The organism is Kribbella sp. NPDC003505 (assembly GCF_040610875.1).
In the GTDB taxonomy this organism is placed as follows: Bacteria; Actinomycetota; Actinomycetes; order Propionibacteriales; family Kribbellaceae; genus Kribbella.
Genome location: NZ_JBEXNA010000003.1, coordinates 356,267 through 412,517 on the forward strand (window position 1 = coordinate 356,267; position 56,251 = coordinate 412,517).

Below are 56,251 nucleotides of genomic sequence, written 5' to 3' on the forward strand. Positions count from 1 at the left end.
CCCGCCCAGTGCAGGCCGGCGTCGGTGAGACGGACCATGCGCAACGAGGACGGGACCTGCTGCGTCTTGTACAGCAGGAAGCGCCGCCCTTCGGTGTCCTGGAACGGGGACGGGTCGATCACGCCGGCTGCCGCGATCGGCCGGCCGGGTACGGCGTCTTCGCCGCCGTGCCGCCCTCCCGGGCAGACGAGCGGGGTGTCGCCGATCGGCGTGTAGGGCCCGCCGATACTGCTCGACGTGGCGACCCCGATGCAGCGCTGGCCACCGAAGCTCTTCGCGACGGCCGAGTAGTACAGGACGTATCCCGCGGACGTCTGCCACGCGTCCGGCGCCCAGACGTCGGCGCTGGTGTCCATCCAAGCCGGCGGCGTCGACAGATCGAGCGCCGCACCGACGCTCTGCCACGGCCCACTCGCCGTGTCCCCCCGACTCACGCGCCCCTTGGGCCCGGTCGTGAAGGCGTAGAAGTCACCACCGGACCGCAGTACGCCGGGATCGGCAACAGAGTTGTCCGGCGCGTACACAGGACCAGGCGCGGCGGCCTGCGCAGGCAGCACGGCGACCAACGAACCGGCAAGAACGAGAAGAGCAGCCTTCCACATGCGAACGAACCTCCCAGGGGCGTGGGATCAGTCGCACCACATCGTGAAGCCAAATTCCAACCAGCTCAAGGCCCTGGCCCGAACATTTTTCCCACCTGCAGCTAAGACTGCGGGCGCTTACTTCAGGACGCGGTAGCGCAGGTGGGTGACGTCGCGGGCGGGGAGTTGGCGGAGTGGTTCGAGTTCGATGTATTCGGCGGGGAGGTTGTCGAACAGGCGGCGGCCCTGGCCGAGGAGGACGTTGACGACGTGGAGTTCGATTTCGTCGAGGAGGCCGGCGCGGAGCAGGGCCTGGGCCGCGCCGGCGCCGTGGACCATGACGTCGCGGTCGCCAGCGGCCGCCTTCGCCCGGGCGGCGCACTCGCCGACGTCGGTCACGTAGACGGCAGTTCCCGGGGGATCGTCGTCCGCGTGGTGGGTGAGGATGAACATCGGTACGCCGTCGTGGTGGTCGCCGTTCCAGCGCCCGGCGTGCTCGTACGTGCGACGGCCCGCGATCAGCGCCCCCGTGGCCAGGCATTCGCGATAGACCTGCCCGCTCGGCCCGTCGGAGTTGCGGTCGTCGAGCCAGTTGAACAGGCGGAATCCGCCGCGCCCCATCGGCTCCTCGGTGCTGTCGCCGGGCCCGACCACGAAGCCGTCGACCGACATGCTCATGTACAGCCGGATCATCTGCCACCTCCAAGCGATTGGGGGAAGTGGAACACGTCGCCAGGGTCGTAGGCGGCCTTCACGTTCTCGAGCCTGGCATGGTTCGCGCCGTGATAGGCGGCGGCCCAGTCGGTCAGATCGGGGTCGGGGAAGTTGGGATAGACGTGCCCCGAGCCGTAGGGGTGCGCGATCGACCAGGACCGGCGTACGGCGGTCCGATCCGGCGCGACATGTTCGAGCAGGAAGCGTTCGGCGCGGTGGGCGAAGGCGGTGGCGTCGACCGGGACGCGGTTGTAGGCGCCGCCCATCGGCGTGAAGTTCAGTTCGCAGCCGGCGTCGAGAAGCCGGCCGACCGCCTCCGGCGGCAGCGCGGCACGGAAGAACTCGGACTTGCTGTGCACGACCCGGCCGTCCGGATCACCCTCCGAGAGCGAGGCTTTGAGCGCGGGCCAGCTGAGGTCGCCGCGGACGTCGATCTCGGGAGCGTCGCCGAGCGGGCCGATGTCGAAGGCGGCGAGGGTGGCGCCGAAGACCCGCACCTCGGCAGCGGTCACCTGCAGGCTCGCACTCATCTCGTCCGGCGCGTCGGGCGCCCATTTCTGCCACGCAGCGATCACGTCGAGCGCCCGGTCGCGGGGCCAGGTCAGCCGGAACCGCGTCGCGGCCGGCGACGGTACGGCGGCGAACACCAGCGAGGTGACGACGCCGAACTGACCACCGCCCGCGCCGCGCAGCGCCCAGAACAGGTCGGCCTCCCGCTCCGCGTCGCACGTCACGACGTCGCCGTCCGCGAGGACGACGGTCGCCGCGACGAGCCGGTCGCAGGTCAGCCCGTACCGCCGCCCGAGCAGCCCGAGCCCGCCGCCCGACGTCAGCCCCACGATCCCGACCGTCGGCCCGCACCCCGCCGGAATCGTCAGCCCGTACCCGTGCAGCCCGCGATAGACATCGGCGAGCCGGGCACCCGCCCCGATGGTCGCGAGCCCGGAATCCACCGAGATCGCCGACAGCGCCGAGAGCTCGATCATCAGGCCCGTCGTCGACGAGCGTCCGGCGAAGCAGTGGCCGCCGCCGCGGGGTGCCACCGGCAGACCGTGCGAGCGTGCGTAGCCGAGCGCCTCGATGACGTCGTCGACGCAAGCGCAGCGGGCGATCACCCGCGGGCGGATGTGCTCGTGCTGCGGCATGGCCGGGCGCCGCAGTGCGTCGTACAGCTCGTGGTCAGGAGCGATCAGGTCCATGGGCCGACGCTAGGAGCGGACCGCCGCGCCGCGCTTGAACGAAACGGTCGTACCACCCGGCGAGGAAGGGCCGGTAGGACGCGGAGTGGTCGTGACCGCAGTCGCAGCGATCGGCTTTGTCGCCGAGCAGTTCGCGCGGCGTCACGCCGGTCAGCCGGACGCACTCGCGGGTCAGATGCGCGTGGTCGGCGTACCCGGTCTCGGCGGCGAGGTCCGAGAGACCGCTGCCGAACCCGGCCTGTGCCAGTGCGAGATACCCCTGGAACCGCAGCGTCCGCTGCAACGCCTTCGGCCCGACTCCGGTCGCCGTCAGGCACCGCCGCCGCAGCTGGCTCTCCGACAACGCCAGCTCGTCCGCCAGCGACGCGATCCCGGTCCGCTCCCACGGCATCAGCCGCCGCACCAGCTCCGCCACGACCGGATCCGGGCGCAGCTCCTGCCCGATGAGGTACCGCTGCACGCCGAGCAGCGCCGCCTGCGGACTCCGCGCGGCCGCGACCGCCGCACCGATCGCGTCCGCCGCGGGGCCCCACAGGTCGGCGGCGCAGTCGACCAGGTCGTCCGCGGGTACGCCGAGCAGCGGCGTGCCCGCGCCCGGCATGAACCGCACGCCGACGATCGTCGTCCGCGGCGGGATCACCTGCAGGTGCGCCCGGGTCAGCGGCCCGATCAGTCGCGGTACGCCGCCGACCGGGCAGTGCAGCTCGACGCCGCCGGTCGGCAGGTCTCGCTGCGGATAGGGCTGGGCGCCGGTGCGCTGGATCCAGACCGTACGGACGAGGCCGGCCAGTGCGCGCACCGGCGCGCTCTCGTCGTACGTCTGGTCCATCAGAGCTCGATGTGCGAGCCGATGATCACGGTCCGGTCCCGCGGCAGCCCGAAGTGCTCGGCCGCGTCCGCGGTGATGTGCGAGGTGGCCAGGAACAACTGCTTGCGCCACCCCGCCATCGTCGGCTCCTTGCCCCGCCGGAGCTCGATCTTCGACAGGAAGTACGACGCCTTGCCGAGATCGAGCGGGCCTTCGGAGGCGGCCGGATCGAGCCGCGCGAGGGCAGTCGGTACGTCGGGCGACTCCATGTACCCGAACTTGATCGTGACGTGGGTGATCCCGTCGTCGCCGTACCCGAGGTCGTTCACGGTGACCCGTTGATCGTCCGGGACCCGAGGCACCGGCTCGGTCTCGATCGCGACGATCACGACGTGCTCGTGCCGGACCTGGTTGTGCTCGACGTTCGCCCGCAGCGCGAGCGGTGCGCTGACGCCGCCGCGGTTGAGGAAGATCGCCGTACCGGGGACCGTACGGACCGGCAGCTTGCCGGACCTCAGCTCGTCGATGAACTCCTGCAGCGGGCCCTCGGCGCGCTCCCGCTCGCGCGTGACGACCTCACGGCCGCGCTGCCAGGTCGTCATCACCGTGAACGAGGTGAGCGCGATCAGCAGCGGCAGCCACGCGCCGTGCAGCAGCTTCGTCAGGTTGGCCGCGATGAACAGACCGTCGATCAGGAGCAGCGGTACGGCGCCCGCCAGGATCAGCCAGCGCGGCACCTTCCAGCGATAGTGCGCGACGTAGAAGAACAGCAGCGTGGTGATGGTGATCGTCCCGGTCACGGTCATGCCGTACGCGTACGCCAGCGCGGCCGAACTGCGGAACGCGAAGATCAGCGTCAGCACCGACACGAACAGCAGCCAGTTCACGAACGGTACGTAGATCTGGCCGATCGTCGTCGCCGACGTGTGCGTCACCCGGAGCCGGGGCAGGTACCCGAGCTGGGCGGCCTGGGCCATCACCGAGTAGGCCCCGGTGATGACGGCCTGCGACGCGATCACGGTCGCGGCGGTCGCGAGCAGTACCAGCGGCAGCCGGCCCCAGTCCGGGACCAGCAGGAAGAACGGGCTGGTGATGTTCTCGTGGTTCTTCAGGATCAGCGCACCCTGGCCGAAATAGCTGAGCGTCAGGGCCGGCAGCACCAGGAACAGCCAGCCGCGGCTGATCGCCTTCCGGCCGAAGTGCCCCATGTCGGCGTACAGCGCCTCGGCGCCGGTGATCGACAGCACGACCGCCGCCAGCGCGAAGAAGGCGATGTGGAAGTGCCCGGTGAGGAAGCCGATCGCGTACGTCGGGGAGAGCGCCTTCAGGATCTCGCCGTGCTCGAGGATGCCGCCGATCCCGGCCGCGCCGATCACCGCGAACCACACGATCATCACCGGCCCGAACGCCCGGCCGATCTGCTCGGTGCCGCGGCGTTGGACCATGAACAGCCCGATGATGATGACCGCGGTGATCGGGATCACGTACTCGCCCAGCGACGGCTCCACCGTCTTGAGTCCCTCGACCGCCGACAGCACCGAGATCGCGGGCGTGATCATGCCGTCGCCGAAGAACAGCGACGCGCCGAACAGGCCCACCGTGGCCAGCACCGCGGAGGCCTTCCGGCCCGGGTGCGTACGCATCCACTTGCGGAGCAGCGTGATCAGCGCCACCACGCCGCCCTCGCCGTTGTTGTCCGCGCGCATCGTGAGCAGGATGTACGTGACGGTGACGATGATCATCACCGACCAGAAGATCAGCGACACCACGCCGTACACGTTGTGGTCGCTGAGCGGGACCGGGTGCGGGTCCTCGGGGTTGAAGACCGTCTGCAGGGTGTAGATCGGACTGGTTCCGATGTCACCGAACACGACGCCGAGCGCGCCGACGATCACCGCGAGCTTGGCCGTGTCGTGGGCGTTGTGATGAGGCTGCGGCGCCTCCGCCGTCTCCGCCTTCTGGTCCGTCACGTCCCCGGACGATACCCGCCCCCGGAGCTACGGCGTGTCGAACCGCCGGTCCCGGCTCCGACGTAGCGGATATGACAGCCGAACGGGTACTACGGACCTACCTCACGCTGGTCGCGGTGTCGACGGGCGCGTCGTCGATGATCTGGGGCATCAACACGTTGTTCCTGCTCGACGCCGGACTGGGAATCGGGCAGACGTTCGCCGCGAACGCGTTCTTCACCGCGGGCATGGTGCTGTTCGAGGTGCCGACCGGCGTGGTCGCGGACACGGTCGGGCGCCGTACGTCGTACCTGCTCGGCACCGCCACACTCATCGGGACGACCGTGCTGTACCTGCTGCTGTGGCGTGCGCACGCGCCGTTCGTGTGGTGGGCGATCGTGTCGATGCTGCTCGGTCTCGGGTTCACGTTCTTCAGCGGCGCGACCGAGGCGTGGCTCGTCGACGGGCTGCACGCGACCGGGTACGCCGGGTCGCTGGACGCGGCGTTCGCGAAGGGGCAGGTGGTGAACGGGGTCGCGATGATGGCCGGCACGATCGGCGGCGGGGTACTGGCGCAGCTCACGAACCTGGGCACGCCGTACCTCGTGCGGGCCGCCTTGCTGCTGGTCACCTTCGCAGTGGCCGCGCGGTCGATGCGCGACATCGGCTTCACCCCGAAGGCCCGCGGCTCTGTGCGGGGCGAGCTGGCCGGGATCGTCCGGGCGTCGTTGCGGCACGGCCTGCTCGACCGGCGGGTGCGCTGGGTGATGCTGGCTGGGCCGTTCACGGCGGGGGCGACCGTCTACGGCTTCTACGCCGCACAGCCGTACCTGCTGCAGTTGTACGGACACACCGGCTCGTACGCGATCGCGGGTCTGTCGGCCGGGATCGTCGCCGCGGCGCAGATCGCGGGCGGCGCGTCCGCGGCGTCCGTCGCCCGCGTGTTCCGGGACCGGATCGGGATCCTCATCGGGGCGATCGCCGCGTCCGGGGTGGTGATCGCGGTGATCGGGCTGGTGACGTCGTTCGGCGTCGCGCTCGTGCTGCTGATGCTGTGGGGCACCTTGTTCGCGGCGATGTCGCCGGTGCGGCAGGCGTACCTGAACAGCCACATCCCGTCGGCGCAGCGGGCGACGGTGCTGTCGTTCGACAGTCTGCTCGGCTCGGCCGGCGGGGTCGTGATCCAACCGGTGCTCGGCCGGTCCGCGGACGCGTGGGGCTACGGCCCGGCGTACCTGGTGACGGCGGGTATCCAGACCCTGGCGCTGCCGCTGCTCGGGCTGGCGCGGCGCGGGAAACCTGTCGAGGCGACGGCCGGTCAGGCCCTAGCCTTGCGCGGGTGACGGCTCGACTGATCATCATCAACGGCGGCTCCAGCTCCGGGAAGACCGGGATCGTGCGGTGTCTGCAGGCGGTGCTGCCGGAGCCCTGGCTCGGATTCAGCGTGGACGACTTCGTGGACGCGCTGCCCGCGGTGATGGACGGCGGGATCGAGTTCGGGCCGGACGGCGAGGTCTCGGTCGGGCCCGCGTTCCGCGAGCTGGACGCGGCCTGGACCGCCGGGATCGTGGCGATGTGCCGGGCCGGCGGCCGGGTGATCGTCGACGACGTCTTCCTCGGCGGCGCCGGCTCGCAGCAACGCTGGCGGGACGCGGCCGGTGACGTCGAGACGCTGTTCGTCGGCGTCCACTGCGACCCCGAGGTCGCCGCCGGGCGCGAACTGGCCCGCGGCGACCGCACCCGCGGCATGGCCGCGCAGCAGGCGTACGTCGTCCACGAGGGCGTCACGTACGACGTCGAGGTGGACAGCTCGCACGCGGAGTCCGTCGACTGCGCCCGCACGATCGCCACTTACCTGACTCCGTAGCGGTTCCGTGGCCGGCACGGATGCCGGCTGCGGGCGGCTCGCGGGACCTTCGTCGTACCGGAAATCCTGACGACCGAAGGAGAAGCTCATGAGTACGTCGGTGACGACCCGCCGGACCGTCCGTCCGCGGACCGTGGCGTTGTGGATGCTGCAGGGCGTGCTGGCCGCGCTGTTCGCGACGGCCGCGCTGCCGAAACTGTCGGGCGACCCGGCCTTGGTCGACATGTTCGCAAGGATCGGCGTCGGGCAATGGCTGCGCTACCTGGTCGGGACGCTGGAGCTCGCCGGTGCGATCGGCGTCCTGGTCCCACGCCTGTGCCGGCCGGCCGCGCTCGGTCTCGTCGCACTGATGGTCGGCGCGAGCGCCACCAACCTCTTCGTCCTCGGAGAGTCGCCGGCGATCCCGCTGGTCTACCTGGCCGTGGCCGGGGCGGTGGTCTGGTTCCGCAGACCTGCCAGGTGACCGTCGACGACGGCGAGGGCGTGCAGGGTCTGCGCGCGGTGGTCGACCGCGACAGCCGTGGCGTCCTCGCCGGCGAGGATCCGGCGTACCGCCTCCAGGTGGACGGTGCGATACGCGGCGACTGCGAGCGCGGCGGTCAGCCGCGGCTCCGGTACGGCGGTGTGCGCCATCGCGGCGGCGATCGCCTGCTCGAGCTGGTCGAGGAGCTCGCGGGCGCGGGACTGCAGCGCCCTGGACTCGGCGACGACCTCCCAGAAGCGGCGGAACTGCCCGCGCATCGCCGACAGCGGATGCCCTTCGTCGGCGAGCGTGACGAGCAGACCGGACAGCGCGTGCACCGCGGACGTGCCGGCCGGACGATCCTCGACCGCGGCGACGATCAGTGCCTCGGCCTCGGGGTAGCGGTCGAAGAGCAGGTCCTCCTTGCGCGTGAAGTGCGCGAAGACCGTCGGCCGCGCGACGTCGGCCGCCTCGGCGACCTCTGAGACCGACACCGCGTCGAACCCGCGCTCGAGGAACAGCGCGGTCGCGACCTCGGAGATCCGGGCCCGGACCTCCGCCTTCTTCCGCTCTCGGCGCCCCTCCATGGTGCTCACCATACCGGATAAAAAGAAGTACTGAGTATGACTTTGTTTGCTACCGTGCTGGTCATGCTCTCGATCGGGGTGAACTACGACACCGGCCTGCGCTACGACGGCCGCAGTACTCGCGAGCACTTCGACCCGGAGGAGGTGCGCCGCGACCTGACGGTGATCGCCGACCAGTTGCACGCGCCCGCGGTCCGGGTGTCGGGCAACGATCCGGACCGGCTCGCGACGGCCGGTGAGGCCGCGCTGGCGGCGGGTCTTGATCTGTGGTTCTCGCCGGTGCCGATGGACCTGGAGCCGGACGAGTTCGTCGCCTTCCTGACCGACTGCGGCCGGCGCGCGGAGGCGCTGCGGCGGTCGGGTCCGGGAGAGGTGGTGCTCGTGCTCGGGTGCGAGCTTTCCGTGTTCTGCAAGGGTTTCGTGCCCGGCGAGACGTCGGGGGAGCGGCTGGCGTTGATGGCTGATCCCGCGACCTGGGCCGATCCCGCGAAGCTCACGCAGTTGCAGGCGGGACTCGCGCGCTGGGGCGAGGTGCAGCAGCAGTTGGCGTCCGCGGCGCGGAGCGTCTTCGGCGGCCGGATCACGTACGCCGCGGGGCTGTGGGAAGACGTGAACTGGGACCTGTTCGACATCGTCGCCGTCGACGCGTACCGGGACGCCGGCAACGCGGCGACGTTCGCCGACGAACTGGCGGCGCGGAAGAAGTGGGGCAAGCCCGTGGTCGCGACCGAGTTCGGCTGTTGCGCCTATCGCGGCGCGGCCGACCGCGGCGGGACCGGCTGGATGATCGTGAACCGCGAGGTCGACCCGCCGGTGATCAACGGCGCGTACGAGCGGGACGAGGAGGAGCAAGTGGAGTACCTGATCGAGCTCGTCGAGGAGTTCGACCGGATCGAGCTGGCGGCGGCGTTCTGGTTCAGCTTCGCGGGCTTCGCGCTGCCGCACCGTCCGGACGACCCGGAGCACGATCTCGATCTCTCGTCCTACGGGCTGGTCGCGGTCGACGACGACGGGCACTGGGAGCCGAAGCCGGTGTTCGCGCAGCTGGCTGCGCTGAACGAATGAACCCGCGGGTACATTTGACGGTGTGCTGACAGCGAAGGGCGTGGCGACGCGCGAGCGGATCGTGACGGCGGCCGCGGCGGAGATCCGGGAGCGTGGCATCAGTGCGGTGAAGCTGGACGACATCGGCCGGCGCAGCCGGACCGGGAAGAGCCAGCTGTTCCACTACTTCCCCGAGGGCAAGGAACAGTTGCTGCTCGCCGTCGCCGAGCGGGAGGCCCAGCAGGTGCTCGAGGACCAGGAGCCGCACCTGGGGAAGCTCACCACCTGGGACGCGTGGCACGACTGGCGGGACGCCGTCGTCGAGAAGTACCGCCGGCAGGGCGTGCACTGCCCGCTCGGCGTACTGATCACCGAGATCGGCCGGCACACGCCGGCCGCCCAGGCCGTGACGGGTCAGCTGCTCGCGCAGTGGCAGCACCGGCTCGAGCTCGGCATCGAGCAGATGCAGGCCACGGGCGAGATCCGTGCCGATGTGGATCCCGCCCGCGCGGCCGGCGCACTCATCGCCGCGATCCAGGGCGGCGTCGCGATCCTGATGTCGTCCGGATCGTCGACGCACCTGGAGTACGCGCTCGACCTGTGCCTGGACTACCTCAGCGCCAGTTGAGCACCGGCGGCTGGTACCCGGCCGGCTTGTCGGCCACCTTCGCTCCCGGGTTCACCAGCCAGCCCTGGTACTGCGGCGTGAACATCTGGTAGACCGAGTCCGGCGGAACGGCGCCGGCCTCGTCGAGGGCGGCCCGGAGCTCGGCCGGCAGCTTGAAACCGAGCGCCGCGATACTGGACTCGAGCTGCTCCGGGCGGCTCGCGCCGACGATCGCGGACGCGATCCCGGGCTGGGTCGCGGCCCAGTTGACCGCAACCTGCGCCGGCGTCACGCCGAGCTTGTCCGCAACGTCCCGGACCGTCGCGAGCAGGTCCCACTGCTGCTCCGTCCACGTGCGTTCCGGTGCGCCGTCCCCGGTCAGCCGGCCGTCGCCGGTCACGCCGTGGGTGTCGTCACGCCGGTACTTGCCGGTCAGGAAGCCGCCGGCCAGGGGGCTCCACGCGGTGATCCCGAGGCCGAGCTGCTGTGCCATCCCGACGTGCTCGGTCTCGATCGTCCGCTCCGCCAGCGAGTACGGCAGTTGCAGGCTGACCATCGGCGTCAGCGAGTGCGCGTCGGCGAGGGTCTGCGCGCGGGCGGCGTACCAGGCCGGTACGTCGGACAGCCCGGCGTACCGGATCTTGCCGGCGCGGGTGAGATCGTCGAGGGTCCGCAGCACCTCGTCGACCGGCGTGATGCGGTCCCAGGTGTGCAGCAGGAACAGGTCGACGTAGTCGGTGCCGAGCCGGCGCAGGGACTCGTCGAGGGCGCGGATCAGATGCTTGCGGCTGTTGCCGCCCGCGTTCGGGTCGCCGGCGTCGACGCTGTTGGTCGCCTTCGTGGTGAGCACCATCCGCTCCCGGACGCCGGCCTCGGCGATCAGCCGGCCGAGGATCCGTTCGCTCTCACCCGCGGTGTAGAAGTCGGCGGTGTCGATGAAGTTGCCGCCGGCCTCGACATAGGTCCGGAAGATCGCCCGCGCCTCGTCCTCGGTTCTTCCGTACGGCGCGTGGAATCCGGACTGCCCGAAGTTCATCGTGCCCAGAGCGAGCCGGCTGACCCGCAGCCCCGATCGCCCGAGCAGGTAATAGTCGTCAAGTGCCATGCCCACAGCGTTGCTCGCAAAAAATGGACCGGCAAGTACAGAACCTCGCCCCGTGAAAGGATCTGCGGGTGCGCTTGTCTGAAGAGCAGCGGGTCGAGTTGGAGCGGTTGGCAGAGTCCGTCGTGCCGGGGCAGGGGTGGCAGCGGGCGGCGGTCGGTTTCGTCGAGCACGTGCTGACGCAGGATCGGCCGGACTGGCTCGGTCGCGTGGAGCGCGGGCTCTCGAACGCGACGGACGCGGACCGGGCCTGGCTGGTGCGATTGATCGCGCAGGGGTTCTACGCGGATCCGGCGACCTGGGCGATGGTCGGCTGGCGGAGCGGGGAGTTCGAGCCGGTGCGGACCGACTTGACCGTGACGCGCCGGGAGCAGCTGGCGGAGCGGTACGACTGCGTGGTGATCGGGTCCGGCGCAGGGGGCGGCGCGGCAGCTCAGGTGCTGGCCGAGTCGGGGCGGTCGGTGCTCGTCGTCGAGCTTGGCAGCTACCCGTCGACGGAGTCGTTGGCGCGCGACCACCTCCGCAATCCACGGTCGGTGGCCGGCCTCCCGGCGCTGACGGACCCGGATCCGGCGGGGCGTCCGCGGGTGTCCCTGGTAAACGGCGTCCGGAGCGAGGTGCTCCCACCCGACGGCGGCTGGGGGAACAACGCGTTCACGGTCGGTGGCGGCACCCGCGTGTACGGCGCGCAGGCGTGGCGCTTCGTGCCGCGGGACTTCCGGATGGCCACGACGTACGGCGTACCGGACGGGAGCGCGCTGGCCGACTGGCCGATCTCGTACGACGACCTCGAGCCTTACTACTCGCTGGCGGAGCAGCGCTTCGGGGTCAGCGGTGGTGGGACCGATCCGTGGCACGGGCCGCGGTCGATCCCGTTGCCGATGCCGCCGCTGCCGCGGACCGGACCGGCCTCGGCGCTGGCTGCTGCGGCAGACCGCCTGGGGTGGGGGACGCTCGACGTACCACTGCTCATCAACTCGGTCGACCGCCAAGGACGCTCGGGGTGTGTGCGGTGCGGGCTGTGCGTCGGGTTCGCCTGCCCGGTGGAGGCGAAGGGCGGGACGCACAACACCGCACTGCCCGCGGCGCTCGCGACCGGGAACTGCACGCTCGTCACCGAGACCACGGCCGAGCGTCTCGTGACCGACTCGACCGGCCGGGTCGTCGGCGTCGCGCTGGCTGCGGGCGACGGGAGCTGGCGGCGGACCGTGGCGTGCGATGAGGTGGTGGTCGCCGCCGGAGCGTCGGAGACGCCGCGGCTGCTGCTGAACAGCGCGCACGACGGCGAGCCGGAAGGGATCGGCAACAACCAGGACCAGGTCGGCCGGCACCTGCAGGCCCATGTGTACGCCGGTGCGGTGGCACTGTTCGCCGACGAGGTCGCCGATCTCGTCGGGCCGGGGGTGTCGATCGCGACCTGCGACTTCCGGCACGGCAATGACGGGATCGTCGGCGGCGGCATGCTCGCGAACGAGTTCGTGCCGACGCCCGCGGCGACGTACGACTACCTGACCGGTGCCGGGCTGATCCCGCCGGCCGGCGCGGAGAGCGTGGACGCGATGCGTCACCAGGTACGGCGGATGCTCCGGGTGGTGGGCCCGATCCAGGAGGTCACCTCGGCGGACTCGCGCGTCCGCGTCGATCCGGCCGTCGTGGACCGTCTCGGCAACCCCGTGGTGGTGACCAGCGGTTCGATCCACCCGGAGGACGTTCGTGCGCACGGCTTCATGAGCGCCAAGGCGAAGGCCTGGCTCGAGGAAGCGGGCGCGGTCCGGACGGCGGTGGGCAAGCTCGGGACGCTGGGCGGGGCGAGCACCGGCCAGCATCAGGCCGGCACCTGCCGGATGGGCGACGACGCCGGCCGCTCGGTCACCGATCCATACGGCAAGGTCTGGGGCCACGACAACGTCTGGATCGCCGACGCGTCCGTCCACGTCACCAACGGGGGAGTGAACCCCGTCCTCACGGTCCTGGCCAACGCCCTGCGCATCGCCGAGCGCATCGTCCGCGGCTGAGGCGGAAACCTCCTGCCGGTAAGGTCAGCCGACGCGGGAGATGCCGACGCCGCTCCGCGCCTCGCGGCCGTACTTGCCGATCTCGGCCGGGAGGTCGAGCCGGGCGATGCCGGTCCTGGTCCGGTCCTCGTCGGTGAGCAGGTCGGCGGGGATGATCCAGACGATCTCGAACTCGAGCCCGTCGGGGTCCTTACCGTACAGGGACTTCGTGGTGCCGTGGTCGGACGCGCCGACCAGGGCGTCGTGCTCGCTGAGCGCGGCGGCCAGGTCCTCCAGGTCGCCGAGGGTGTCCACCTCCCAGGCGAGGTGGTACAGCCCGACCGTGGTCCGCCCGGCGCCCGACGGGCCGGCCTGCGAGCCGATCTGGAACAGGCCCAGGTCGTGGTCGTTGGTGGATCCGGGCGCGCGCAGGAACGCCGCGCCGGGGATGGCGTCACCGGTCTCGGTGTAACCGAAGCCGAGGACGTCTCGGTAGAACGCGACGCTCGCCGCGACGTCGCGCACGTACAGGACCGCGTGGTTCAACCGGAAGATCGCCATACCAGGAATGATAGTTGAAAGCTCAACTGAACACCAGTCCCACCACCTGCGAGCAGCGGATATCCGTCCGAGTTGGGGGTTCTTCGCGCTCACACCACCGGAGAACCCCCAACTCGAGGGGATATCCACTCGAGTTGCTGCCCCTCAGCGGCGGCGGGGCTTCTTCCGCGGGGTCTTGCCGGCGGTTCTCGGAACTTTCCGGGTGGCCGGCGGCTTCTTCCGTGCGGGGACAGCGGGGCCGCGGGTGCTGTTCGCGGTCCGGCCGCGGACGATGCCGATGAAGTGCTCGACGAGTTCGCTGGTCTCGTCCTCGGGCCAGCTGAGCGCGACCTGCGACTCCGGCACGCCGGCCAGCGGGCGGTAGGTGAGGTCCTTGCGGTGGTGCAGGCGGGCCAGCGACTGCGGTACGACCAGCAGTCCGGTGCCCATGGCAACCAACTCCACCGCGTCGGCGGTCCGGGCCGGGCGGTCGTCGATCAGCCGGCCCGGCGGGTGCTCCCAGTCGAGGACGTCGTCGCGCGGGTGCAGCATCAGTTCGTCGGCGAGGTCGTCGAGCGTGACTTCGTCGGCGGCGGTGATCAGGTGGTCCTTGGGCACCACGACGACCGTCTGCTCGACGTACAGCGGGATCGCGTGCAGCCCGGTGCGGTCGATCGGGAACCGGAGCAGGGCGGCGTCGACCTCCGTTCGGCGGACGACGTCCGGAGCGTCGGCGGCGGAGACCTGGACGAGCTCGAGCGGGACCCGGGGGAGCCGCTCGGTCCAGATCCGGGCCCATTTCGCGGGCGTCACGCCGGGGACGTAGCCCAGCCGGAATCCGGTCACGGTGGTCAGGCTACCTGCCGATACGCTGCTGCCATGACGGCGCGCAAGACCCAGACCATGAAGCCTGCCACGGCGGCGAAGAAGCTCGGCGTGTACCTGCCGGCCACCCCGGCGGAGTTCCAGGACGGCGTGGTGTCGCGCGACGAGCTCAACGCCTTGCAGGCGGACCCACCTGAGTGGCTGCGCGACCTGCGCCGGGACGGTCCGCACCCGCGTCCGGTGGTGGCCGCGAAGCTCGGGGTGTCGATCAGCGGGCTGGCCCGGGCCGGCATCACCGAGGCGCTCACCAGCACGCAGATCGAGGCGATCAAGACCGAGAACCCCGACTGGCTCGACCACGAGCGCGCGGTCCAGGCCGACGTGCGCCGGCAGGCCGTCGAGCAGAAGCAGAAGCCGGCCGACTGACCGTCGGCCGGTTCAGGCGATCTCAGACGATCCGCACCCGCAGGCGCCGGAAGCCCCGGCCCTTGCTCTCCATCTTCACGACCTCCATGCGGCCGATCAGCGCGGTCGAGGCGACGTGGGTGCCGCCGTCGGCCTGGGTGTCGAGGCCGGCGATGTCGACGATCCGGACGATCTCGATATCGGGTGGGAGCAGGTTGGTCGCGGTCCGGATGATGTCCGGGATCGCGAACGCCTCCTCGCGTGGCAGAAAGCCGGTCGTGATCCGCCGGTCGGTGCGGATCTCCGCGTTCACCGCCTCGGCGACCCGGTCCTTGAAGTCCGGCGGCACCTCGGCCAGGTCGAAGTCCATCCGCGCCGACAGCGGCTCCATGTTCCCGCCGGTGACGAGGGCGCCGAAGTCGCGGAACACCACCCCGGTCAGCACGTGCAGGCCGGAGTGCGTCCGCATCAGCTGGGTACGCCGTTCGTCGTCGAGCGCCCCGCGGACGGCGGTCCCGGCCGGCGGCACCGGGTCGTCCTCGTGCGGTACGAGATAGAGGTCGTCACCCTTGGTGGTCCCGACGATCCGGGTCCGGACGCCGCCCCACAGCAGCACCCCCTGGTCCGGCGGCTGCCCGCCGCCACCGGGGTAGAACGCGGACCGGTCCAGCACGATCCCGCGCTCGGGATCCGATCCGACCACCGTCGCGTCCCACTCCCGGACGGACGCGTCGTCGAGATCGAGCCGATGCGTGTGCCCGTGCTGATTGGTCATGATCAGCTCACTGTGCCACAGGGCGGTCGGGGGATGGGAACATGCAGATCATCGAGAACAGCATCGTGGGCACCCGGTCCGCGGTCCTGCGGCTGACCAAGCGCGGCGGGGGACCGGTGATCGTGGTCTTCCCGATGCTGCACGTGGCCGACCCGCAGTTCTTCCGCGATGTCGAGGCCCGTCTGCGCGCGTGCGATCTGCTCGTCGTCGAAGGCATCCAGGGGGAGTCCTCGGCCCTCGACGGCATGACCATGACCTACCGGGTGTTGCCCGCCGACGAGGAGTCCGGGCTGGTCGAGGACGACATTCCGTACGGCGACCTCGGCGTGCCGTTCGTGGCCCCGGACATGTCCGGCGAAGAGTTCCAGGAGGGCTTCGACGAGCTGCCGTGGAAGACGCGCGCGATGCTGTGGGCAGCGACCCCGGCCGTGACGATCGGCCGGTTCTTCGCCGGCCGGCGGGCGTTGCTGACGCCCGACATCGAGGTGCACGACCTGCCGACCAGGCAGGAGGAGCTGCGCGGCGAGGAGTGGGACCGGTTCTTCGACCTGCTGCTCGACCGCCGCGACGACAGGGCTGTCGCCGCGGTCGCCGAAGTCGTCCGGGACCGCGGCGACGAGGAGCTCGAGGTGGCCGTGGTGTACGGCGCCAAGCACGTGCCCGGCATCCTGCGCGGTCTGTACCGGCTCGGTTACCGGGTGGTGGGCGCCGACTGGCTGATGGCGGTCAGCGCACGAGAGTCGTGAAGGCGTCGAGGGCGCGGCGGATGTTCTCGACCGAGTTCGCGTACGAGAAGCGCAGGTGGCCCTCGCCGTACGTGCCGAACGACGTGCCGGGCAGACACGCGACGCCGGCCTCGTCGAGCAGGCGGTCGGCCAGGGTGGCGGCGGAGACGCCGAGCTCGGTGATGTTCGGGAAGGCGTAGAACGCTCCGCCCGGCTGCACACACGACACCCCCGGTACGGCGTTGAGCCCGGACACGATCACCTCACGCCGCTCGCGGAACGCCTCGAGCATCCGGTCGACGTCGTCCCAGGGGCCTTCGAGGGCGGCGATCGCGGCGTGCTGACTGAACGCCGACGTACACGAGACCGAGTTGATCATCAGCCGGGTCACCGGCTCGACCAGCGGCTCGGGGAACACGCCGAACCCCAGCCGCCACCCGGTCATCGCGAACGTCTTCGACCAGCCGTCGAGCAGGACGGTCCGCGACGCCATGCCGTCGAGGTCGAGCACGCTGTGGTGCTCCCCGTCGTACCGCAGCGCCCAGTAGACCTCGTCGCTGAGCACGACCAAGTCGTGCTCGATCGCGATCTCGGCGATCGCCTGCAGCTGCTCCGGCGTCGAAGCGCTGCCGCACGGGTTGTGCGGGGAGTTCAGGATGAGCAGCTTGGTGCGGTCCGTCACCAGCGACCGCAGCTCGTCGGGATCGATGACGAACCCGTTCTCCTCGCGCAGCGGCACCGGCACCGGCTTCGCGCCGGCGAACGACGTGATCGACGCGTACATCGGGAAGCCGGGGTCCGGGTAGAGGACCTCGTCGCCCTCCTCGCAGAGCGCCAGGATCGTGAAGAACATGATCGGCTTCGCGCCCGGGGTGATCAGCACCCGGTCGGGCGTCGTGGCCAGCCGGTTCGTGCGGCCGAGGAAGTCCGCGACCGCGGTCCGCAGCTCGGGGATCCCCGGCGCCGGCACGTAGTGCGTGAACCCCTTGTCCAGGGCCTGTTGCGCGGCCGCGATCACGTGCGGCGGCGTGTCGAAGTCGGGTTCGCCGATCTCCAGGTGCACGATCTCGCGTCCGCGGGCCTCCAGCGCCTTCGCCTTGGCGAGCACCTCGAACGCCGACTCGGTTCCCAACCGATCCATCCGGCCAGCAAGTTTCACGATGTGTCCTTCCACGGTGGCATGTCACACATTAGTGCGATGATCTCAGCGTGAACGAGGCGAGGCGGGTAGCGGTCACCGGAAGCAGCGGGAAGCTCGGCAAGGCCGTCGTCGACCACCTGGCGGACCACGGCTGGGACGTGGTCGCTCTCGACCAGGCTGCACCGGCCCGGGCCGATGTGACGTCGACACGCGTGGACCTGACCGATTTCGGCCAGACCTACGAGGCGATCGCCGGTATCGACGACCGACACGACGGCGTCGACGCGGTGGTGCACCTCGCCGCGGTCCCGGCGCCGGGCCTGCGGCCGAACGCGGCGACCTTCCACAACAACATGACCGTGACGTACAACGTGTTCTCGGCCGCGCTGCGGGCCGGTGTCCGGAACATCGTCTGGGCGTCCAGCGAGACCGTGCTCGGGCTGCCGTTCGACGAGTTCCCGCCGTACGTGCCGGTGGACGAGGACTACCCGCCCCGGCCGAACAGCACCTACTCGCTGGTCAAGACGCTCGAGGAGGAGCTGGCCCGGCAGCTGTGCCGGTGGCACCCGGACCTGAAGCTGATCGGCCTGCGCTTCTCGAACGTGATGTACCCGGAGGACTATGCCCGGTTCCCCGGGTTCGACGCGGACGCGCACGCGCGCAAGTGGAACCTCTGGGGGTACATCGACGCCCGCGACGGCGCGCAGGCCGTCCGGAAGTCGCTCGAGTACGACGTGACCGGTACGGACGTGTTCATCGTCGCGAACGCCGACACGGTGATGACCCGGCCGAACGAGGAGCTGCTCGCCGAGGTGTTCCCCGGCGTCGCGGTGAAGCGGCCGTTCGGCCCGAACGAGACGTTGCTGTCGATCGAGAAGGCCCACCGCCTGCTCGGCTACGAACCCGAGTTCTCCTGGCGGGGCCCGAACGGGAAGAGCGAGTCCGGGTCGTAGGCCGCCCGTACGTCGGCCAGCCGCGCGAACGTGTCGGCCGGCCACGACGCCTGGTACGACCCGGGCAGCGCGAAGCCGCCGGCGAAGTTCACCGTGGTCTCCGGGGACACCCACGGCTCGAGCCGGCCGAGCACCGCGTCGACCGTTGCCGGCAGCACCTTCTCGAACAGGTTCGGGTCCGGTACGCCGATCATCGTCAGCGTGCCCGCGCCGCCGCGGCCACCGACCGCGCTGCCCTCCGGGACGTCGCGCTCGGTGGCGCCGCCGAGGTGCCGCAGCTCGACCGCGACCAGCGGGAGCTGCTGGTCCGGGCCGGCCACCTCCAGGAACGCGGTGACGAACTCGGCGTCCAGCTCGTCGAGCATCAGCCCGCGGTCCCAGGCAGGCGTCGGGTCCTTCGGGTCGTTGTGGATCAGCGCGATGTCGCTCGCCGGCATCTCGCCGACGGCGTCGATCAGCGTCGGGCCGGCGTCCCGGATCGGCTGGAAGAGCGCCTTCCCGTCGGCCGCGGCGCCGACGTACGCGAACCGCACGCTCAGCACCGTCTTGCCGCGCAACGGCTCCGGGATGAACTCCAGCGGCGGCAGCCGCAGGATCACGACGGACGTGTTGGCGCTCTCCGGCAGCGTCTTGGTCCACTCGGCCCAGGTGGTCAGAGCGGGGGCGATGTACTCGGCGTCGAAGAACACCGAGCCGCCGTAGAGCGTGCCGAGCTCGACGAGCCCGAAGTCCATCGCGGTGACGATGCCGAACCCGCCCTTGCCGCCGCGCAACGCCCAGAACAGGTCCGCGTGCTCGGTCGCGTTCGCGGTCACCGCCTCGCCGGCCGCGGTCACGACCCGGAAGCCGCGGGCCCAGTCCGACGAGAAGCCGTACGTCCGGGCGAGCGGGCCGAGCCCGCCGCCGAGCGTGTACCCGATGCAGCCGACCGCGTCGGACGCGCCGGTGATCGGCGCCAGCCCGTGCGGTGCGGCGGCCGCGACCACCTCGGCCCACCGGCTGCCCGCGGCGATGTGCGCCACCTGCGCCTCGGCGTCCACGCTCACGCCGGTCATCCGGCCGGTCGTCACGACGATGCCGTCCCGGATCGGGTTCGGGATGCCGTGGCCGGTCGCCAGCACGCGCACCGGCGTACCGGTCGCCGCCGCGGCCCGCACGACCGCCACCGCGTCGCTCTCGGACGTCAGCCCGACGACGACGTCCGGCGTGTGCGTCACCGCCAGGTTGAACCCGGACAACTCCTCAGCGTACCCCTTGTCCCCCGGCGCGAGGACCGGTCCGGCGACCTCGCTGCGTAGTTGGGTGATCAGTTCCTGAGTCACTTCGGTTCCCCTCCCATAAGCCCTGCCGGGCAGTTTTCCGCACCCTGGGGTCATGCTCGTTGCATGGTTGATTTCGGAGTACAGGTGACACCGACCCCGGACCTCGCCGAACACCGCGAGGTCGTCGCGGCCGCGGAGGAGGGCGGATTGACGTACGTCGGTGTGCAGGACCACCCGTACGCACCGGCGCAGCTCGACGCGATGGCGGTGATCGGGGACCTGATGAGCCGCACCGAGCGGCTGCGGTTCTTCCCCGACGTGACACCGCTCCCGCTGCGTCCGCCGACGATGCTCGCGAACCTCGCCGCGACGCTCGACCGGGTGTCCGGCGGACGGTTCGAGCTCGGCCTCGGAGCCGGCGGCATCCCGCGCGCGATCAAGGGTTTCGGCGGTCCGGACCGGACGCCGGGCGAGGCGATCGGGGCCCTGGAGGAAGGGATCGGCCTGCTGCGGCGGCTGTGGTCGGGAACCGAGCGAGTGGTTGCGGATGGCAAGTACTACGCGGCGAACACCCGGCCGGGTCCGCCGCCGGCGCACGACATCGGCATCTGGATCGGCTCGATCGGCCCGCGGTCGCTGCGGCTGACGGGGCGGCTGGCCGACGGCTGGGCGGCGCCGATCCCGAGCTACCTGCCGTACCAGGACCTGGCGCCCGCGAACGCGATCATCGACGAGGCGGCCAAGGCGGCGGGCCGCGATCCGGCCGACGTACTACGGATCGCGCAGATCGTCGGCACCGTGACCGACGGGCCGGGTGACACCGACACGACGCACGGTGACGCTCCGTTGCGGGGGACGCCGGGGCAGTGGGCGGACTTCGTCACCGAACTGGTTACGCGGCAGCCGTTCCGGGCGTTCGTGTTCTGGCCGGAAGGCGACCCGCTCGAGCAGACGATCAGGTTCGCGCGAGACGTGGTACCAGAGGTCGAAACACGCCTGAACAGGGGGCCGACTCGACGGTAACGGTGATGTGCTGAAAACCTGTGCCAGAGCTGGCGATCCCAGCAATACAAGCAGGGTGCGACAGGGAGGCGGTCGATGTTCAAGCGTATCGCAATCGTGAACCGGGGTGAGGCCGCGATGCGGCTGATCAACGCGGTCCGGGAAGTCAACGCCGAAGGCGGTGACCCGATCGAGACCGTGGCCTTGTTCACCGATGGCGAGCGCACCGCGACCTTCGTGCGGGCCGCGGACATCACCTACCCGCTCGGCCCGGCATCGGCCCGCCCGTACCTGGACCTGGGGGTGCTGGAGCGCGCGCTGCGCGAGACCGGCGCGGACGCCGCCTGGGTCGGCTGGGGATTCGTTGCCGAGGACCCCGCGTTCGCCGAGCTGTGCGACCGGATCGGCGTCACGTTCATCGGCCCGTCGGCCGCGGCGATGCGCAAGCTCGGCGACAAGATCGGCTCGAAGCTGATCGCCGAGGAGGTCGGCGTCCCGGTCGCGCCGTGGAGCCGCGGCGCGGTCGAGTCGCTCGACGCGGCGCTCGAGGCCGCCGACCGGATCGGCTACCCGTTGATGCTGAAGGCAACGGCCGGCGGCGGTGGCCGCGGGATCCGGATGGTCGGCTCCGCGGACGAGCTGTCCGACGCGTACGCGCGGACCAGCGAGGAGGCCGCGCGCGCCTTCGGCAGCGGCGTGGTGTTCCTGGAGCGCCTCGTCACCGGCGCCCGGCACGTCGAGGTCCAGGTGATCGCCGACGGCGAGGGGACGGCGTGGGCGCTCGGCGTCCGGGACTGCTCGGTGCAGCGCCGCAACCAGAAGGTGATCGAGGAGTCCGCGTCGCCGCTGCTGTCCGCGTCGCAGGTCGAGGACCTGAAGGCATCGGCGGAGCGGCTGGCGATCGCGGTCGGGTACCGCGGGGCCGCGACGGTCGAATTCCTGTACCACCCGGGCGAGAAGTCGTTCGCGTTCCTCGAGGTGAACACCCGGCTGCAGGTCGAGCACCCGATCACCGAGCTGACCACCGGGTTCGACCTGGTGAAGGCGCAGCTGCACGTCGCGTCCGGCGGCCGGCTGGAAGGCGCCCGCCCGGTGGAGAGCGGGCACGCGGTCGAGGCCCGGCTGAACGCCGAGGACCCGGACCGCGACTTCGCGCCGTCGCCCGGCCGGATCGTCGTCCTGGACCTGCCGGCCGGCCCGGGCATCCGGGTCGACACCGGGGTGAGCGCCGGGGACAGCATCCCGGCCGACTTCGACTCGATGATCGCGAAGGTGATCGGGTACGGGCGGACCCGCGAGGAGGCGCTGGCGCGGCTGCGGCGCGCGATGCAGGCGACGACCGTGCTGATCGAGGGCGGCGCGACCAACAAGAGCTTCATCCTCGAGCTGCTCGACCAGCCCGAGGTGATCGACGGCAGCGCGGACACCGGCTGGATCGACCGGGTCCGCGGCGAGGGCCGGCTGGTCTCGCACCGGCACTCGGGCGTCGCGCTGGTCGCGGCCGCGATCGAGGGGTACGAGGACGCCGAGCAGGTCGAGCGGACCCGGCTGCTGGAGACCGCGCACGGCGGCCGGCCGCAGGTCCAGCACGAGGTCGGCCGCGCGATCGACCTGAAGCTGCGCGGCGCGAGCTACCGGGTGACGGTCGCGCGGATCGGGCCGGAGCGGTTCCGGGTCGGCGTCGGCAACGGCAACGAGCACCTGAAGGTGGTGGACGCCGAGCTGGAGCGGCTGGACGACTACCGCAGCCGCCTGGTCGTCGGCGGGCAGCGGTTCCGGCTGGTGACCGCGACGCACGGCCCGGTGCACCTGGTCGAGGTCGACGGGGTCACGCACCGCGTGAGCCGGGACGAGGGCGGAGTACTGCGGTCGCCCGCGCCGGCGCTCGTGGTGGCGACGCCGGTGCAGACCGGGGCCGAGATCGAGGCCGGCGCCCCGGTGCTCGTGCTCGAGAGCATGAAGATGGAGACGGTGCTGTACGCGCCGTTCAAGGCGACCGTGAAGGAGCTGCTGGTCTCGACCGGCAGCCAGGTGGAGACGGGCGCGCCGCTCATCCGGCTGGAGCCGGTGGCGGACGAGTCCGCGGCCGAGGAGGCGGCTCCGGCGACCAACGGCGTCCAGCTGGACCTGCCGAACGGGACCGGGGAGAAGTCCGCGGCCGAGCGGGTGGAGCGCGGGCTGGACGACCTGCGGAGCATGCTGCTCGGGTTCGACATCGACCCGCAGGACGAGGGCGGCATGCTGGCCGACTACCTGTCCGCGCGGTCGGAGCTCGCGCACCAGCGCTCCGAGCCGCCGGTGGGCGCCGAGATCGAGCTGCTGACGGTGTTCGCGGACTTCGCCGAGCTGAGCCGCAACCGGCCGGCCGGCACGGACACCACCCTCGAGAACCGGGTGCACAGCCCGCGCGAGTACTTCTACACCTACCTGCAGAGCCTGGATCCGGACCGCGGCGGGCTGCCGGCCGAGTTCCAGGCCCGCCTGACCCGCGTGCTGAGCCACTACGGCGTGACCGGGCTGGAGCGGAGTCCGGAGCTGGAGGAGGCGGTCTTCCGGATCTTCCTGGCGCAGCAGCGCTCGACTCCCGACGTCCTGCTGGTGACGTCGGTGCTGCAGCGGTGGATCGCCGAGCCGCTGCCGGACGCACCGCTGGACGAGGCCGTGCACGAGCTGCTCGACCGGCTGGTGCTGGCCACGCAGCTGCGCTTCCCGGTCGTCGGGGACCTGGCCCGGAGCGTGCGGTTCCGCTGGTTCGACCAGCCCCAGGTCGACGCCGAGCGGGCCTCGATCATCGCGGGCGTGCGCGACGAGGTCGCCGACCTGGCCGCGCACCCGGACTCGCCGGACCGGCAGCGCCGGATCGACGCGCTGGCCGCGATCCCGGAGCCGATCGTCCGGTTCCTCGCCGAGCGACTGGAGCACGGCTGGGGTGAGCGGGAGCCGATGCTCGAGGTGCTCGTCCGGCGGCACTACCGCGAGTACGAGCTGCACGACCTGCGCGAGTTCGCCGTCGACGGGCGGCCGTTCGCGACCGCCGACTACACGATCGACGACCGCCCCAGCCACCTGGTCACGACGGTCGGCACGGTCGCCGAGCTGGCCGACCGGGACAGCGGCCTGTCGCGCGCGCTGACCGACCGGGTCGAGGCCCGGACGGCGGGCCACGAGGCCGTCGTCGAGCTGTACCTGTACGGCCCGGACCTGCCCGAGTCGCAGCAGGAGGCCTCGGACCTCTACCGCCGGATGGTCGCCGACCTGCCGATCGCCCAGCGGGTCCGGCGGATCTCGGTCGCGGTCGCCCCGGGGCAGGGCCGCCCGGTCTCGTACTTCACCTACCGGCCGGCCGGCGGGTCGATGGCCGAGGACGACAACGTCCGCGGCGTGCACCCGATGGTCGGCCGCCGCCTGAACCTCTGGCGGCTGCGCGACTTCCGGATCACCCGGCTGGACGCGCCGGAGGACGTGCTGCTCTACTACTGCGTCGCCCGTGACAACGAGGCCGACCGGAGGCTCGTCGCGCTGGCGCAGGTTCGCCAGTTCGCGGTCGCCCGGGACGAGGACGGCCAGGTCACGTCGCTCCCGCATGCGGAGCGCGCGATCTCGAACTGCCTGGAGGCGATCCGCCGGGCCCGGACCGCGCGCGGCGCGGCCGGCGCGAAACTCGACATGAACCACGTCTGGGTGCAGATCTGGCCGGTGGTGAACGTCCAGGTCGACGAGGTGACGGCGCTGCAGCGCAACATCGCCCCGATGACCGCCGGCGCCGGGATCGAGGAGGTCCTGGTGCAGGGCGACGTCGCGGCGCCGGACGGCTCGGTCAACCCGGTCGCGGCGCGGTTCTACTACCAGCACGGCGCCGGGGTCGTGACGTCGATCGAGGAGCCGCCGACCGGCCGGCTGCTGCCGCTCGACGACTACGCGCAGAAGGTGCAGCGCTCGCGGCGGCGGAACACGATCTACCCGTACGAGGTCAGCGGCATGGTCGCCGGCCAGGGCGGCTCGTTCGTCGAGCACGACCTGGACGACAGCGGCAACCTGGTGCCGGTGGACCGGCCGAAGGGCCTGAACAAGGCCGGCATCATCGTCGGCATCGTCAGCACCCCGACCGACCGGTACCCGGACGGCGTCACCCGGGTCGCGATGAGCGGCGACCCGACCAAGGCGCTCGGCGCGGTGGCCGAGGCCGAGTGCTCGCGGATCATCGCGGCCCTCGACCTGGCCGAGCGGATGCGGGTCCCGGTCGAGTGGTACTCGCTGTCCGCGGGCGCCCGGATCTCGATGGACTCCGGCACCGAGAACATGGACTGGGTCGCCAAGGCGCTGAAGCGGATCGTCGAGTTCACCCAGGCAGGCGGCGAGATCAACGTCGTGGTCGCGGGCATCAACGTCGGCGCGCAGCCGTACTGGAACGCCGAGGCGACGATGCTGATGCACACCAAGGGCATCCTGGTGATGACGCCGGACAGCGCGATGGTGCTGACCGGCAAGCAAACGCTGGACTTCTCCGGCAGCGTCTCGGCCGAGGACAACTTCGGCATCGGCGGCTACGACCGGGTGATGGGCCCGAACGGCCAGGCGCAGTACTGGGCGCCGGACCTGAAGGGCGCCCGGGACGTGCTGATGACGTACTACGACCACACGTACGTCGTGCCGGGGGAGCGCGGGCCGCGGCGGGCGGAGACGTCGGACCCGGCGGATCGCGACGTCACGCCGTACCCGCACGAGGTGGCCGGGAGCGACTTCAAGACGATCGGCGAGATCTTCTCCGCGGCGACCAACCCGGACCGGAAGAAGGCGTTCGACATCCGTACGCTGATGCGGGCCGTCACCGACCAGGACCACCCGGTGCTGGAGCGCTGGGCCGGGATGGCCGACGCCGACACCGCGGTCGTGCAGGACGCACGGCTCGGCGGGTTCCCGGTGTGCCTGGTCGGGATCGAGTCCCGGTCGGTGCCGCGGCGCGGGTTCCCGCCCACCGACGGGCCGGACACCTACACCGCCGGCACGCTGTTCCCGCGGTCGTCGAAGAAGGTCGCCCGGGCGATCAACTCGGCCAGCGGGAACCGGCCGCTGGTGGTGCTCGCGAACCTGTCCGGGTTCGACGGGTCGCCGGACTCGATGCGGAACCTGCAGCTCGAGTACGGCGCCGAGATCGGGCGCGCGATGGTGAACTTCCGCGGGCCGATCGTGTTCTGCGTGGTGTCGCGGTACCACGGCGGTGCGTTCGTGGTGTTCTCGAAGTCGCTGAACCCGTCGATGACCGTGCTCGCGGTGGAGGGCTCGTTCGCGTCGGTGCTCGGCGGCGCGCCGGCGGCGGCGGTCGTGTTCGCGGCCGAGGTCGACGCGCGGACCGCCGCGGATCCGCGGGTGGCGTCGCTGGCCGAGCGCGTCGGCGAGGCCTCGGGAGCCGAGCGCGCGGCGCTGGCCACCGAACTCGCGGACGTGCGAACCGTCGTCCGGGCGGAGAAACTGGGCGAGGTGGCGGCCGAGTTCGACCGGGTGCACAGCATCGAGCGGGCCCGCGACGTCGGGTCGGTCGACGCGGTGATCAGTGCCCGGGAACTGCGGCCGAAGTTGATCGAGGCAATCAATTCCGGGGTACCCGGAGCTTGATCACTCGTCTAGCCTGGAAGGGTGCGTACCGGCAGGGGCGGTCGCAGTAAGGCTCGGTCGTTGATTCTGTTCATCGGCGTGAGCGTACTTTCAGGTGCGCTGGCGGCGGGGCTCGCGATCCCGTTCGCCGGCTTCGCCGGGCGCGGCTCCGAGCAGATCGCCGCCACCGTGCAGAGCCTGCCACAGGAGTTCACGAGCGATCCGCTCGCCGTCCGCAGCCGCATCCTGGCCGCGGACGGCACGCTGGTCGCGACCCTGTACGAGCAGAACCGGGTGCCGGTGCCGCTGAGCTCGGTCAGCCCGATCATGCGCAAGGCGATCGTGGCGATCGAGGACTCCCGGTTCTACGACCACGGCGCGCTCGACCTGAAGGGCACCGTGCGGGCGATGGTGCGCAACCAGACCGGCGGCGAAGTGCAGCAGGGCGGATCGAGCATCACCCAGCAGTACGTGAAGATGAGCCTGGTCGAGAAGGCGAAGACGGCGGCCGAGCGGGCCAAGGCCACCGAGGTCTCGTACCAGCGCAAGCTCACCGAGCTGAGGTACGCGATCGCGGTCGAGAGCGAACTGTCCAAGGACGAGATCCTCGAGCGGTACCTGAACCTGGCGAACTTCGGCGACGGGACGTACGGCATCCAGACCGCGGCCCAGCACTACTTCCGGACCTCAGCCGCCGATCTCACGCTCCCGCAGGCCGCGACGCTGGCCGGACTGGTGAAGAACCCGACCGGCTACGACCCGACCAACGACCTGGTCCGCGCCAAGGCTCGCCGGGACGTCGTGATCAAGCGCATGCTGGAGCTCGGTGTGGTCACCGTGCACCAGGCGAACCAGGCGCTGAAGACACCGGTGATCGACCTGGCGAAGGTCGAGCCGGTGCCGAACGGATGCGCGAACTCGCGGTACCCGTTCTACTGCGACTACGTGGTCTCCAAGCTGCTCGCGAACCCGGCGCTCGGCGCGACCGTGAAGGACCGCGACCACTACCTGAAGACCGGCGGGCTGCTGATCCGGACCTCGATCGACCCGCGGATCCAGGCCGCGGCGCAGGCGTCGATCGAGGAGCACAGCAAGCGCACCGACTCCGCGATCGCCGCGATCACGATCGTCGAGCCCGGCACCGGCCTGGTGAAGGCGATGGTGCAGAGCCGCCCGTACGGCAACGGGAAGTTCCACACGAACTACAACTACAACGTCGAGAAGTCGTACGCCGGCGGGTACGGCGGGTTCCAGAACGGCTCGACGATGAAGGCGTTCACGATCGCCGCGGCGCTGTCCCAGGGCATCCCGATGGACTACCGGATCAACTCGCCGCAGCAGATCGATCTGAGCAACAAGAAGTTCCGCACCTGTACGGGCTGGACGCGCGACCCGACGTACCGGCCGAAGAACTCGACCCACAGCGGTGACCTGACCATGGTCGAGGCCGCGCGGTTCTCGACCAACACCTACTTCCTGCAGCTGTCGCAGCGGACCGGGCTGTGCCCGATCGCGAAGATCGCGGCCAAGCTCGGGATGTACAACGGACAGACCGGCGAGCCGCTCGACCAGGTCATCTCGATGACGCTCGGCGTCGGCTACGTGACACCGCTGATGCTGTCGAACGCGTACGCCACATTCGCGGCGCGCGGGAAGTACTGCACGCCGATCGTCGTCACGTCGGTGCGGGACAAGTCCGGGCGCCCGGTCCCGGGCCCTGGATACGACTGCAAGCAGGTCCTCCCGCGGGCGGTCGCGGACGGCGTGAACCGGGTGCTGAGCGCGGTGATGATGCCGGGCGGGACGGGCGGCCGGCTGCGGTTCGGCACCCGGGACATGGCGGGCAAGACCGGAACGATCCAGGAGAACCTGGCCGTCTGGTATGCCGGGTACACCCCGAACCTGGCCGCGGCGGCGGTGGTCGCCGACGCCAACCTGCCGTACACCAACCTGATGTACCGGCACACGCTGAACGGACAGGACATCGCCGACCCGACGGGCTCCGGCACCGCCGGCCCGCTGTGGAAGACCGCCATGCAGGGCGCCCTCCGCGGCCTGCCCGCCGAGCGCTTCGTCGCGCCGCCGAAACGCCTGATCGGCGACCCGAACCCCAAGCCCGCCGACGCCGCGAAGCCGCCCGGTTAGGCCCTAGAGCGGCCTGAGGTCCGTGCCCGGCACCCAGGTGATGCGCCCGTCCTTGTCGCGGAACCGGCCCAGCCAGACGCCGTTGTCCCGGATCCAGACATCCAGCTCGCCGGTCGACCAGGTCGCCCGCTGCACCGGCTGCGCGGGGTCGACGTGCCGCACGGCGTCCGCCGCCCGAGGACCGTGGGCGTCGTACTGCACGTCGAGATCGGCGGCGAGCTCCCGCGCCTTCGCCTCCTCGCCGATACCTGTTGCACGCCACCCGTTGACCGCACCGTCCCAGACGCCGAACCCGTCAGATCCGTCGTCGGCCGGGCGAACCGTGAACCGACCAAGCATGTTTTCAGATTAACGCCTCATCGAACACATGTTCTAGTCTTGATCGCGACGGGAGGTGTGTGAGATAGGTCAGGGAATGGTGATCAGCCCCGGGCCTGCCTCGATCGCGACGTCGTCCGGATCGACATCGTGGCCGTCGTCGCAACGGATGCGGACTCCGACGGGCGCGCCGCAATCGCGGTGGGTCGCCCGCAAGGGCGGGCCCGCCTCGTCGGTCTCCCACTTCGAGCCCCATTGAAGCAGGGCGTAGACAACGGGCTGGAAGTCCATGCCCTTGGAGGTCAACTGGTACTCGTGCCGGGTCCGCTGACCCGGCTCCTGGTAGGGCACCCGTTCCAGTAGTCCGGCGGCGGTCAGCTCCTTGAGCCGGGCTGCCGCCGCGGGCTCGCCGATCCCGACCCGGCGGACGAAGTCCTCGAATCTGCGGGTGCCGAAGATCGCCTCCCGCAGGACCAGGATCGCCGACCGGGTGCCGACAACGTCGATCGAGGCGGCGACCGCGCAGTTGGCCATCGACCAGGTCTCCCGGTGACTGAGCAGATCTGTCATGTCACAAGTGTAGGGCTGACTTGCGTGGACGACAGTCTGATAGGCTGACTTAGACAAACAGAAGTCAGGCAGGTGAGTAGCCGGAGCGAAGGTGGGCGGGATGACGGACATTCTCGATACGCGCAGCGTGCCTGCCGCCGATCGCGCCGAGGTGGTGCGGGAGACGATCGGCAGCTCGAAGGTCCGGGTCGAGATCGATTTCCCGGCCGAGGCCGGGCCCCCGGCGGCGTACGGCGCCATCAGCCGGCTGGGACAGCTCACGGTATGTTCGATCAGCTCGAACGCGGTGACCGTGGAGCGGACCCCGGCCCTGGCCCGGGACGGGCTGGTGCCGAGCATCTTCCTCGGTCTCCAGCTGGCCGGTTCGAGTCTGGTCGTCCAAGGTGGCCGGGAGGCGGTCCTGAAACCGGGCGAGCTGGTCATGTGCCACTCGACCGCGCCGTACACGCTGGTGGATCCCGACGGCATCCGCCAGCACTTCTTCCGGATCCCCATCGCTGCCCTGGGCCTGCCGCATGACGTGATCAGACAGGTCTGTGCCACGACTCTCAGTCCAGGGCATCCGATCGCTGACCTGGTCGCCACTTATCTGCACCGGCTGGCAAGCCGCCCGGACATCTACACGCACCCGGACGCGGACGCCGTGAGCCACCCGAGCATCGCACTCGTCCGTGCACTGATCACCACCCACCTGGACGCCAACGCACCGGGGCAGGAACCGCTGCACGCGATACTCCGGCTACGGATCCTGGAGTACGTCCGCGCCCGGTTGGGCGACCCCGGGCTGAACGCCGGTCAGATCGCCGCCGCGCACCACATCTCGGTGCGGCACCTCTACAACGTCCTCGCCACGGGCGGGATCTCGCTCGGTGCCTGGATCCGCGATCAGCGGCTGGAGGGATCCCGCCAGGACCTCGCCCGGCCAGAGTTGCGATCGTTGACGATAGCAACGGTTGCCCGGCGCTGGGGATACACCGATCCCTCCAGCTTCGGGCGCGTCTTCCGTACTGCCTATGGGCTCTCGCCGCGCGAGTGGCGAGCCCTGGCACACCGTGATCCGGCGGGTGGACCATTCGTGCACAGGAATCTGCAAGGTGTGCAGGACATTGCGCGTAACGGCGGTAGCGGGTCTGTCGGCCCCTAGCGTCGGTTCCGACACCGCTTGGGCGAGCCCGCCGAGCGGTCAACGAACCCTGCAGAAGGACATGCCATGCGTACCCCGAAGAAGACACTGCCCGCGGCTGTCGCGGCTCTCACCGCCGCCCTGCTCGCGCTGGGAGTCGGTAGCGCCCGCACCGGCAGCGCGCAGACCACGCAGAGCGACACGTCGGTCAAACCGACGGTCGTGCTGGTGCACGGCGCGTGGGCCGACGGCTCGAGCTGGTCTGCGGTCACCTCGAAGCTGCAGAGCGCCGGGTACACCGTCGATGTCGTCGCGAACCCCTTGCGCGGTCTCTCGACCGACGCGCTGTACCTGCGTGACTTGCTGGCCACCATCACCGGCCCGGTCGTGCTGGTCGGGCACTCCTACGGCGGCATGGTGACGACCAGCGCTGCCACCGGCAACCCCAACGTCAAGGCCCTCGTCTACGTGGATGCCTTCATCCCCGACCAGGGCGACAGCATCGGCTCGCTGGCCGCCGCACAGCCCGGCTCCGAACTCGACCCGAACAGCTCGATCACCACGGTGCCGATCCACGACGCCGGCGGAAACGTCGTCAACGCCGACGTCTACATCAAGCCGAACCTGTTCGCCGGCCTCTTCGCCGGAGGCATCCCTGCCAAGCAGGCCGCCGTGCTGGCCGCCACCCAACGGCCACTGACGGCCAGCACGCTTTCTGAGACCCTCGCCGGTGTTCCGGCGTGGAAGACCATCCCGTCCTGGGACGTCATCGGTACGGCGGACAAGGTGCTGCCGCCGGCGGCGCAGCAGATCATGGCGCAGCGCGCCGGCGCGCACATCACCAAGGTCGATGCGCCGCACCTGTCGATGATCTCCGACCCGGACGCGGTGACCGGCGTGATCGTCGACGCCGCGCGCGCCACCCGCTGACCGGCCCCTGGCGACCTGCTGGACTTGGCGACCTGCTGGAACTTGGCGACTTCCAGCAGGTCGTTGCCGTCAGTTCCGGTAGCGGAAGATGATCCGGCCCCGGTTCAGGTCGTAGGGGCTGAGTTCCACGAGGACGCGGTCCTCGGGGAGGATCTTGATGTAGTTCTTCCGGATCTTGCCGCTGATGTGCGCCAGGACCTTGTGGCCGTTGCTGAGCTCGACCCGGAAGGTGGCGTTGCGGAGGCACTCGACAACCGTGCCATCGACCTCGATACCGCCTGCTGCTCTGGGCATGGTCAGGCCTTCCCGGTGATCAGTTCGAGCGTGCGGCCGGTGCGTTCGGCGCCGATCCCTTCGAACAGTGCCGTCGCCGCGGTATTGGTCTCGTCGATCTCCGCCGTGGCGGCCTCGACGCCGGCGCGGTGAAATCCGTCGAGCACGTGGCCCAGCAGTGCCCGGCCGATGCCTCGGCGTTGCTCGGCGGCCAGCACCGCGACCAGCCCGATGCGCGGGCGCCGCGTCCTCGTGGCCACCCGGACGAACCCGACGTACCGGCCGTCGCGGACGGCGACCGTGTACTTCGACGGGTCGATCGGTCGCGTCCCGCCCTGCCAGGGCAGCACCTCCGCGGGCATCGTGTGCCAGCCGACGGTGGACCCGACCTCGTCGCGGATCGCCTGGTCCAGCTCGCGCAGCGGCGCCTCGGCGACGTCGGTGACGAGGTGCACCCCTGACGGTGCTGACGGTGCCGGCGGTGCGATCGGCCGGGTGGGTACGACGTACTCGGCCTCGCGGCGCCAGATCGTGAGTCCCGCGCGTTCCCAGTTGGCCGTGAGGTCACGGTCGGTTTCGTCGACGACCGTGTGGAGCGGGCCCGTGAGGTCGGCCAGCATCGCGGCGGCGAGCCGGTCGAAGACGGCGTCCCGCCAGGTGTCGATGCTGAGGAAGGTCCGGCCGTCGAGCCGCCGGGAGGCGTGACCGCGGCCGACGACGAGATCGTTCTCGATCGCGTGCCACTGGTTGTCCGCGACGCGTGAGATCGTCACCGCGCCGACGCCCGGACTGAAAGGCAAAGAGTTCATAGGTGTTTCCCTTCGGGAGCTTCTCGCGGCGCTCCCGACGACACCTACGTCAATCGCCCGCCCGTGACCACGAGAGGGGGAGCACCCACTGCGCTACAGCGTTCATCGGGGCCTCACCTCCTGGTGTGATGTCACGGACCACGGCACGGTACCAGCGCGGCCGTGGTGCCGGTCAATCGGTTTTCCGGCCGAACTGCTGGAGATGCCATTCGGCCACCGCGGGCAGCCAGTCCGTGCCGTAGGTGGCCGACGGGCCGATCCGCGGGTCGTCGGCGAGACGGCCGTCCTGCAAGGCCTGCACGTACGCCCGGTCCTGCGCGATCCGGACGCGGACCTGATCGGCTCCGGCGGCGGGGGAGCCGTGACCGGGGACGACGACCTCGACGGCGGCCGCCACGCCCTCGAGGAGCTGCAGCCCGGTGAGGTAGTCCGCCAGCGGATCCGCGGCGCCCGGGTCCGGGAACGGCATCAGGATGTCGGACAGCATGTCGCCGGCGACCAGCACGCCGGGCTCCTCGATCAGCAGCGCCGCGTGGCCCTGGGCGTGCGCCGGATGCTCGACGATCCGGATCTCGGGTCCGTCCCACGGAAGCTTCGTGGCTCCGGCCGGCAGGGCGGTGACCTGGCCGAACAGGTCCAGCGGTATCTCGCCGGCGATCTCCGGCGGCAGTCCCTCGGCGACGCGGTCCTTCCAGGCGGCGTCGGACAGCAGCTCGTGCAGGAAGGCCGCACCGCGGGCGGTGGCGTAGCGAGGCGCATCGCCGAACTCGGGATGCCAGAGCGTGTGATCCCAGTCGGGATGCGTCGAGAAGCCGGCGACGACGGGTTGGCCCATCGCCCGAAGGTCATCGGCGAGGCAGGCCATCTCCGCGCCCGTGATGCCCGGGTCGACGAGCAGCACACCTGCGCGGCCCTGCACGACGACGGTGTTGTTCTGGAGCAACTCGCTCCGGTGGACCAGCACACCCTCCGCAACCTGCCTCAACATGCCGACACCGTATCGCCTTGGTTGGATTGCAGGATGGCGATTCTTTTCGTTGATCTGGAAACCACCAGCGTCCGGGAACCGTGGCTCCCAGGTGGCCGGCAGATCTGGCAGCTGGCGGTGATCCGCCGTGAGGACGACGGGCGAGAGACGGCGTACAACCGGTTCATCCGGCTGGACGAACTGGACCTGTCGGCCGCGACCGAGCGGGCGCTGGAGATCAGCCGCTTCCATCGTCACCCGTCGCTGAACGGATCCGAACAGGACGTGTGCAGCGGCCGGGACGTCGCGGAGCTCATGGCCGAACTGACCGCGGACGAGCCGTTGTGGGTCGGGGCCGCGCCGTGGATGGATGCCACCGACGTACTACATCTGATGCATCTCCACGGCTTGGTCGCCGACGACGCGGCGGACGTGTCCTGGGACTTCCGTCTCGTGTGCGTCATCAGCCAACTGCTGGGCCACACGAAGCACCCGCCGACCGCGGACGTCGGCGAGATGTCGGCGACCGTCGGCATCGACCAGTCGTCCTACGCGATCCACGACGCCCTGGCCGACACCTACTTCGTCCGAGACGTCTTCGACGCCCTGCACTGACTGGCTGTCATGTCTCAGGAGATCGGTGACAGCTCTGTGTGAGGACGTGGGTGACACTCGATCTCTCAAGACATCGGTGACACTCATGGCCAACCACAGCATCTGCTCGGCCGATCGCGGGCGCGCTCGCTCAGCGGCATGTCCGGACATCGACAGTCAGCCTCCGCGTGGCGGTTTGACCGGCTGCGCTCCAGGCGGCAGGACGCCTGCCATGGCCACTCCCACGAACTGGGCGATGCTGTGCGTGGGACCGATTGTGATCCGCTTTGCAACTTTGTTCAGCGGGAAGCAGACCAGCCCCGAGGTCAGTCGTACGCCAGGCGCGTCCCCCTCCGGCACGTGTGTCCAACTGCCGCCGCCGTTGCGAACGATCAACTCGCCGACGTAGGCACCCATGCTCACCGCCATACTGTGGACCACATCGTCGCTGGGCTGACTCCGCAAAAACAGGTCCACCAGCGCGTCAAGTCGAGGGGCGTTCTCAACTGCATAGTCGAAGTGGTGTCCCTCTTGCGCCGATCCTGTCACAAAGGCGTTGGCGAGCCCCGCCATGCTTGTCGAGACCTCGGCATCGTCAGGCCCGGTGGCGGCACGGGTCCGCTGCTGCTTCTTCCTTCGGCTAAACACCCGCGCAGTGTGTCAGAACCGATGCGAGGCTGCCATTGCAGGCGCGCTGTCATCGGCAGATCCGTGCTTCACGGACAGCGGCCACTTGTCCGGACGTTCGTCTGGCAACGATGAGCGTGCACAATCGCGTTTGTGAGCCTCGTCGACCGAATCGTTGAATCTCCCGATGATTGGACTGCCGCTCGGGTCATCAATGAGCTGCCCTTGTGCATGTACGAGGAGGCCGACCGTCGGCGCGATCCCGACATCCCACCATGGCTTCGGGAAGTCCTGGTGGTGTGCGACTTCGACACTCACCTGCAGATGGAAGGCCTTCTGGGCTGGTTCGAGAACCGGGCATCGGAGGATCTCCGGCTCGTCGCTGATGCCCTCCGGTCCGTTGGGATGCCGAGCGATGCTCGGCTGCTCGAGGAGGCAGCCACGGTCCTCGTTCCGAGTCGACTCGATGCGGAGACGCCTTTCGAGATCGGATCCGTGTCCAGTTTCGCCGAGCGACACCCCGCTGTGACTTCTCAGCAGTACGCGCGGATTCACGAGCTAGAGAACCGGCTCTACCTCAAGGACGCCGCAGCCGCCGATCCATACGCACTCCTCATCGCACACGCGGCCTCAGGTTTGGCATCGACTGCAATGTGAACCGACCTTGCCCGCCCATCGGCTGCGTGCGTTGGCTGGCCCGGCCTGCAAGGCATGTCCTTCCGGATCTGCCGATGTCCGTGCTCACCTCGGGCATAGACTTCCTCAATGCAGAGGCAGCGCGAGCCAGGCCGGATGGTGCGGATTCCCCTCGGTGACGGATTCGTGGGCTGGGGCCGCCAACTGCGCAGCGTCCGGGTGGAGTTCTACGACCGGTTCGACGCCGAGGCCGACGCCGAACAGGTAGACCCCCACGACGTGGTCGGTGGCGAGGTCGTCTTTACCGTGGCGTGATGGATCGCGCCTTCCGACGTGCGAGCAACTGGACGTTGCTCGACGTTGTACCGCTCTCCCAGCAGGAGCAGACCGAGGTCTACCGATCGTTCAAGGAGGACCCGCTCGGCGCGCTCAGCATCTACTGGCAGAGGCCCGACGGCTCTTGGGGCGAAGACAACGCCAGCCGCGCCCAGTGCGCCGGCCTGGAACGCTCGGCGGTCTGGGACCCCGAGCACGTCGAGGACCGACTGCGTGACCACCGGGCTGGTCGGCCGAACAAGTGGGCGGAGTCATTGGCGCTGAAGGATTGACGCCCCGCTCGGCGCAGTAGACGCCCGGGAGAGCAGCCGTCCGGACAAGCAGCCGCGATCAGGACGGAATGGCGATCACCCGTCGCTAGCTACGAGCTCAGCGGGATGGCCCATCGCCGGCTGCGTCGATCGCCTGACGGACACTCGCAAACCGGTCGACCGTGAAACCTGATACGGCGCGGATCTCGGTCTGATCCCAGACGTTGTTCATGTAATGCTCGATGGTGAAGAGGGCGGCTCGAACGATCTCAGCCTCCTCAAGGGTCAGGCACAAGCCCCCACGCTCAGCACGCTCCACGGGCTCGACAATAGTGGTTCAACGGACCCTGTCACCGAACGTCCGCTCATGCCGCCGAGAGCGAAGCGTTGGCGTGCCGATGTGCGGGCGTTCGCCCGAAACGGCCTATCGACCGCGGAAGCGCCGCCGCGTGGCATGCTGCGGGCATGGATCTTGAGTGCCGACGATGCCATCGACCCGTCAAGGTCTCCGCAGCACAGTTCGAGGTCTTCGAGCGAATGCATTACGTCTGCTTTCACTACGAGTTCGAGCATGGCGAGTTTGACGTAGACGAGGAGTGCACAGCCGGTGGCTGCCCTTCCGCGTCGCTGGCCATGGGCCGGGACCGGGTCATAGCAACGGCCCGTGACCTCGCTGAAGAGGCGGCGTTGGGTGGGCCTTGGACAAAATGCAGCGCTCCACGAGTACCTCGAGGCCTTCGCTTCTTGGCTTGCCGATTCGGGCGGCTACTACCTGAACCGACGAACTGTACCGCCTGGCAACGGCTGGGAAGTCGTAAACGATGCGCTCAGGGCCGCGACAGTCTACGAGTGAGCGCACAGGCCGCAGATAGGAAGGTGCGGCCATGCCGATTTGAGTGCGTCGGCTGCGCGCGGCTGGTAGAACTTTCCGGGTGTCTCGGATGAAGCGTGACAGAACATGGCTGCACGCCGCGACGACCTCGCGGACAGTTCACGTACGACCCCAGCTCGACCAACATTGCGTGCACCAGCCACGGCCTGGTTCCTCGCCCTACTGCCGGTGACGTGGCTCGCGTGTGACGTCCTTGCGTTCGAACTGTTCGGGGAAAGCGACTCTGTCACGGGATATGGCGCAAGCGACGCCGCGATGGCGGGACTTCTCTTCGCCACGCTCACGAACTGGGCCGTAGCCGGCGCAGACTCCGCGGCGCTACGGCGATCCGGCGTACGGGTCTCGGCGTGGTGGGGTGTCTTGCTTCTCCCCGTTTATGTGATCCTGCGTACGAGACGGGCCGGCACGTCGCTAATCGTCCCTGCTGTGTTCTTTGCTCTCGCGGTGGCATATCTGTTCTCCGGCGACCTCATCCTGGATGGACTCAACCTGCCCTAACCTCACGCGCGGCCACATAGCCCAATCGGTTCCGGACATGTCGCCGATGGTGAAGTGCCCATGCCGATGGGTGCGCCGGTTGGGGGGTCGCTGCGAGACTTTCGGCATGGCGTTCCTCAAGCGGAAGAACCACCGACCCAGCGACAGTCCCCAGCCGCCGCCGGCGGACGAGCGGGCACCTGAGCTGTTCAAGAGCGTGTTAGCGCACCGCTGGGCACCTGCGCTCCGGGAGTTGGGCTTCAAGGGCTCGGGCCGCCTCTTCGTGCTTCCTGACGACCGAGACTGGGTAATGCTGGGCTTCCAGAGTTCGAGTGCGAGCAACGCCGAATGGGTGAAGTTCACTATCAACCTTCTCGTCGTCGGCAAGCAGGCATGGGAGGAAGCGAGGGAACGCTCCCCGCACCTTTCCGCCGAGCCATCGCCGAACACGATCGGACCGCACCGCTATTTGCAGCGCATCGGCCACCTCACCCACGGGGGCGATCACTGGTGGAGGCTGTACGCCTCGCAGGACACCGAACCGTTGGTCGCCGAGATCTTGGTGGTACTTCGCGACGTGGCAGTCCCAAAGTTGCGCCAGGAGATGACGGATCAGAGGCCGGGACCTCGCGGGACCTTCGAGGGAATCAGGCAAGACAACCGCTGAGGCATCTGACTGCGGCGACCGAAACGTACTCATCCGCTGTCGTGAAGCACTGAACCGCCGATCAGCTGATAAGCGGCCGAGCCAGGGATACTGTTCCAGTGACCGACAGCGACGACGACGCGGACGTGCTCCGAGACCGTGCAGCCATCGAAGCGATAGTCGGACACCCGATCGCCGGAGATTGGCCATCTGGGACCATGCCACCCGGAACCCGGGTGCGAGTGATCGAGGCGGAGGAGTGGGACGGCCCATGGCGGCAGGTCTTCACCGGCACGATCGATGAGACGACCTCGCCTCAACTTGTGGGCTCTGGGGGTCGTCCCGGGGAGTTCGAATACTCGGTCAGGTTCGACGAGCGCCAAATGGATTGGCGGAGGACGGGCCGTACCGCAAGGCCGTGATCTGGGCCAGATATCTCGAATCCATCTGAGGCGTTCCGAACGCACTCTGAGCCGCGATCCGCGCGCCGTCACGCCACTGTCTGAGCAGGCGACGCTAGCGTGGCGCGGTGGATGAGACGACGGCGCGGCTCTCAACGACGCTGCTCAGGACGTCCCAAGGCCAGCCGTACAAGCGACTGAGGGAGCTGCTACCCAGCCAGGGCGTGGATCTGGAGGGTGACGTCCTGGCGGACCTATTTCCCGATGACGTCGACCAAGATTTCGGCGTGATCGTCACGGTCGACCGGCGCGTCTTCACCTTCGTGCTGCTGTGCTACGGGCGCCGCGGCGACTTGAAGGCCCAGCTTGCGGATGCACGGGTCGGCGATTGGACAGATATCACGGAGTGGTGGCAAGCGTCGCCGTACCGTTGGCCATGAGTGTCACCGGTGTCTTGAGAGATCGAGTGTCACCGATTCCTGATGCAGAACTGTCACCCATGTCCTGAGACATCACACCTGCACCACTGGCCTGAGCTCGCTCATGGGAACACATGTTCTAATATGGTTGCGTGGGTTACAACAATCCGCCGATCAAGTGGTCGGAGCTCGAGCGTAGGTTGTCGGATCGCTCGCGTCCGGGCAGCCATGGTGGTCGTCCGGTGACGGCGGACGGCGGGGACAGTCCTGCCTGGTCGCAGCATCGCGGGCCGTATGTGCCTGACGTGGTGCATCGCCCTGAGCACGTCGTGCCGTATGCCGAGCTCCACGTGCACTCGAACTTCTCCTTCCTGGACGGCGCCTCCCAGCCCGAGGACCTGGTCGAGGCTGCCGTCCGGCAAGGGCTGCACGCGCTGGCGCTGACCGATCACGACGGGTTCTACGGTGCGGCGCGGTTCGCCGAGGCCGCGGCGGCGTACTCGCTGCCGACCGTGTTCGGCGCCGAGTTGTCGCTGGATCTGACCGGCCCGCAGAACGGGGTGGCCGATCCGGAGGGCAGCCACCTGCTGGTGCTGGCCGAGGGGCAAGAGGGATACCACAGGCTGGCCGGTGAGATCACCGAGGCGCAGTTGGCCGGTGGGGAGAAGGGGAAGCCGGTCTACTCGTTGGAGCGGCTGGCCGAGAAAGGCCGTCACCACTGGGTGATCCTGACCGGCTGCCGCAAGGGACTGGTCCGGCAGGCGCTCGAGCTCGGCGGGCGCGCCGACGGCCCGGCCGCGGCCGGGCGCGAGCTGGACCGGCTGACCGCGCTGTTCGGCAAGGACCGGGTGGTCGTCGAGCTGATCGACCACCACCTCCCCGCCGACACCACCCGGAACCGGGTCCTGGCCGGCCTGGCCGCCGACCGCGACCTCCCGGTAGTTGCCACGAACAACGTTCACTACGCCACCCCGGCGCAGCACAAACTGGCGGCCGCGCTGGCCGCCGTACGGGCCCGTCGCGACCTGGACGCGATGGACGGCTGGCTGCCGTCGAGCGGGATGGCGTTCGTGCGGTCCGGCGCCGAGATGACCGCCCGTTTCCGGCGGTACGACGGGGCGGTGGCGCGGTCGGTGACGCTGGCGGACCAGCTCGCGTTCGACCTCGCCCGGGCGAAGCCGAAGCTGCCGCTGCGCGACGTACCGGAGGGGGAGACGCCGATGTCGTGGCTGCGGGTGCTGACGTTCCGCGGGGCCGCGAAGCGGTACGGGACGCGCGAGCAGCGCCCGGATGCGTACGAGCGGCTGGAGCGGGAGCTCGACGTCATCGAGGAGAAGGGCTTCCCGGGGTACTTCCTGATCGTCGAGGACATCGTCCGGTTCGCCCATGACCACGGGATCCTCTGCCAGGGCAGGGGATCCGCGGCGAACTCCGCGGTCTGCTACGCGCTCGGGATCACCGCGGTGGACAGCATCCTCTACAACCTGCCGTTCGAGCGGTTCCTGGCCACCACTCGCGCCGAGGAGCCGGACATCGACGTCGACTTCGACTCCGGCCGCCGTGAGGAGGTGATCCAGCACGTCTACGCCAAGTACGGCCGGCACAACGCCGCCCAGGTGGCGAACGTGATCTCCTACCGCCCGAAGTCCGCCGTCCGGGACATGGCCAAGGCGCTCGGGTACTCCGTCGGTCAGCAGGACGCGTGGTCGAAACAGGTGGACGGCTGGAGCCCGGAGATCACCTCGACCGAGCACGACATCCCGCCGCAGGTGGTGGCGATGGCGACCGAGTTGCTGAAGTTCCCGCGGCACCTCGGGATCCACTCCGGCGGCATGGTGCTGACCGAGCGTCCGGTCGGCGAGGTGGTGCCGATCGAGCACGCCCGGATGGAGAACCGGACGGTCCTGCAGTGGGACAAGGACGACTGCGCGTGGATGGGGCTGGTGAAGTTCGACCTGCTCGGGCTCGGCATGCTGGCCGCGCTGCAGTACTGCTTGGACATGGTCCGCGAGCAGATCGGGGAGTCCTGGGAGCTGCACACGATCCCGCGGGAGGAGGCCGGGGTCTACGACCAGCTCTGCCGGGCGGACTCGGTGGGCGTGTTCCAGGTCGAGTCCCGCGCGCAGATGGCGACGCTGCCCCGGCTGAAGCCGCGACGGTTCTACGATCTGGTCACCGAGATCGCGCTGATCCGGCCCGGCCCGATCCAGGGCGGCGCCGTGCACCCGTACATCCGCCGCCGGACCGGTGAGGAGCCGATCACCTACCTGCACCCGAAGCTGCGGCCGGTGCTGGAGCGGACCATGGGCGTGCCGCTGTTCCAGGAGCAGCTGATGCAGATGGCGATGGCGGTCGGCGAGATCGACGGCGACGAGGCCGACCTGCTGCGCCGCGCGATGGGGTCCAAACGCGGGATCGAGAAGATCTCGTCGCTGAAGGACAAGCTGTACGCCGGGATGGCGGGCAACGGGATCACCGGGGAGCTGGCCGACGAGATCTACGCCAAGATCGAGGCGTTCGCGAACTTCGGGTTCGCCGAGTCGCACTCGATCAGCTTCGCGCTGCTCGTCTACTCCAGCACCTGGCTGCGGCTGCACTACCCGGCCGCGTTCCTGGCCGCGCTGCTCCGGGCGCAGCCGATGGGCTTCTACTCACCGCAGTCCCTGGTCGCCGACGCCCGCCGGCACGGTGTCGAGGTGCGCCGCCCGCACCTGCACCTCTCGGGTGTCGACGCGGGGCTCGAGCTGCTGGTCGAGGGGCAGGAGCTGACCGGGCCGACCGGTCTCGACGCGTGCCTGGCGGATCCGCAGCCGGTGGTGGGCCCGTTCGACCCGCAGGCTCCGTTCGACACCACGGTGCATCGGCGGGACGGCGCGTTCGCGGTCCGGCTCGGGCTGTCCGAGGTACGTACGGTGGGGGAGAAGGGCGCGAAGCTGATCGTCGAGGAGCGGGAGCGGGGCGGGCCGTTCACGGAGATGGCCGACCTGGTCCGGCGGACCGGGATCACCGCGGCCCAGGTCGAGGCGCTGGCGACCGCGGGGGCGTTCGACTGCTTCGGGCTCGACCGGCGGCAGGCGCTGTGGGAGGCGGGTCGCGCCGCCGAGGAGCGCCCGGGCCAACTGGCCGGCATCACGGCGGCCGGTCCGCCGCCGACGCTGCCCGGGATGAGTGACATCGAGGCCGACATGGCCGACCTGTGGTCCACCTCGATCACCACCACGAGCCATCCGATGCAACGCGTCCGCGAGCAACTCCGCGCCGACGGCATCCTGTCCGCGGCCGAGCTCCGCAACGCCCCGAACGGCGCCCGCGTCCGGGTCGCCGGCGTCGTCACCCACCGCCAGCGCCCCGCCACCGCGTCGGGCGTCACGTTCATGAACCTCGAGGACGAGACCGGCATGGCCAACATCGTCATCACCGTCGGCTGCTGGCACCACCACGCCGCCGTGGCCCGCAACGCCGCCGCCCTCATCATCCGGGGCCGCGTGGAACGCGCCGGCGAAGTAACCAACCTGTCCGCCGAGCACCTCCAACACCTGCCCCTGGCCGCCCGCACCAAGTCCCGCGACTTCAGATGACGAGTGTCGGATCCAGGCTTGGCCGGACGCGACAGTGGCGGCCGTGTTCCCGGTGATCACCGGGAAGAGCGGCGAGGACCCGCTCTTCCGTGGCGCGGCCGACTTCGACCTCGAACTCCTCGAGAGCCACACGGTCGACGGCCATACCCAGGAACTCACCTACCGCCCCACCCTCCACGCCTGACGCACCCGCGTACGCCGCTCGCACGCCGAGTCGTGGCAATTGGTTCGTGGCGGGAACACCGAGTCGTGGATCGTGGTCGCTTTCCACAGCCACATCCCACGACTCGACGAACAGGTTGTCAGCCGTATTCCACGACTCGAGGAACGGGGGTCCGGCGGCGGGTCCAGAAGGGCGTGGGGTGATGGGCGGCGGCGTTGTAGTAGCTGGCGCGGGTGGTCAGGTAGGTGGTGCATTCGGCGTTGCGGTCGGACTCGTAGGTGGTGATCGGCCTGGGGTCGGTGGGGTGGGCGAGCAGGCGACTGACCGCCTCGGCCGCGGCCTTCGCGGTGCGGAGGGCCCGGGGCACGCCGCTGCCTGACACCGGGTCGACGGCCAGAGCGGCGTCGCCGACGGCCAGCCACGGCCGGAAGTCGTCCGGCCGGATCAACCGCTGGCTGGCCGCCGAGTAGACCCGCGGCGCAGGACCGCCGGAGCACGACGGGCGCGGGGCGGCGGATTGCACCGACGGAGCGGTCGGTGCGGTGCCGCCGGGGTATGGCGGGAGCGTGCCGGCGGTGTGTAGACGATGGGCGGTTGCGCTGGTGGTGTGGAGGTGGCTGGTCCAGCCGTTGGGAGTGGCCAGGTGGTGGTGGCGGCTGAGGTCGGTGTCTGTGATGAGCATGGCGATCAGGGCGTTGTCCGGCAGTGGTGCGGTGTACCACCAGCCGTGGGCAGCCGCCTCGATCAGCAGGTACTGCTCGTTCGCCACCTCGACGCCGTCCCAGCGCGTGGTGATCCCGACCAGCCGGTCGAAGGCGATGCGGCGGGCGCCGAGTGATCGGCCGATCGTGGCCGAGCGGCCGGTCGCGTCGATCATGGCTCGGGCGCTCAGCCGGCTGCCGTCGGGGCAGGCGAGTTGCCAGGTCCCGTCGTACGAGCAGGAGCTGAGCGACGAACCGAGGTACGTCGACACGCCCGCCTCGCCGGCCGCGTCGAAGAGCATCCGGTCGAAGGTCAGGCGGTCGACGTGCCACCCCGAGTCGTAGCCGCTCATCAGGTGCGAATGCTCGGCGGCCGGTCCTGACCACAGGCTCCGCGTCCCCCACGACGGAATGTGGCCTGCGGCAACAAAGTGCGACCACAGGCCGAGCTCCCGCAGCAGCGGCTGGATGCTGGGGGCAAGCGTCTCGCCGACGCGCGGCCGCTCGAAACGGCTGCGCTCCAGCAACGCGACGCTGTGCCCGGCGCGCGCCAGCCGCAACGCGGTCGCTGCGCCGGCGGGACCACCGCCGGCGACAACGACGTCGTACGTCGTGACCATGTCAGCAGCCGCACTTGCGGATCGCGTCGAGGTCGAACCCTAGGCGCCGCAACCGCTCGATCAGCTTGTCGTCGAAGCCCTTGAGCACACAGCACAGCAACTCGCAGCAGCAGGAGTCGCCACCGCCGGCCGGCGGCGGGTTGTCACCGCCGCGCCACACCGCCGCGGTCAGCAAGCGCTCCCGCGTGAACGGCCGCCCGACCCGAGTGCGCCCGCGAGCCCGCACCCGAATCCGGTAAACGCCCGGAGCCGTCGTACGGAAGCTCGCCTCGAACTCCCCAGCCGCGAACGGATCGAGCACGACCGTCACGACGGATCCGTCCGGCCGCGTCACCTCCGCCCACACGTAAGGATCCCCGGACACCGGCACACCGGACTGGGTGAGCGAAGCGTTGATCGTCACCGAGGCGCCGGGCTCGAAGGATCGCTGGTCGGCCGTGGCGCGCAACGACACGTTCGAGTAGGAGTGCACGACCAGGCTGTAGGGAAGACCGCGCCGTCCGGGCTGCTCGCCGACGGCAGGCTCCTGAGCCACTGCGAACGCGCGCTCGAACTCGAACGGACGCCGCGCGGGCGGAGCAGCGTGCACGGCCGGATGCGCGCGGCCGCGAAGGATCGACAGGTCGACGCCGTCGGAGTCATCTGGAGTCCTCCCGGTGTGGGGCCGGCCGATGGTCAGCAACGCGTGCCAGGTCCCTGCCTGGTCGAACCGGTTGGGCCGGAGCTGGACGGGCAGTGTGATCCGGTAGTACGCGACGCCGTCCCCGGTCACGTACCGCATCGCCGGCTCCGACTGCGCCCGCCACGGTTCGATCAGCAGGCCGTTCGGCGTCTGGAGCCGGAAGTCGACGGCGTCCGGCCGCGGCGTCAGCAGGACGACGTCCACGCCCGAGTCCCCGTCGGACAGCTGGAACGGGATGCGGTGCACCGCGCCGACCGTCAGCTCCCCGTCCGGGTCGAGCACCACCTCGGCGTTGCTGATCCCAGCCAGCACCTGCAGGAAGTACTTCTGCAGCAGGAACCGGTTGTCGGTGGTGATCGCGCCCGTCACCAGCAGGTACCCGCCGTTGTTGCCGGAGATCGTCTGCAGCGCAGGGACGCTGATGTTCTGCGGCTGCCCGAGACCGACGGCGTACGTGCGCTCGTTGATCTGCGCCGCGACGTCGGCGATGAAGCGCGGGCTGTTCTCGATCCCGTCGGTGAGAACGACCAGGGACTTCACGTCGTACGGCGGCGCCGCGTCGAGCAGAGCGCGGCCCTCGAAGATCCCGTCGCCGATCGACGTCGCCCCCTGCGGATCGAGCCCGGTGCCGTTGATCGTGTCGTGGGTCGCATTGCGGTTCACGTCGGACAGGCCGCCGGGGCCGAGTTCGAGGACGGACTGCAGCGGCTGCGCGTCTTCGTTGTAGCGGACGATGCCGACGCCGTCGCCTTCGAGCATCAGGTCGACAAAGATGTTCGCGGCCTGCTGCAGCGCGACGTGCTTGCTCTGGCCGTCGCCGCGGTCCTCGCTCATGCTGCCGGACCGATCCAGCACCAAGGCCGTAGCTGCCATGGTCCGCGCGACGGTGTTGCCGGTGACAGTCACCTGCCAGGTCTGACCGGACGCGGCTTCCTGGACCGTGAGGACCTGCGGCGGGATCGACGACGGTGCCGCGCCGGTGCGGTACACGACCCACAGCCGAGCGGTCGCGACTCCGTTGGGCGCGGTCGGGCCGACGGTGACCGAGGCGGTCGCGGCGACCAGCTGCGGATGCGCCGGCGCACCTCCGGGCGCGTAGTCGAGCGTCACCGCGGACCCCGGCGACAGCACCTCGAACGTGATCGCCAGCGCGGCCTCGCGGACCATGCCCATCGGCCCCTGCGGTACGTCGACGAACCGCAGCTCGGGCGTGAGCAGCGTGATCGACGCCTCGTCGCAGTGCTCGACCTCGACATGCTCGGACCCCTGCTCGACGACGAAGCCGAGCGTGTGCCACAGCGTCACCATGTCGTCCATGCTGGTGACGTCGCGGTCCCAGCGGGCGGGGCTGCCGGTGTCCTGGGCGATGACGTCGTTGGGCCGGGGGACCGGCCACCAGTTGTCACCGCAGGCCTTGAAGTCGGCCTGCCACGGCAGCGCCATCGCCTGGCTGATCGTGCCGGCGCCGACCGAGGACGCGAGCCGGAACGCCTCGGCGTACGACGTCTCGATGATCGGCCGGTCGCCGGCGGACAGCCCGCCGGCCTCGATCCCGGGGAAGAACGCGCCGCCGACACAGGCCTCGAGCGCCGCGCGATCCATACCGTCCGGGGTCAGATCGGTCTGCGGCTGCGGTACTCCGGTCCAGTCGGCGGCGTAGTTGCCGGCCTGCCAGCGCTGCAGGTGCGCGTACTGCGTCGGCGTCAGCGCGGAATCGCCCCCGTTGAGCCGGGGCATGTCGCCCGGCGGCCGGAGCCGCGCGAAGATCGCGTCGACGAGCGGCTGCGCGGTGACCGGGTCCGGCCAGCTGTGCGCGCCGAAGATCCCTTCCACCCAGCGCATGTCGCGGGCGCGCTGCAGGATCGGGTAGACGTCCTCGGTGTACGACGTCGTGGTGGGCGCCGCCGCGAGCCCGAGGTCGATCATCCGTTGCAGGACCCGGTCGTACAGCGTCGTCACACTGTCCTGGTGCGGCGCGAACTTGGGCGGCGCGACGATCGCCCAGGCGCCTTCGACCGCCGGTGACGAGTTGTCCGCCCGCAGCGTGATGGTCGCCGTGACCGGTCCGTCCGACACGTCGTCGTACCAGCCGGCGTTGCCCCAGAAGCTGCCGATCACGTTGCCGGCCGGCGATGCGGAGGTCCCGTGCCCGCCGAGGACGAGCAGGTGGTTGTCGTCGTCGCTGCGGATCTCGCCGAGCGGAACCGACACCGCCGGCTGCCCGGAGAAGTCGATCGTGCCGGTGTCGAACAGTTCCCGCTGGTCCGGCCCGGTGAGCGTCCGCGGGCCCGGGTCGATGGTGAGCTGACCGGCCGGCTCGCTGTTGCCGCGGTTCGGGTGCGCGGCCTTGGCGTTCACCAGATGCACGGTCCAGGAGATCTCGGCGGTGGCGTCGGTGAGCTCCTCGACGCTGCCGTCGTCGTGGTGCGCGAAGATCCGGAACCGCGCCGCCTGCCGCTTGACCCGGCACTGCGCGTCCTTGAACCCACCCGCCGGCTCGGGCCGTTCGCGGAGTCGTTCCGGTCCGACGAAGAACTCGTCCGGACTGTTCCCGACCCGCGCGATACCGATCGCCGGATGGATCTTGTACGTCGTCGCCATGCCTGTCTCCCCCCACGTTGGTCCGCCCCTACCCGGACGGAGGATCCAGGACCACCTCGCGATACACCGCAGTTGCCCGGCGGCGCGGGCGGATAAGGTCGGGCGGACAGCGATTTCCGGGATGGTGGATGACGTGTACGCCTGTGTGGTGCATGCCGCGGGGGACCTGCGGGTCGAGGAGCGGCCGGCCGGAGAGCCCGGGGCGGGACAGGTCGCGGTGCGGATCGAGTACGGCGGGATCTGCGGATCGGACCTGCACTACTACCACGACGGCGGCGTCGGGAACTTCCGGATCCGCGAACCGCTGGTGCTCGGGCACGAGGTGGTCGGCCGGATCAGCGGAGGCGATCTCCCGGCCGGTACGCCGGTGGGCATCCACCCGGCGACACCGTGCGGCGCGTGCCCGGAATGCGCCCGGGACCGCCGCAACATCTGCGCCTCCAGCAGCTACCTGGGCAGCGCGGCCCGCGATCCGCACATCCAGGGCGGATTCGTCCAGGAGCTGATCGTCCGGGCCGACCAGGTGCGCGTGCTGCCCGCCGAGCTCGCGCTGCGCACCGCCGTGCTCGCGGAGCCGTTGTCGGTCGCGATCCACGCCGTACGACAGGCCGGCGAGGGAGCCGTGGACGGGAAGCGTGCGCTCGTCACCGGCGCAGGCCCGATCGGTCTGCTGGTGGCCGCGGCGCTGCGGCAGGCGGGAGCGGCCGAGGTCGTCGTGACGGATCTGCACGAAGCCCCGCTGGCGCTGGCGTCCCAGGTCGGCGCGACGCAGACGATCCGGGCCGATACGACGGACTGGCCGGACGAGATCGACGTCGCGATCGAGGCATCGGGTACGGCGGGCGGGCTGCGGACCTGTCTGGAACGGGTACGTCGCGGCGGCACCGTCGTCCAGGTCGGCTCGTTGCCGGGCGGGGACACCGCGTTCGCCGGGAGCCTGCTGATGACCCGCGAGCTGACGCTGACCGGCGCGTTCCGGTTCGACCACGAGTTCGACACCGCGATCGCGCTGCTCGCCGACGGGCTGTCCGTCGACCCGATCGTCACGCACGCGTTCCCGCTCGACGAGGCGCGCGCCGCGTTCGATCTCGCGAGTGACCGGACGGTCGCGTCGAAGGTGCTGCTCGACCTCAGCGGCGATACACAGCGCTGAGGTTGCCGTCGGGGTCGACCGACTCCAGGATCGCCCCGGTGATCGCGGCGAGCTGGGAGATCTGCTCCGGCGTGAGTACGTCGATCACGTGCTGCCGGACCGTCTCGACGTGGCCGGGCGCGGTCGCCTTGATCTTCTTCCAGCCGGGCGCGGTCAGCCGCGCGTTGGTGGCCCGGGCGTCCTCCGGGCACGGGAACCGCTCGACCAGGCCACGGTCCTCCAGGCGCTTCACCACATGTGACAGCCGGGGGAGCGTGGCGTTGGTCCGCTGGGCGAGCGCGGTCATCCGCAGCGTCCGTTTCGGCGCCTCGGACAGCATCGCCAGCACGTAGTACTCGTAGTGGGTCAGCTCCGCGTCCCGGCGCAGCTGCGAGTCGAGAACGCCGGGCAGCAGTTCGAGTACGGCGGCCAGCCGCACCCACGCGGTCATCTCGGTGTCGTCCAGCCATCGGGTGCTCACGACCTCATCCTAATGGTTGTAGCTACAACCATCATGCGCTATCGTGATAGTTGAAGGTACAACCAAAAGGAGCGAGAGCATGACGCACGTCAGCATCATCGGCAGCGGGAACATGGGACAGGCGATCGCGACGGTCGTCGCCAGGGGCGGCAACACCGTCGAGCTGTTCAACTCCACCGACAAGGACAAGCCGGTCACCGGTGAGGTCGTGATCCTCGCGACGCCGTACCCGGCCTTCGACCAGGTGCTCGCCGACCGTGCCGAGCAACTGGCCGGCAAGATCGTCGTCGACATCAGCAACCCGCTGAACTTCGAGACCTTCGACTCGCTGGTGGTCCCGGCGGACGGCTCCGCGGCGGCCGAGCTGGCCGCGAAGCTCCCGGACTCGACGGTGCTGAAGGCCTTCAACACGAACTTCGCCGCCACGGTCGCGACCGGGAAGGCCGGCGAGGCGCCGGCGACCGTCCTGATCGCCGGCGACGACGCGGACGCCAAGGCCTTGCTGGCCGGCATCGTCTCGGCCGGTGGCCTGCGGACGGTCGACGCCGGTGCGCTCAAGCGCGCCCGTGAGCTCGAGGCCGCCGGCTTCCTGCAGCTCACCCTCGCCGTCGGCGAGAAGGTCGCCTGGACCGGCGGTCTGGCGCTCGTCTAGCGCAGCAGGGCCAGGCGGACGCCGAGCCCGATGAAGATGCCGCCCGTCGCGGTGTCGATCCGGCGCCGGGCGGTACGGCGGGTGCGCAGCCAGCCCCCGATCCGCCCGGCCAGCAGGCCGACCGTCCCGTCGACGAGGAACTCCAGGACGATCAGGATCGCGCCGAGCACCGCGAACTGCAGCCACACGTGCCCCTGCGCCGGCACCACGAACTGCGGCAGGAACGCGATGGTGAACGTGACCATCTTCGGGTTCAGCAGATTCGTGGTCAGCCCGGCGAGGTACGCCTTCCGCCCGGACATCGCGGCCCGACCGGCCGGCGCCTCGTCGACCGGATCGTTGCGGTGCCGGATCATCTGGACACCCAGATAGACCAGGTACGCCGCGCCGGCGATCCGCACCGTCGTGAACGCGACCGGCACCGCCGCGAACAAGGCGGCCAGCCCGGCGGCCGCGACCGCGACGTGCACCGCCTCACTCGTCGCCACCCCGGCTGTCGCCAGCAGGCCGGCCCGCGGGCCGCTGCGCATGCCGCAGCCGAGGACGAACAACAATGTCGGGTCCCGGCGTGATCATCGCGATCGTCGTGGTCAGCAGGAACGCGAGCAGGAGATGCTGATCGATCGGCATACCCCGATCGTCGCACGGCGCCGTGACAGCGGATTGAAAGGTTGCCGCGGTGAGATGGGCGGTGACGACGGGAGCTGAGATGAAACTCGGGTTGGGACTGCCGACCTCCGGGGCGGGGACGAGCGCGGCGGCGATCGCGCGGGCGGCCGAGGAGGCCGAGCGGATCGGGTTGGACTCGATCTGGACGTTCGAGCGGCTGATGAGTCCGGTCGACGGGGCGATCGGCATCGGCAGCACCGAGCCGACGCTGCTTCCGGACAGTTACCGCAGCGTGTACGACCCGCTCGAGACGCTGGCCTACGTCGCAGCGCGGACGAGCACGATCACACTCGGGACGAGCGTGCTCGACCTGCTCCTGCACAGCCCGATCGTGCTCGCACGCCGGCTCGCGACGCTCGACCAGCTCTGCGGCGGCCGGCTGCTCGCCGGTGTCGGCGTCGGCTGGATGGTCGCCGAGTTCGAGGCGGCCGGCGTCCCGACCGAACGGCGCGGGGCGCGGATGGAGGAGCACATCAGTGCGGTGCGCGCTGTCTGGGGTCCCGACCCGGTCACGCATGACGGAGCGTTCTACAAGATCGCGTCCTCGTGGGTCGGCCCGAAACCGGCCGCTCCGGGCGGTGTCAGGCTGCTCGCCGGAGCGATGGCGCCCGCGGCGATCGAGCGGGCCGGGCGGATGGGCGTCGGGCTGAACCTGATCATGACGAGCTGGGAGATGCTCGAAGGGGCGGTCGCCACCTTCCGCACCGCGGCCGCGAAGGCGGGCCACGACCCGTCGGCACTCCCTGTCGTCGTCCGGGTCAACGGCGGGTTGAGCGCGTCGCCCGGCGACGGTCGTGCGCCGCTGACCGGCGGCCTCGAGCGCGTGCTCGAGGATCTCGGCCGGCTCTCGGGGACCGGCGGCGACCACGTGTTCTGGGACTCCGCCGACGACGTCGACGAGCAGCTCGGCCTGCTCGCCCAGTTGCGCCGCTCGATCTGACCAGATACTGGCAAGCGCTTACCCATATTGGCCGGAAGCTGACAGACTGAGGACCCATGGACACGGCTCGGGTGATCAACGACAACGGTGCTTGGTGCTGGTTCCAGGACGAGCGGGCGGTGGTGGATCCGGACGCCGGCGTGCTGGTCGCCGGATCGATCGCGGCGCCCGAGGGCCCCGGCGGCGACGGGCGGGCGGGCAATGTCGAGCTGACCGTGGTGGACCTGCGGTCCGGCGCCACCGACGTCGTCGTCCTGCACGAGCGGTTCGAGGCCGACGACCACGACGTACCGGCGTTGTGGCGGCGTCGCGACGGACGCTGGCTGGCCGTGTACACCAAGCACAAGACCGACGACCTGACCCGGTGGCGGATCAGCGAGCCGGGAGACCCGCGCACGTGGGGCCCGGAGCAGACCTTCGACTGGAGCGAGTTCACCGGCGGCCGCGGCGTCACGTACTCGAACCTGCACGAGCTCGACGGCCGCCTCTACTGCTTCGCGCGAGCCGTCAACGACGACCCGTGTGCGCTGGTGTCCGACGACGAGGGCGACACCTGGGCGTACGCCGGGAAGCTCTTCACCCGCCCCAAGGTCGGCTACGTCAACGGCTACACCCGGTACGTCTCCAGTTCTTCAGAGCCGGCCCGCATCGACCTGATCACGACGGATCACCACCCGCGCGACTACAACAACTCGATCTACCACGGCTACCTGGAAGCCGGCGCGCTGCATCGCGCCGACGGGACCGTGGTGGATCCCCACGCGCTCGACGCCGACGCGCCGTCGCAGGTCGAACTGACCACGCTCCTCGCCGCGGACTCGGTCTGGGACGGCGAGCCGATGACGCACTGCTGGACGGTCGACATCCGCCGCGTCGGCGACGAGGTCGCGGCAGTCCTCCTGGCCCGGCACGACACGCCAGACGAGCCGGAGGACGCATTCGGCCGGGAGCACCCGGTGCCGGACCACCGCTTCTTCTACGCGCGCCTTGACGAAGGCATCTGGCAGGTCCGCCAGTTGGCCAAGGCCGGCCACGGTCTGCTCGTGCACGAGAACGACTACACAGGACTGGTCGCGATCGACCCGTACGACCTGGACTCGCTCTACGCCTCGACGCCGATCGACCCGCGCGACGGCGCCGCGCTGAAGCACCACGAGATCTTCCACGGCCGGACGACCGATGCCGGGGCCACTTGGACGTGGACGCCGGTGACCGAGAACTCGACCGGCGACAACCTCCGCCCGATCGTCGCCCCCGGCGACCCCGGCCGGGTCCCGCTGCTCTGGTTCCGCGGCCACATGACCGCGTCGCAGCACTACGACTGCGAGGTCGTCCTGCTCGACCGCCTCAGGTGACGATCGCGTAGTCGCGGATCTTGCGGTAGATGGTCGCCCGCGACATGCCGAGCGCGGTCGCGGCGGCCGCCTTGTCGCCCTGGTGGGCGGCCAGCGCGTCGACGATCGCGTCCCGTTCGAGCGCTTCGATCCGGGTCAGGTGCCGGCGCGTCGTCGCGCGGCACTCGGCAGGCAGGCCGTCGAGCTCCACGACACCGGACCGGCGGCGTCGTGCCACCTCGGCGAGGACCGTGCGCAGATGGGTCACGTTGCCCGGCCACGGCAGCCGCATCAACTGGCTGATCGCGGCCGCGGAGAGCGTCACTCCGGCGACTCCGGTGCGCGCGAGCAGGTGCGGCACGAGCGCCTGGACGTCGTCGAGGTGATGCCGCAACGGCGGTACGGCGACCGTGCGCGGGAAGAAGCGCAACAGCTGGGTGTCGAGCTCGTCCTGCGCACCGGACTGACCGGTGGCGACGGTCAGCGCGATCCACGGATCCTCGGCGAGACTGTCGCGGACGCCCTGCAGGACGTCGACCAGGGCGTGGATTGCGTCGATGGACAGCAGGTGCGCGTGCCGCAGTACCAGGTCCGAGCCCGACTCGAGTTCGCTCGCGACGGCGGTGACGAGTGCGGGATCGTCCGCGTCGACGATCGCGAGCCGGTTGCCGGACCTGGAGTAGTTGTGCACCGCCCGCAGCAGGGTCAGTTTGCCGGTGCCCGGCTCACCTTCGGCGACGATCCACTCCGCCCGGCTCGCGGACTCCAGGACCTCCTGGGTGGTGCGCCGCCACAGAGCACTGGTGCCGACCACGCCGGGCAGCGACGGCACCCGGGACGGACCGGCGGCGTTCCGGAGCCCGGCTCGTTGCTCGCGGACCTGGACGATTCCGCCGGCCAGCCGGTGGCCCAGGAACGTCGGCTGGTAGGCGAGCCGCGCGGTGATCCCGCTCGGCAGGTCGGCGAGGAACGTGCGCGGCCTGGTCCCGCCGCGGGCGTCCCGGGTGCGGTCGATCAGCGCGGCCTGGTCGGCGGAGTCGAAGTGCGCCTGGGCGTGCGCGTTGATCATGAAGACCTCGTCGCCGAGCGCGATGACCGATCCACCGGTGTGCCGGCAGGCCGCGTAGTAGTCGCTGAGCAGGGCCTGGTCGAGCGCGTTCGCCTCTTCGACGATGCGCTCCTGGATCCGCCGGGCGGCGAGTTTCGCGAACGACAGCAGCACCGCGTTCGAGTTCTGGGCCTGGGTGGTGATGTCGAGGACGCCGAGCTGGCCGCCGGTCACCGGGTGCGTGATCGGTGCGCCCGCGCAGGCGAAACGCCGCAGTACACCGCTGTAATGGTCGGGACCGAGCACCAGGATCGGGCCGCCGACCTCGAGGGCGGTGCCGATCCCGTTGGTGCCGACCTCGGACTCGGCATAGGTGAAACCGGGGCACAGGTCGACCGAGTCGAGCTTGCGGATCAGCCCCGGATCGCCGCCGCGACGGTCCAGGACGATGCCCTTGGCATCGGTGAGGATGATGCAGACGGGCTCGTTGGTGAGCTCCGAGGCCAGCGCGTCGATGACCGGCCGGGCGGCCCGGGTGAGCGTGGTGTCCACGTCGATCCCCGCGAAGTACGCCGGTGAGGGCTGGTCGGCGTCGACCAGTGACGCCTCGGAGCGCTGCCAGGACAACAGGATCGAGTCGCGGACCGATCGGCTGGACGGCATCTCCCACCTCCTGCATCGACGGGTCAGGCCAGCGAACACCCCTCAAGGTAGTTCCGCAACCGTGTGACCGGTATCTCACATTGAGACAGCAGCGCCTGCGCCCGCCCGCTTTCATTCCTGCCAACAGCCCGACCCCTGGAGGCAGGCACATGAGCAGGCAGAGTCTCACCAAGGCCCACGCGAAGATCACCGAGCTCTCGTGGGAGCCGACCTTCGCGACCCCGGCGACCCGGTTCGGCACCGACTACACGTTCGAGAAGGCGCCGAAGAAGGACCCGCTGAAGCAGATCATGCGGTCGTACTTCCCGATGGAGGAGGAGAAGGACAACCGCGTGTACGGCGCCATGGACGGCGCCATCCGCGGCAACATGTTCCGCCAGGTCCAGCAGCGCTGGCTGGAGTGGCAGAAGCTGTTCCTGAGCATCATCCCGTTCCCGGAGATCTCGGCGGCGCGGGCGATGCCGATGGCGATCGACGCCGTACCGAACCCGGAGATCCACAACGGGCTCGCGGTCCAGATGATCGACGAGGTCCGGCACTCGACGATCCAGATGAACCTCAAGAAGCTGTACATGAACAACTACATCGACCCGGCCGGTTTCGACATGACCGAGAAGGCGTTCGCGAACAACTACGCGGGCACCATCGGCCGGCAGTTCGGCGAGGGGTTCATCACCGGTGACGCGATCACCGCCGCGAACATCTACCTGACCGTGGTCGCCGAGACTGCGTTCACCAACACGCTGTTCGTCGCGATGCCCGACGAGGCGGCCGCGAACGGCGACTACCTGCTGCCGACGGTGTTCCACTCGGTGCAGTCCGACGAGTCGCGGCACATCAGCAACGGGTACTCGATCCTGTTGATGGCGCTCGCCGACGAACGCAACCGCCCGCTGCTCGAGCGCGATCTGCGCTACGCGTGGTGGAACAACCACTGTGTCGTGGACGCGGCCATCGGCACGTTCATCGAGTACGGCACGAAGGATCGCCGTAAGGATCGTGAGAGCTATGCGGAGATGTGGCGCCGCTGGATCTACGACGACTACTACCGCAGCTACCTGCTGCCGCTGGAGAAGTACGGCCTCACGATTCCGCACGATCTGGTCGAGGAAGCGTGGAACCGGATCACCAACAAGGGCTACGTGCACGAGGTGGCCCGGTTCTTCGCCACCGGCTGGCCGGTGAACTACTGGCGGATCGACGCGATGACCGACACGGACTTCGCGTGGTTCGAGGAGAAGTACCCCGGCTGGTACTCGAAGTACGGCAAGTGGTGGGAGAACTACAACCGGCTGGCCTACCCGGGCCGGAACAAGCCGATCGCCTTCGAGGACGTCGGCTACCAGTACCCGCACCGCTGCTGGACCTGCATGGTGCCGGCGCTGATCCGCGAGGACATGGTGGTCGAGAAGGTCGACGACCAGTGGCGGACGTACTGCTCGGAGACCTGCTACTGGACCGACGCGGTCGCGTTCCGCGGCGAGTACGAGGGCCGGTCGACGCCGAACATGGGCCGGCTGACCGGGTTCCGCGAGTGGGAGACCCTGCACCACGGCAAGGACCTGGCCGACATCGTCTCCGACCTCGGGTACGTCCGTGACGACGGCAAGACCCTGATCGGGCAGCCGCACCTCGACCTGGACCCGCAGAAGATGTGGACCCTCGACGACGTCCGCGGCAACACCTTCAACAGCCCGAACGTGCTGCTGAACGAGATGTCCGACGCCGACCGCGAGGCGCACGTCGCGGCGTACCGCGCGGGCTGAGGTGGTCCGGGTGGCCGACAAACATCGTATCCAGTTCGAACCGGTCGGCATCGAGATGGAGGTCGACGAGGACGAGAAGATCCTCGACGCCGCGTTCCGGCAGGGCATCCACCTGATGCACGGCTGCCGCGAGGGTCAGTGCTCGGCGTGCAAGTCGTACCTGCTCGAGGGCGACATCCAGATGGAGCGCTACTCGACGTTCGCCTGCAACGACGCCGAAGTCGCGGAAGGCTACGTGCTGCTCTGCAAGTCACATGCGTTCAGCGACTGCACGATCGAGCTGCTGAACTTCGACGAGGACGAGTTGCTCGGCGGCATTCCGATCCGCACCGTGACGACCGTCGTCACGGCGATCGAGCCGGTCACCCGGGACATCGTGTCGCTGCGGCTGAAGCCCGCCGAGGAGTTCGACTTCAAGCCCGGGCAGTACGTCGACCTCACCATCCCCGGCACCGACGAGCACCGGTCGTTCTCGATGGCGACGACCCCGGCGGGTGAGATCGAGTTCCTGATCAAGAAGTACCCCGGCGGCCGGTTCTCCGGGCTGCTCGACGACGGCCTCGCGGTCGGCGACGAGCTGTCGATGACCGGTCCGTACGGCTCGTCGACGCTGAAGGACGGCCACGTGCTGCCGGTCGTCTGTATCGCCGGCGGTGCCGGGATGGCGCCGAT

General features: G+C 70.0%; 53 protein-coding genes (2 of these 53 cut by a window edge). 28 read left to right on the top strand and 25 right to left on the bottom strand.

What is annotated here, in order from left to right; genetic code table 11:
• The 5 genes from ABZX12_RS10770 to ABZX12_RS10790 form a co-directional block, all read right to left on the bottom strand.
• Positions 1–602, bottom strand: the 5' portion of a protein-coding gene (locus ABZX12_RS10770; RefSeq protein ID WP_355691918.1) for a glycoside hydrolase family 43 protein. Its footprint begins 406 nt before the window's first position; 602 of the gene's 1,008 nt are visible here — the first part of the coding sequence; it begins with the start codon at positions 600–602; its stop codon lies off the left edge, out of view.
• A gap of 117 nt (positions 603–719) precedes the next feature.
• A complete protein-coding gene (locus ABZX12_RS10775; RefSeq protein ID WP_355691919.1) occupies positions 720–1,274 on the bottom strand; it encodes a dihydrofolate reductase family protein in 555 nt (184 codons plus the stop codon).
• Positions 1,271–2,494 carry an FAD-binding oxidoreductase gene (locus ABZX12_RS10780; RefSeq protein WP_355691921.1) on the bottom strand — a complete coding sequence of 408 codons (1,224 nt, stop codon included), beginning with the start codon at positions 2,492–2,494 and terminating at the stop codon, positions 1,271–1,273. The genes ABZX12_RS10775 and ABZX12_RS10780 overlap by 4 nt, the downstream gene beginning before the upstream one ends.
• Positions 2,475–3,323, bottom strand: a complete 849-nt coding sequence (locus ABZX12_RS10785) for a helix-turn-helix transcriptional regulator (protein ID WP_355691923.1) — start codon at positions 3,321–3,323, stop codon at positions 2,475–2,477. The genes ABZX12_RS10780 and ABZX12_RS10785 overlap by 20 nt, the downstream gene beginning before the upstream one ends.
• Complete coding sequence (locus ABZX12_RS10790; protein WP_355691924.1) at positions 3,323–5,272, bottom strand: potassium transporter Kup; 1,950 nt, start codon at positions 5,270–5,272, stop codon at positions 3,323–3,325. The genes ABZX12_RS10785 and ABZX12_RS10790 overlap by 1 nt, the downstream gene beginning before the upstream one ends.
• 71 nt (positions 5,273–5,343) lie before the next feature.
• Here ABZX12_RS10790 and ABZX12_RS10795 point away from each other — a divergent pair, with 71 nt between their 5' ends.
• From ABZX12_RS10795 to ABZX12_RS10805, 3 genes are all read left to right on the top strand, one after another.
• Positions 5,344–6,594, top strand: a complete 1,251-nt coding sequence (locus tag ABZX12_RS10795; protein WP_355691926.1) for an MFS transporter — start codon at positions 5,344–5,346, stop codon at positions 6,592–6,594.
• On the top strand, positions 6,591–7,118 hold the full coding sequence (gene cpt / locus ABZX12_RS10800; protein ID WP_355691927.1) for a chloramphenicol phosphotransferase CPT: 528 nt from the start codon (positions 6,591–6,593) through the stop codon (positions 7,116–7,118). Before ABZX12_RS10795 ends, cpt begins: the two co-directional genes overlap by 4 nt.
• An 88-nt stretch (positions 7,119–7,206) precedes the next feature.
• Entirely contained in the window at positions 7,207–7,581 is a 375-nt protein-coding gene (locus ABZX12_RS10805) for a DoxX family protein (protein WP_355691929.1), read from the top strand.
• Here ABZX12_RS10805 and ABZX12_RS10810 read toward each other — a convergent pair.
• Complete coding sequence (locus tag ABZX12_RS10810; RefSeq protein WP_355691931.1) at positions 7,530–8,168, bottom strand: helix-turn-helix domain-containing protein; 639 nt, start codon at positions 8,166–8,168, stop codon at positions 7,530–7,532. The two genes, ABZX12_RS10805 and ABZX12_RS10810, sit on opposite strands and share 52 nt — an antisense overlap.
• Positions 8,169–8,204: 36 nt before the next feature.
• Between ABZX12_RS10810 and ABZX12_RS10815 the strand changes: the two genes are divergently transcribed.
• Positions 8,205–9,233, top strand: coding sequence for a hypothetical protein (locus ABZX12_RS10815; RefSeq protein WP_355691932.1), 1,029 nt, complete (start codon positions 8,205–8,207; stop codon positions 9,231–9,233).
• 22 nt (positions 9,234–9,255) lie between these two features.
• Positions 9,256–9,840: a TetR/AcrR family transcriptional regulator gene (locus tag ABZX12_RS10820; RefSeq protein WP_355691933.1), complete on the top strand. Its 585-nt coding sequence runs from the start codon at positions 9,256–9,258 to the stop codon at positions 9,838–9,840.
• Here the strand turns inward: ABZX12_RS10820 and ABZX12_RS10825 are convergent.
• The gene (locus tag ABZX12_RS10825; protein ID WP_355691934.1) at positions 9,827–10,924 is read right to left on the bottom strand and encodes an aldo/keto reductase; all 1,098 of its coding nucleotides are present in this window, start codon (positions 10,922–10,924) and stop codon (positions 9,827–9,829) included. The two genes, ABZX12_RS10820 and ABZX12_RS10825, sit on opposite strands and share 14 nt — an antisense overlap.
• A gap of 68 nt (positions 10,925–10,992) precedes the next feature.
• Here ABZX12_RS10825 and ABZX12_RS10830 point away from each other — a divergent pair, with 68 nt between their 5' ends.
• Entirely contained in the window at positions 10,993–12,936 is a 1,944-nt protein-coding gene (locus ABZX12_RS10830) for a GMC family oxidoreductase (protein WP_355691936.1), read from the top strand.
• A gap of 24 nt (positions 12,937–12,960) precedes the next feature.
• Here ABZX12_RS10830 and ABZX12_RS10835 read toward each other — a convergent pair whose 3' ends face one another.
• Both ABZX12_RS10835 and ABZX12_RS10840 read right to left on the bottom strand, forming a co-directional pair.
• Entirely contained in the window at positions 12,961–13,476 is a 516-nt protein-coding gene (locus ABZX12_RS10835; protein ID WP_355691938.1) for a VOC family protein, read from the bottom strand.
• Positions 13,477–13,620: 144 nt separating this feature from the next.
• On the bottom strand, positions 13,621–14,301 hold the full coding sequence (locus ABZX12_RS10840; RefSeq protein WP_355691939.1) for a LysR family substrate-binding domain-containing protein: 681 nt from the start codon (positions 14,299–14,301) through the stop codon (positions 13,621–13,623).
• Positions 14,302–14,334: 33 nt separating this feature from the next.
• On the opposite strand from ABZX12_RS10840, the gene ABZX12_RS10845 reads away from it, so the two are divergent.
• Positions 14,335–14,706, top strand: a complete 372-nt coding sequence (locus ABZX12_RS10845) for a DUF5997 family protein (protein ID WP_355691941.1) — start codon at positions 14,335–14,337, stop codon at positions 14,704–14,706.
• 22 nt (positions 14,707–14,728) lie between these two features.
• On the opposite strand, the gene ABZX12_RS10850 is transcribed toward ABZX12_RS10845, so the two are convergent.
• Positions 14,729–15,460, bottom strand: a complete 732-nt coding sequence (locus ABZX12_RS10850; RefSeq protein WP_355691943.1) for an alanyl-tRNA editing protein — start codon at positions 15,458–15,460, stop codon at positions 14,729–14,731.
• A 41-nt stretch (positions 15,461–15,501) separates the two neighbouring features.
• On the opposite strand from ABZX12_RS10850, the gene ABZX12_RS10855 reads away from it, so the two are divergent.
• Positions 15,502–16,206, top strand: a complete 705-nt coding sequence (locus tag ABZX12_RS10855; RefSeq protein WP_355691945.1) for a hypothetical protein — start codon at positions 15,502–15,504, stop codon at positions 16,204–16,206.
• Here the strand turns inward: ABZX12_RS10855 and ABZX12_RS10860 are convergent.
• A complete protein-coding gene (locus tag ABZX12_RS10860) occupies positions 16,187–17,344 on the bottom strand; it encodes a pyridoxal phosphate-dependent aminotransferase (RefSeq protein ID WP_355691946.1) in 1,158 nt (385 codons plus the stop codon). The genes ABZX12_RS10855 and ABZX12_RS10860 overlap by 20 nt on opposite strands.
• Positions 17,345–17,394: 50 nt before the next feature.
• Between ABZX12_RS10860 and ABZX12_RS10865 the strand changes: the two genes are divergently transcribed.
• Complete coding sequence (locus ABZX12_RS10865; protein WP_355691948.1) at positions 17,395–18,279, top strand: NAD(P)-dependent oxidoreductase; 885 nt, start codon at positions 17,395–17,397, stop codon at positions 18,277–18,279.
• On the opposite strand, the gene ABZX12_RS10870 is transcribed toward ABZX12_RS10865, so the two are convergent.
• The gene (locus tag ABZX12_RS10870; RefSeq protein ID WP_355691950.1) at positions 18,222–19,601 is read right to left on the bottom strand and encodes an FAD-binding oxidoreductase; all 1,380 of its coding nucleotides are present in this window, start codon (positions 19,599–19,601) and stop codon (positions 18,222–18,224) included. The genes ABZX12_RS10865 and ABZX12_RS10870 overlap by 58 nt on opposite strands.
• Positions 19,602–19,664: 63 nt before the next feature.
• On the opposite strand from ABZX12_RS10870, the gene ABZX12_RS10875 reads away from it, so the two are divergent.
• From ABZX12_RS10875 to ABZX12_RS10885, 3 genes are all read left to right on the top strand, one after another.
• Positions 19,665–20,564, top strand: coding sequence for an LLM class flavin-dependent oxidoreductase (locus tag ABZX12_RS10875; protein ID WP_355691951.1), 900 nt, complete (start codon positions 19,665–19,667; stop codon positions 20,562–20,564).
• A 75-nt stretch (positions 20,565–20,639) separates the two neighbouring features.
• Positions 20,640–26,156 carry a carboxyl transferase domain-containing protein gene (locus ABZX12_RS10880; RefSeq protein WP_355691953.1) on the top strand — a complete coding sequence of 1,839 codons (5,517 nt, stop codon included), beginning with the start codon at positions 20,640–20,642 and terminating at the stop codon, positions 26,154–26,156.
• Between the two features lie 78 nt (positions 26,157–26,234).
• A complete protein-coding gene (locus ABZX12_RS10885; protein ID WP_355691955.1) occupies positions 26,235–28,280 on the top strand; it encodes a transglycosylase domain-containing protein in 2,046 nt (681 codons plus the stop codon).
• 3 nt (positions 28,281–28,283) lie between these two features.
• Here ABZX12_RS10885 and ABZX12_RS10890 read toward each other — a convergent pair whose 3' ends face one another.
• A complete protein-coding gene (locus ABZX12_RS10890; RefSeq protein WP_355691957.1) occupies positions 28,284–28,619 on the bottom strand; it encodes a hypothetical protein in 336 nt (111 codons plus the stop codon).
• Between the two features lie 69 nt (positions 28,620–28,688).
• Positions 28,689–29,168 (bottom strand): helix-turn-helix domain-containing protein, encoded by a 480-nt coding sequence (locus ABZX12_RS10895; RefSeq protein WP_355691959.1) that lies wholly within the window; start codon positions 29,166–29,168, stop codon positions 28,689–28,691.
• Positions 29,169–29,268: 100 nt separating this feature from the next.
• On the opposite strand from ABZX12_RS10895, the gene ABZX12_RS10900 reads away from it, so the two are divergent.
• Positions 29,269–30,312, top strand: coding sequence for a helix-turn-helix domain-containing protein (locus ABZX12_RS10900; RefSeq protein ID WP_355691961.1), 1,044 nt, complete (start codon positions 29,269–29,271; stop codon positions 30,310–30,312).
• A 66-nt stretch (positions 30,313–30,378) separates the two neighbouring features.
• Positions 30,379–31,221, top strand: a complete 843-nt coding sequence (locus ABZX12_RS10905) for an alpha/beta hydrolase (RefSeq protein ID WP_355691962.1) — start codon at positions 30,379–30,381, stop codon at positions 31,219–31,221.
• A 69-nt stretch (positions 31,222–31,290) separates the two neighbouring features.
• Here the strand turns inward: ABZX12_RS10905 and infA are convergent, their stop codons facing one another.
• From infA to ABZX12_RS10920, 3 genes are all read right to left on the bottom strand, one after another.
• Complete coding sequence (gene infA, locus ABZX12_RS10910) at positions 31,291–31,515, bottom strand: translation initiation factor IF-1 (protein ID WP_355691964.1); 225 nt, start codon at positions 31,513–31,515, stop codon at positions 31,291–31,293.
• 2 nt (positions 31,516–31,517) lie between these two features.
• The gene (locus ABZX12_RS10915; protein ID WP_355691965.1) at positions 31,518–32,303 is read right to left on the bottom strand and encodes a GNAT family N-acetyltransferase; all 786 of its coding nucleotides are present in this window, start codon (positions 32,301–32,303) and stop codon (positions 31,518–31,520) included.
• 172 nt (positions 32,304–32,475) lie between these two features.
• Entirely contained in the window at positions 32,476–33,291 is an 816-nt protein-coding gene (locus ABZX12_RS10920) for an MBL fold metallo-hydrolase (RefSeq protein WP_355691967.1), read from the bottom strand.
• Positions 33,292–33,324: 33 nt separating this feature from the next.
• On the opposite strand from ABZX12_RS10920, the gene ABZX12_RS10925 reads away from it, so the two are divergent.
• Positions 33,325–33,885, top strand: a complete 561-nt coding sequence (locus tag ABZX12_RS10925) for a hypothetical protein (RefSeq protein WP_355691969.1) — start codon at positions 33,325–33,327, stop codon at positions 33,883–33,885.
• A 156-nt stretch (positions 33,886–34,041) separates the two neighbouring features.
• On the opposite strand, the gene ABZX12_RS10930 is transcribed toward ABZX12_RS10925, so the two are convergent.
• Complete coding sequence (locus tag ABZX12_RS10930) at positions 34,042–34,512, bottom strand: hypothetical protein (RefSeq protein WP_355691970.1); 471 nt, start codon at positions 34,510–34,512, stop codon at positions 34,042–34,044.
• Between the two features lie 132 nt (positions 34,513–34,644).
• Between ABZX12_RS10930 and ABZX12_RS10935 the strand changes: the two genes are divergently transcribed.
• The 3 genes from ABZX12_RS10935 (at position 34,645) to ABZX12_RS10945 (ending at position 35,735) form a co-directional block, all read left to right on the top strand.
• A complete protein-coding gene (locus ABZX12_RS10935) occupies positions 34,645–35,148 on the top strand; it encodes a hypothetical protein (protein WP_355691972.1) in 504 nt (167 codons plus the stop codon).
• Positions 35,149–35,256: 108 nt separating this feature from the next.
• Positions 35,257–35,442, top strand: a complete 186-nt coding sequence (locus tag ABZX12_RS10940; protein ID WP_355691974.1) for a hypothetical protein — start codon at positions 35,257–35,259, stop codon at positions 35,440–35,442.
• Positions 35,442–35,735, top strand: a complete 294-nt coding sequence (locus ABZX12_RS10945) for a hypothetical protein (RefSeq protein WP_355691975.1) — start codon at positions 35,442–35,444, stop codon at positions 35,733–35,735. Before ABZX12_RS10940 ends, ABZX12_RS10945 begins: the two co-directional genes overlap by 1 nt.
• Before the next feature lie 97 nt (positions 35,736–35,832).
• Here the strand turns inward: ABZX12_RS10945 and ABZX12_RS10950 are convergent, their stop codons facing one another.
• Positions 35,833–36,033 (bottom strand): hypothetical protein, encoded by a 201-nt coding sequence (locus tag ABZX12_RS10950; RefSeq protein WP_355691977.1) that lies wholly within the window; start codon positions 36,031–36,033, stop codon positions 35,833–35,835.
• 1,177 nt (positions 36,034–37,210) lie between these two features.
• Between ABZX12_RS10950 and ABZX12_RS10955 the strand changes: the two genes are divergently transcribed.
• The 4 genes from ABZX12_RS10955 to ABZX12_RS10970 all read left to right on the top strand — a co-directional run bounded on the left by ABZX12_RS10955 (position 37,211) and on the right by ABZX12_RS10970 (position 42,311).
• A complete protein-coding gene (locus ABZX12_RS10955) occupies positions 37,211–37,750 on the top strand; it encodes a DUF4304 domain-containing protein (protein ID WP_355691978.1) in 540 nt (179 codons plus the stop codon).
• A gap of 508 nt (positions 37,751–38,258) precedes the next feature.
• Positions 38,259–38,570 carry a hypothetical protein gene (locus ABZX12_RS10960; RefSeq protein ID WP_355691980.1) on the top strand — a complete coding sequence of 104 codons (312 nt, stop codon included), beginning with the start codon at positions 38,259–38,261 and terminating at the stop codon, positions 38,568–38,570.
• Between the two features lie 131 nt (positions 38,571–38,701).
• The gene (locus tag ABZX12_RS10965; protein ID WP_355691981.1) at positions 38,702–42,127 is read left to right on the top strand and encodes an error-prone DNA polymerase; all 3,426 of its coding nucleotides are present in this window, start codon (positions 38,702–38,704) and stop codon (positions 42,125–42,127) included.
• 43 nt (positions 42,128–42,170) lie between these two features.
• Positions 42,171–42,311, top strand: coding sequence for a hypothetical protein (locus tag ABZX12_RS10970; protein WP_355691983.1), 141 nt, complete (start codon positions 42,171–42,173; stop codon positions 42,309–42,311).
• Positions 42,312–42,429: 118 nt separating this feature from the next.
• Here ABZX12_RS10970 and ABZX12_RS10975 read toward each other — a convergent pair whose 3' ends face one another.
• Entirely contained in the window at positions 42,430–43,611 is a 1,182-nt protein-coding gene (locus ABZX12_RS10975; RefSeq protein WP_355691984.1) for an FAD-dependent oxidoreductase, read from the bottom strand.
• Position 43,612: 1 nt separating this feature from the next.
• Positions 43,613–46,894: a LodA/GoxA family CTQ-dependent oxidase gene (locus ABZX12_RS10980; protein WP_355691986.1), complete on the bottom strand. Its 3,282-nt coding sequence runs from the start codon at positions 46,892–46,894 to the stop codon at positions 43,613–43,615.
• A gap of 121 nt (positions 46,895–47,015) precedes the next feature.
• Between ABZX12_RS10980 and ABZX12_RS10985 the strand changes: the two genes are divergently transcribed.
• Complete coding sequence (locus ABZX12_RS10985) at positions 47,016–48,047, top strand: L-idonate 5-dehydrogenase (RefSeq protein WP_355691988.1); 1,032 nt, start codon at positions 47,016–47,018, stop codon at positions 48,045–48,047.
• Here ABZX12_RS10985 and ABZX12_RS10990 read toward each other — a convergent pair.
• On the bottom strand, positions 48,025–48,507 hold the full coding sequence (locus ABZX12_RS10990; protein ID WP_355691990.1) for a MarR family transcriptional regulator: 483 nt from the start codon (positions 48,505–48,507) through the stop codon (positions 48,025–48,027). The genes ABZX12_RS10985 and ABZX12_RS10990 overlap by 23 nt on opposite strands.
• Positions 48,508–48,586: 79 nt before the next feature.
• Between ABZX12_RS10990 and ABZX12_RS10995 the strand changes: the two genes are divergently transcribed.
• Entirely contained in the window at positions 48,587–49,159 is a 573-nt protein-coding gene (locus ABZX12_RS10995) for an NADPH-dependent F420 reductase (RefSeq protein WP_355691992.1), read from the top strand.
• Here ABZX12_RS10995 and ABZX12_RS11000 read toward each other — a convergent pair.
• Together ABZX12_RS11000 and ABZX12_RS11005 are read right to left on the bottom strand one after the other, a co-directional pair.
• Positions 49,156–49,689, bottom strand: a complete 534-nt coding sequence (locus ABZX12_RS11000; protein ID WP_355692846.1) for a LysE family translocator — start codon at positions 49,687–49,689, stop codon at positions 49,156–49,158. The genes ABZX12_RS10995 and ABZX12_RS11000 overlap by 4 nt on opposite strands.
• The gene (locus tag ABZX12_RS11005; RefSeq protein WP_355692864.1) at positions 49,634–49,789 is read right to left on the bottom strand and encodes a hypothetical protein; all 156 of its coding nucleotides are present in this window, start codon (positions 49,787–49,789) and stop codon (positions 49,634–49,636) included. Before ABZX12_RS11005 ends, ABZX12_RS11000 begins: the two co-directional genes overlap by 56 nt.
• A gap of 79 nt (positions 49,790–49,868) precedes the next feature.
• Between ABZX12_RS11005 and ABZX12_RS11010 the strand changes: the two genes are divergently transcribed.
• Together ABZX12_RS11010 and ABZX12_RS11015 are read left to right on the top strand one after the other, a co-directional pair.
• Positions 49,869–50,768, top strand: a complete 900-nt coding sequence (locus ABZX12_RS11010) for a TIGR03619 family F420-dependent LLM class oxidoreductase (RefSeq protein ID WP_355691994.1) — start codon at positions 49,869–49,871, stop codon at positions 50,766–50,768.
• A gap of 56 nt (positions 50,769–50,824) precedes the next feature.
• Positions 50,825–52,123, top strand: a complete 1,299-nt coding sequence (locus ABZX12_RS11015; protein WP_355691995.1) for a BNR-4 repeat-containing protein — start codon at positions 50,825–50,827, stop codon at positions 52,121–52,123.
• Here the strand turns inward: ABZX12_RS11015 and ABZX12_RS11020 are convergent.
• The gene (locus ABZX12_RS11020; protein WP_355691996.1) at positions 52,116–53,813 is read right to left on the bottom strand and encodes a helix-turn-helix domain-containing protein; all 1,698 of its coding nucleotides are present in this window, start codon (positions 53,811–53,813) and stop codon (positions 52,116–52,118) included. The two genes, ABZX12_RS11015 and ABZX12_RS11020, sit on opposite strands and share 8 nt — an antisense overlap.
• A 149-nt stretch (positions 53,814–53,962) precedes the next feature.
• Here ABZX12_RS11020 and ABZX12_RS11025 point away from each other — a divergent pair, with 149 nt between their 5' ends.
• Both ABZX12_RS11025 and ABZX12_RS11030 read left to right on the top strand, forming a co-directional pair.
• Complete coding sequence (locus ABZX12_RS11025; RefSeq protein WP_355691998.1) at positions 53,963–55,579, top strand: hypothetical protein; 1,617 nt, start codon at positions 53,963–53,965, stop codon at positions 55,577–55,579.
• 10 nt (positions 55,580–55,589) lie between these two features.
• Positions 55,590–56,251, top strand: the 5' portion of a protein-coding gene (locus ABZX12_RS11030; protein WP_355692000.1) for a 2Fe-2S iron-sulfur cluster-binding protein. 358 nt of this gene lie beyond the right edge of the window; 662 of the gene's 1,020 nt are visible here — the first part of the coding sequence; the start codon lies at positions 55,590–55,592; its stop codon lies beyond the right edge, outside the window.

What these genes read in the sequence shown, in the direction of transcription:
- ABZX12_RS10775 (WP_355691919.1), bottom strand. Translation starts at nt 1,274, where the DNA reads ATGATCCGGCTGTACATGAGCATGTCGGTCGACGGCTTCGTGGTCGGG.
- ABZX12_RS10780 (WP_355691921.1), bottom strand. Translation starts at nt 2,494, where the DNA reads ATGGACCTGATCGCTCCTGACCACGAGCTGTACGACGCACTGCGGCGC.
- ABZX12_RS10785 (WP_355691923.1), bottom strand. Translation starts at nt 3,323, where the DNA reads ATGGACCAGACGTACGACGAGAGCGCGCCGGTGCGCGCACTGGCCGGC.
- ABZX12_RS10795 (WP_355691926.1), top strand. Translation starts at nt 5,344, where the DNA reads ATGACAGCCGAACGGGTACTACGGACCTACCTCACGCTGGTCGCGGTG.
- ABZX12_RS10805 (WP_355691929.1), top strand. Translation starts at nt 7,207, where the DNA reads ATGAGTACGTCGGTGACGACCCGCCGGACCGTCCGTCCGCGGACCGTG.
- ABZX12_RS10810 (WP_355691931.1), bottom strand. Translation starts at nt 8,168, where the DNA reads ATGGAGGGGCGCCGAGAGCGGAAGAAGGCGGAGGTCCGGGCCCGGATC.
- ABZX12_RS10815 (WP_355691932.1), top strand. Translation starts at nt 8,205, where the DNA reads ATGACTTTGTTTGCTACCGTGCTGGTCATGCTCTCGATCGGGGTGAAC.
- ABZX12_RS10825 (WP_355691934.1), bottom strand. Translation starts at nt 10,924, where the DNA reads ATGGCACTTGACGACTATTACCTGCTCGGGCGATCGGGGCTGCGGGTC.
- ABZX12_RS10835 (WP_355691938.1), bottom strand. Translation starts at nt 13,476, where the DNA reads ATGGCGATCTTCCGGTTGAACCACGCGGTCCTGTACGTGCGCGACGTC.
- ABZX12_RS10845 (WP_355691941.1), top strand. Translation starts at nt 14,335, where the DNA reads ATGACGGCGCGCAAGACCCAGACCATGAAGCCTGCCACGGCGGCGAAG.
- ABZX12_RS10850 (WP_355691943.1), bottom strand. Translation starts at nt 15,460, where the DNA reads ATGACCAATCAGCACGGGCACACGCATCGGCTCGATCTCGACGACGCG.
- ABZX12_RS10855 (WP_355691945.1), top strand. Translation starts at nt 15,502, where the DNA reads ATGCAGATCATCGAGAACAGCATCGTGGGCACCCGGTCCGCGGTCCTG.
- ABZX12_RS10875 (WP_355691951.1), top strand. Translation starts at nt 19,665, where the DNA reads ATGGTTGATTTCGGAGTACAGGTGACACCGACCCCGGACCTCGCCGAA.
- ABZX12_RS10880 (WP_355691953.1), top strand. Translation starts at nt 20,640, where the DNA reads ATGTTCAAGCGTATCGCAATCGTGAACCGGGGTGAGGCCGCGATGCGG.
- ABZX12_RS10890 (WP_355691957.1), bottom strand. Translation starts at nt 28,619, where the DNA reads ATGCTTGGTCGGTTCACGGTTCGCCCGGCCGACGACGGATCTGACGGG.
- ABZX12_RS10895 (WP_355691959.1), bottom strand. Translation starts at nt 29,168, where the DNA reads ATGACAGATCTGCTCAGTCACCGGGAGACCTGGTCGATGGCCAACTGC.
- ABZX12_RS10900 (WP_355691961.1), top strand. Translation starts at nt 29,269, where the DNA reads ATGACGGACATTCTCGATACGCGCAGCGTGCCTGCCGCCGATCGCGCC.
- ABZX12_RS10905 (WP_355691962.1), top strand. Translation starts at nt 30,379, where the DNA reads ATGCGTACCCCGAAGAAGACACTGCCCGCGGCTGTCGCGGCTCTCACC.
- infA (WP_355691964.1), bottom strand. Translation starts at nt 31,515, where the DNA reads ATGCCCAGAGCAGCAGGCGGTATCGAGGTCGATGGCACGGTTGTCGAG.
- ABZX12_RS10915 (WP_355691965.1), bottom strand. Translation starts at nt 32,303, where the DNA reads ATGAACTCTTTGCCTTTCAGTCCGGGCGTCGGCGCGGTGACGATCTCA.
- ABZX12_RS10920 (WP_355691967.1), bottom strand. Translation starts at nt 33,291, where the DNA reads ATGTTGAGGCAGGTTGCGGAGGGTGTGCTGGTCCACCGGAGCGAGTTG.
- ABZX12_RS10925 (WP_355691969.1), top strand. Translation starts at nt 33,325, where the DNA reads ATGGCGATTCTTTTCGTTGATCTGGAAACCACCAGCGTCCGGGAACCG.
- ABZX12_RS10940 (WP_355691974.1), top strand. Translation starts at nt 35,257, where the DNA reads ATGCAGAGGCAGCGCGAGCCAGGCCGGATGGTGCGGATTCCCCTCGGT.
- ABZX12_RS10945 (WP_355691975.1), top strand. Translation starts at nt 35,442, where the DNA reads ATGGATCGCGCCTTCCGACGTGCGAGCAACTGGACGTTGCTCGACGTT.
- ABZX12_RS10955 (WP_355691978.1), top strand. Translation starts at nt 37,211, where the DNA reads ATGGCGTTCCTCAAGCGGAAGAACCACCGACCCAGCGACAGTCCCCAG.
- ABZX12_RS10975 (WP_355691984.1), bottom strand. Translation starts at nt 43,611, where the DNA reads ATGGTCACGACGTACGACGTCGTTGTCGCCGGCGGTGGTCCCGCCGGC.
- ABZX12_RS10980 (WP_355691986.1), bottom strand. Translation starts at nt 46,894, where the DNA reads ATGGCGACGACGTACAAGATCCATCCGGCGATCGGTATCGCGCGGGTC.
- ABZX12_RS10985 (WP_355691988.1), top strand. Translation starts at nt 47,016, where the DNA reads ATGGTGGATGACGTGTACGCCTGTGTGGTGCATGCCGCGGGGGACCTG.
- ABZX12_RS10995 (WP_355691992.1), top strand. Translation starts at nt 48,587, where the DNA reads ATGACGCACGTCAGCATCATCGGCAGCGGGAACATGGGACAGGCGATC.
- ABZX12_RS11000 (WP_355692846.1), bottom strand. Translation starts at nt 49,689, where the DNA reads ATGCGCAGCGGCCCGCGGGCCGGCCTGCTGGCGACAGCCGGGGTGGCG.
- ABZX12_RS11005 (WP_355692864.1), bottom strand. Translation starts at nt 49,789, where the DNA reads ATGCCGATCGATCAGCATCTCCTGCTCGCGTTCCTGCTGACCACGACG.
- ABZX12_RS11010 (WP_355691994.1), top strand. Translation starts at nt 49,869, where the DNA reads ATGAAACTCGGGTTGGGACTGCCGACCTCCGGGGCGGGGACGAGCGCG.
- ABZX12_RS11015 (WP_355691995.1), top strand. Translation starts at nt 50,825, where the DNA reads ATGGACACGGCTCGGGTGATCAACGACAACGGTGCTTGGTGCTGGTTC.
- ABZX12_RS11020 (WP_355691996.1), bottom strand. Translation starts at nt 53,813, where the DNA reads ATGCCGTCCAGCCGATCGGTCCGCGACTCGATCCTGTTGTCCTGGCAG.
- ABZX12_RS11025 (WP_355691998.1), top strand. Translation starts at nt 53,963, where the DNA reads ATGAGCAGGCAGAGTCTCACCAAGGCCCACGCGAAGATCACCGAGCTC.